Here is a 43326-nt window from a genome sequence, read left to right on the forward strand (position 1 = left end):
TCACCGAAACCTGGTCGTACCCGCTTTCCGAGAACAGCGTCCGCGCCGCGTCAATCAACGCGCGACAGGTGGCTTCCCTGCGCTCCGACCGCGATGCCCGGACCCGGGCGCTGTAAGTGTAAGTCCTTGCCATGTTTTGCATTTAATTTTTCAGTTTAGAATTTCAACTCGCCGCTTGAGCGAGTCGCCATAGGTATCTATCTACTCTTCACACGAGTAAAGTTTCACAAGGTGCCGACGAACATGACCAGAGGCCCTGCAGGCAGGCGATCCTTGACCCCGGAAACGGTCCAGCTGGTCGAGGAGCTCATCATCGCGATGGAACGCCTGACTTCGGCAGAGATCCGCGGGGACGATCTGACCCGGCGGCGAGCAGAGAACGATTACCAGTCACTGATGCAGCAGCTGCAGACGCGCGCTGCAAGGCGCCGCCGGTCCACCTGCTGAACCGGCCGCATCCATCGGCCCCTCAGGGCGCCGGTCCGACTGTCCACCCGGCCTTCCGGCTGTTGCGGCGCACGGTTTCGCCGTTGGGAAGGTCATTTTCGCGGAGCTTCCGCTCCGCTTCTTCCGGCGGCAGCGCATGCTTGACCGTCCAGCGCCGGTGCAGCCGCCGCTCCAGTTCGTCTGGCGGAACGTCGAGGAACACCGTCTCGTCGAAATGCCGGGCCAGCCGGTCCCAGGGCGGCATGTCGAGCAGCAGGTAGTTGCCCTCGATCACCAGGATTTCCACGTCGCGGCCGATGATGCGCGCGCCGCCCCGGGAAATCTCCAGATCGCGGTCGAAGACGGGAATCGCGATCTCCGGTTCGGCATTGGCGCGCAGCCGCGCCAGCAGGTGGTCGAACCCCGCCACGTCGAACGTCGCGGGCGATCCCTTGCGAGGCCGCAGCCCGCGCGCCTCCAGCACCGCGTCGTCGTAATGGAATCCGTCCATCGGCACCACCTCGGCCCGGCCCGGGCAGGCGGCATTCAGGCCGTCGGCAAGGAACTGCGCCAGCCGCGACTTGCCCGATCCGGGCGCGCCGGCCACGGCGATCAGGCGGCGCGGGCCGCGCGGCATCTCGGTCAGGCGGGCCAGGCAGGCCTCGCGCGGCATCGCTCCGGTCACGGACAGCTCCTCGTCAGATCACCTGGCCCCACTCATGCGCGGCAGCGCGGCCGGCTGCAACCGGCCGCAGAGTCTCAGTCCAGATAGGTCTGGTAGCTGGTCGGCACCCAAGCGTAGCCGCCCTCGCCGCGCGGCGCGACATTGCCGAGCGCCGGGAAGGGCATGTGATAGCCGATCGCCGGGATCCGGTCGGTGGCCAGCATGTCCATCACCCTCTTGCGCGACGCCGCCGCCTGCGCCTTGTCCATGTCGAAGCGCACCTCCCAGTCGGGATAGCCCAGCGACCAGACATAGTGGTTGGCGGTATCGGCAAACAGCATCATCTGCTCGCCCGCGCTCTCGATCATGTAGCCCATGTGCCCCGGCGTGTGGCCGTAGGCGGCCACCGAGGTGATGCCGGAGGCCACCGAGCCGCCCTCGTCGATGAACTTGAACCGCTCCGCCAGCGGCCGGACCTTGGAGTCGTAGCCCTCGTTCCCGGCCCCGGCCCAGTAGTTGTTCTCCCTGGCGCCAGAGACATGCTCGGCATTGCCGAAGGTCGCACCGTCGCCGGTCATCAGCCCGCCAATATGGTCGCCGTGCATGTGGGTGATCACCACCTTGCCGACCATTTCCGGGCTGTATCCAGCCGCCGCCAGCGCGGCGGTCAGCGGCTCGGGCGACAGGCCGGTATCGAACAGCACCAGCTCGGATCCGGTATCGACCAGCATCGGGGTGAAGAAGAACTGCGCCTTGTCGGCCGGGATGAAATTCGCCCTCGACACCTCGGCGAATTCCGCCTCGGAGACATTCGTGCCGAAGATCGCCTGGGCATTGTCGCGGGTCGTGGTCCCGCCGAGCAGCGTCGTCACCTCGTACTCCCCCAGCTTGAAGCGGAAGAATTTCGGCGGCATCGACGCGCCCTTCATCTCGTTGGCGGCCATGGTCATCCCCGGCATTGCGGCAGCCAGCGGCGCGGCGGCTGCAGTGGTCAGCGCCTGGCGGCGCGTAAGCTTGGTCATCTCGCGTTTCTCCCTGTTCACCGTCGGAGGCTAGCACGCCGCCCCGTCCGTCCGAGAGATCGTAACGCAGGAAATGTCGCGGATTTCATTCCCACCAACGGTCGATCACGGCGATGTCATCGTCGGACCAGCCGAAGTGATGCGCCAGCTCGTGCACCGTGACATGGGCGACCAGATCCTCGAGCCCGATATCGCCCCGCGCGATCCACTCGTCGAGAATAGCCAGCCGGAACAGCCAGATCGTGTCCGGCCCCGACGGCTGGTCCATCACCGATTTCTCGGTCATCGGGATGCCGTCATAGAGACCGGTCAGCTCGTAGGGATCCTCGATCTCCAGCTCGCGCAGCAGCTCCGCGGGGGCGAGGTCCTCGACCCGCAGCGCCACCTGCCGCGCAGCCGGGGCAAAGCGCGCGGGAAGCGACCCGAGCGTCGCCCGGGCGATCACCTCGATGTCCTCGAGGCCGGGGGGAAGGCCGAATTCGGCGGGCGACTCAGGTTCTGCGCTCATGTGCCCCTCATGGCAGCCCTGCCGGGCCGGATAAAGCGCGCGCTCCGTCACAGGCGCGGGGAGAGGGGTCCGGGGAGAGGGCCGGACCCTCTCCCCGGCCTGCCGGACGCGGATTTCTGGACACCGGCGCGGCGATGTGGTTAGCCACCGCCGACAGGAGATCCGCCATGACCACCACCCGTTTCGCGCCCTCCCCCACGGGCTACCTGCATATCGGCAACCTGCGCGCCGCTCTGATGAACTTCGCCATCGCCCGCAAGGCAGGCGGCAGCTTCATCCTGCGCATCGACGATACCGACCAGGAACGCTCCAAGCAGGAATACATCGACGGGATCTTCCAGGACCTGGAATGGCTGGGCTTCACCTGGGACCGCGTGGAATACCAGTCGAAGCGGCTCGACCGCTATGCCGAGGCCGCGGACAAGTTCCGCGCCATGGGCCGGTTCTACGAGTGCTTCGAGACCCCGACCGAACTCGACCTGAAGCGCAAGAAGCAGCTCAACATGGGCAAGCCCCCGGTCTATGACCGCGCCGCCCTGTCGCTGTCGGACGGGGAGAAGGCCGCGCTGCGCGCCGAGCGCCCCGGCCACTGGCGCTTCCTGCTCGACCAGGAGCGGATCGAATGGATCGACGGCATCCTCGGCGCGATCTCGATCGATGCGGCCTCGGTCTCCGACCCTGTTCTGATCCGCGGCGACGGGCAGATCCTCTACACCCTGGCCTCGGTCGTCGATGACGCGGAAATGGGCGTGACCCATATCGTCCGCGGCGCCGACCACGTGACCAACACCGCCACCCAGATCCAGATGATCGAGGCCTTCGGCGCCAAGGTCCCGGCCTTCGCCCACCACTCGCTGCTGACCGGCCCGCATGGCGAGGCGCTGTCGAAGCGCCTGGGCACGCTCAGCTTGCGCGACCTGCGCGCCCGCGGCATCGAGCCGATGGCGATCCTCAGCCACATGGCGCGTCTCGGCTCCTCCCAGCCGGTGGAGCTGCGCAGCTCGATGGACGAGATCATCGAGGGCTTCGACCTCTCCACCTTCGGCGCGGCACCGACCAAGTTCGACGAGGCGGATCTCGATCCGCTGACCGCGCGCCACCTGGGCGGGCTGCCGCTGGAGGCCGTAGCCTCCGAGGTCTCCGCCGCCGGCGTGCCGGACGCGCTGGCCGCGGATTTCTGGGCGCTGATCCACGAGAACATCAACACCCGCGCCGAGATCGCCGGCTGGTGGGAGATCCTGCGCGACGGCGCGGTGCCCGAGGTGGACGAGGCCGACCGCGAGTTCATTGCCGAGGCGATGGCGATGCTCCCGGCCCTACCCTTCGACGGCGGCACCTGGGGTGCCTGGACCTCCGCGGTGAAGGAGACGACCGGCCGCAAGGGCAAGGGCCTGTTCATGCCGCTGCGCAAGGCGCTGACCGGCAAGGCCCGCGGTCCCGAAATGGCACAGTTCCTGCCGCTGATGCAGTCCCTGCCCAAGCAGGGCTGAGCCGGCATGGCGGACCGGCCGGGGTCCCTGTCCCGGGGCCGGTCCGCTGCTGTCCCGCGCTCGCGGCCGGGGGTCACGGCAGCGGCGGCGGGTGAGTGCGGCGCTGTTGCGCAAATCAGCTGGCGAGCGCAATCCCCCTTTCCCCGGGCACACCTATCCTGCGGCCACCGTCATCGGGATGCCGAGTGCCGTGGAGCGGTTGAGGAACGGGCGGCAAGCGCTATTGGTCCGGGCGCAGCCGCGAACGCGCGGCTCCGGACCTCCGCCACCTGGCGGCCGAAGGCGAAGCATCGAGCCGCCATCGGTCCGGGGCCGATGGCGAACGGACATCAGCCCCGGGCCGGGCAGCTTCACGCAGGTCATCTAATCGCCGGGGAAAAGGGCCCCCGGAGCTTTTCCCGATCCGGCTCATGTCTCCCCCTGCTGCGGCGGCGATGCCCGCTCCAGGTCCGCCGGAGGGCCCGGCCAAGGTGCTTCGACGCACGCAGGATCCCGTTCCGCGCCCGGGCGCCGGCCGTGTCCGGCTTCCAGGACCGCGCATTCCGTCCGTCCGCAGCGGCGCCGCGAACCTGGAACGCGCCCTTGGCCGGATCGAGGCCGATGGCGATAGGCTGCTCCATGGATGGCTCCTCTCGGCGGAAGGCTCCGCAGCTCCCGCCTCGGCACATCGCGATGCCGCTGGAGGGGCCATCCACACCGTTAATGGCGCATCCGCCGGCAGCTCCGGAGGAATGTCCGGACGCCGCTGCACCGCGGGCGGCGATCGCGTCATGGCAGGCGCGCGCGTCTTGGGTGCCGCCAGCGGTGCCCGGAGTTTCCCATCGCGGCGCCATCGGTTCGAGCCCGATGGACGACGGCGCATCCGCAGGCGACTCGGCGTTGACGGTGGCGATCTCCTCGTCCTGCGGGATCTGCGCGAGAATGTCCGACAGCATCCCCCGCCGGGGTCGGCCGGACCGGTGGCGTTCGTCGGCTCGGCATCGCCGGCATTGCCGGAGGCGGCCTCTACGGGCCGGATCTCCAATGTTCCCCGTCGATCCCGGGGTGGATCTTGCGCCATGAGCGGGCCGCGCCACGGGTCCGGGCGGGCCCGCGGATGCGCCGTTTCGAGCCGCCATGCTTGCGCGCGTGCCGTGCTGAGCGCTTTCGCGGCCCCGCCGGGGCCATGGTCGCACCGCACCCTTCGCCTTCCAGCTTGATGCCATTCGGCGCCTCGAGCAGCGCTGGAACCGATGGCGCTGCCGTCGGCGGCTCCCCGGACCGATGGCGGTCGATGCCTCAGCGTCCGCCGGCAGGTGCAGCGCGCCCTTGGAGCCGCGACACGGGATGGTGTCGTCCATTGTTCGGCGGGCTTTCGCGGCGCTTACCGGCGCCCCGGTCCTGTCTCGCTCTGGCGGCCCGGCAGGGTGCTGAAGTCAGGCACGGACCAGCCGGGCCCCGACAGCTCCGGCAGGCTCGCCACGAAACCGCGCTCCGTCGCCATCGTTGCTCGGACCGATGGCGCAAGCGATGGCAACTCCTCGGACCAATGGCGGACAAAGGCACGCCCTAGCCGAGCCGCAGTCAGAAGAGAACCTTGAGGGTCAGGCAGGCCTGGATCGCTGCGTCGCTGTACGCTTGCTGGCGGCTGCCACGCCCGGACGGTACCGCATCCCACTTCATCGAGGGATCGAACCAGACGGCCAGCGATCCGCGCTGCCTGAGCGTCCCGCTCGCCGTCGCGCTCGGACCGGTGGCGCGCAACGGCTCGCTAGCTTTTCCAATTGGTCGTCTTGTACGTGGTCTTCAGAGATCCGCTCATGGCCGCCAGCTATCATGCTGGATTCACGAGTTGAATTCCCCGGGTTTGCGCAACAAGGCCGGTGAGCGCCGCCAGCATGCCCCGCGCCATCGGACGGCGAACGCCCTCTTCCGCCGCCATCCTGCCTGCACCGCCCCCGATGCGGCAGGCCGGACAGGTCCAGTTCACGGCCCGCCGCTCCTCCGGTTTCCGCGGTCCCCGAAACGCGGGACTGCCCCGATGCGTTCAGGCGAAACCTGCGCCGCCTTGGGTCCGCAGCGGGGGACAAAGCGCCGCCGCTCGGGCCCCCTCCCGCGCCACATCTCCCGCCCCCTCCCAAGGCAGCGCCGATCCGTCGCCAGTCCGGAGGCAGACCGTCCTTCCCCGCCAAGCAGAACGCCTTTCCGGCAGGATTGCCGATGACGCGGGCCAGGGCAGACTGCGCGTCTCCGGCACAACGGAGCCCCGCCAAACGACGGCAGACCGTCAGGCAGCCCGAAGCGGCCCGGGGCAAGGTCAGGAGGCTGGTGCGCCTTCGCTCCCCCGGACCTTCCGCAGGAAAGCGGCAGGGCGGCCCGCGCGCAGCACGGCACCGGGAGCGCGCCCCACGGCCCGCGACACCTCCGAGCGACCGTGTTTCCGCCCGGACCGCCGGGCGGAAACTCGCGCAGACTTTATGCTCCTGTGCGGCCGCGTCTGCTACGCTTGCCCGAGACGCAGCCCGGATCCGGAGAGGAGAGATCGACATGACAGCCGCATTGCTCACCCGCCGCAGCTTCGCGGCAGCCGCAGCCGCCTCCGTCGCGCTGCCGGCTGCCGGCCTGCTCGCCCCGGCCCGCGCCGCGGGCCTCGCCCCGACCGGATCGATGCGCGGCGGCGCCAACAACTACCGGCCCGGCGCGCCCTTGGTGGAGCGGATCGGCGGCGGCGGATTCTGGATGACAGGCACCGTCCGCCGCGCGGGCGACGGCGCGCCGCTGGCCGGGCAGCGCATCCAGATCTGGGCGCATACCACCGAAGGCAGCGAGCGCGACGCGCGCAGCCACGGCGCGACGCTGACCGCCGAAGATGGCACGTTCCGCCTGGAGATGCCGCAGATCGTCCCCGCCTTCGGCCAGCCGCACGGCCATCTCGCCTATGACAGCGGTGCCTTCCGCACCGTCTTCCTGCGCCCGGTGATGGGCTCCGCGCGGGACACCAGCCTGGAGGCCCATTTCGTCCTGCAGCCCGCCTAGGCCGCATGGCATTGCTCCGCACCGTCAGGGTCCGGACGGTTCTCGCCTGGACGGGGCTGGCCGCGGCCGCCTTGCTGCCGCCGGCGCTGGCGGCAGCAAGCCCGCTGCTCGCCTGGCGCAGCCCGGTCTATGTCATGGCCGGATTCGCCGGCGTGCTGGCGCTGGTCCTGCTGCTTTTCCAGCCGCTCCTGGCCGGACGCCTCCTGCCGGGCCTTGCGCCGCGCACCGCCCGCAGGCTCCACCGGCGCCTCGGCGGCCTGACGGCTGCCCTGGTGGCCACCCATGTGATCGGCCTCTGGATCACCAGCCCGCCGGACGTCATCGATGCGCTGCTCTTCGCCGCGCCGACGCCCTTCTCGGCCTGGGGGGTGATCGCCATGTGGGCCGTGCTGGCGACCGTGGCCGTGGCCGCGCTGCGCCGCAGGCTGGGCCTTTCGCCGCGGGACTGGCGCAGGCTCCATGCCGTCTTCGCCGTCCCGATCGTTGCCGGCACCGTCCTGCATGCGCTGCTGATCGAAGGGACGATGGAGCCCATCTCCAAGGCGGTTCTCTGCCTGCTGCTGCTGCTCGCATCCGCGAAGCTGGCGCTCGACAGCTGGAGGCCTGCGCTGCGCAGGCGCGCCGGAACCGGCGGCGGACCACGTTGACCGGCCTGCCGGTGCCGCCGCTTGTCCGCGCGGGCGCAGGGCGCTAGTCATCTGGGGGAAAGGAGAGCCGCCATGACCCGAATTCTCTTCGTCTGCCTGGGCAATATCTGCCGCTCTCCCGCGGCCGAAGGCGTCATGCGCGCCCTCGCCCCGGACTGGCACATCGACAGCGCCGGCACCGGCGACTGGCATGTCGGCGAGCCGCCCTACGGACCGATGCAGCAGGCCGCGCGCGCCCGCGGCTACGATCTGGGCAGCCTGCGCGCCCGCCAGTTCACGCGGGCCGATTTCGGCCTCTGGGACCGGATCGTCGTGATGGACGGATCGAACCTTGCCAATGTCGAGCGGCTGCGCCCGCCGGGCGATGGCACCGAGGTGGTGCTGATGACCGATTTCGCGCCGGAGACCGGCATGTCCGAAGTCCCCGATCCCTACTACACGCGCGACTTCGACGGCGCGCTCGACCTGATCGAGGCAGCAGCACGGGGAATTCTGGCGCGCACCGGCTAGGATCTGCATCTCTCGGGATAGCTGCGACGCGCGGATCGGCCGCCTGCTGCACGGGGCTGCGGCAATGACGGCGAGGTTCCGGCGACTGCCTCGACATTCAGTCCGTGCCGTTTTCCGTCCTCGGGGAGATGGTCCGAAATGTACATGGGACGGCATTGCGAGTCGTCTCCGGCGATCCGGACATCCGCCCGGGCTTGCCGCCAACGGGTGCCGATGCCCGGACGCTTTCCGAGACCGCGCCGGGATCGGCGGGCGGATCGTCCGGCCTCTTCCGGACCGACCGCGTTCGATCCCTCTTCCTGCAGCACTGAACCCGCCCATGCGGCGACTGACGGACGGATGACGGCCGAGGCCCACACGGTGGCCGGCCACAAAGCCGCGGCATGAGCCGCAGGCCGGCCCGGCGCCGCGGGCAAACGGCCCGGATAGCGCCGCTCTGCGCTGGCCGCATCCTGCCGGGCGCCATACGGCATTGTTTCAGATGGAAGACCGGTAGCACCCCCCCTGACCGATCGGGCTCCCCGGCATGGCCGAGCACATTGGGCAGCTCGAAGGACGGAACGCCGTGGCTCCAAGCCGGCGATGGTTGGCTTGGTCCGCCGCATCGCCGCCATCTTGGATCGCTTGTGGATCGACGGATTTCAGCCGGTAGCCGTTCCAGAGACCGGCTGACCGCCTCATGCTCCAGCTGCCGCCCGCCCGATGGCAGCCCCTGGAGACTCCGCAGAGCCGCAGCTCCGGCGAGGCCTTTTTCAGAACTGTCGCGGTTATCCGCCAGGCCATGTCCATGAAAGGGGGGGTGCCGGAATCCATCATGGCGTTGCTCTGGCGCTTGCCAAGGGTCCAAGCCTGTCCCCGGAGGGCGTCACCCCGGGCTGCATTCGCGGCGCACAGGCAAATGTCATTTGGGAAAACCGTTCCGGCTGGCGGGAACGCGCGCCGGAAGGCATTTGATCGGTACGGCCCCCGTTGCCGAAGAGGCGCCGAGCCACGGAACCAGCCGCGCGCAAGGCGGCGGAGCTGCGCGGCCCTCGCCGCGCGGTCCGCATGAGCGACTTTGCGGAAGGGCTTCGCCTGTCGAATGACAAATGGCGCCGACGGTCCGGCAGGCAGCGGCCTCTGGCGGCAAGTGGCGCTGCCCGCTGGTCCTGGCATTCCGGCGGCTGCCATCGCCGCGCCCGGCAATGCTGCGGCTTTTCAAGTTCCGGGCGTCCGGAACCGGGCCATGCAGAAGATCGTGGCCGAACAGGGCCGCATCCCCCACATGGCCAAGACCGGTGCCGCAGCGGCGAATGTCGATCTTCTGCTACGGGCCCGACTGCTCGCCGATCGGCAAATTCGGCCAAGGCTGGAGCAGTATCTCCGGACCCGCTCCCGGGGTCCCCCCTGCCCTCCTGCAGCGTCATGGAGCCCGAGATCAAAGATCACCAGTCCGCTATTGGCCGCGGATTTCCGCGGGCTGCCGCAGGACGGCATGCTCGCATCCTCCCCGGCGGCGTTTCCCGGGAGGAGTCGACGGCCATCGCATCGCCGGCCCGGCACTTTTCCGCCAATGGCTGGCGGCGGGACCCGATCCCTCCTTTCGGCGGGCAGGACGGCGCCGCAGTCCGGCGCTTGGTCCCCGGCGTCAGGCCGACAATTGCGCCCTGCTGGCATCCCAGCGGCCGAGTGCGCCATCTCCGCCGACATCCGCCTGGCATGGACCATGCTGATCAACGGCTCCAACCTTGCTCGATGCCGGGCGGTTTCGCCCGCCGGACGAAGCTGGCGAAACGCCGCCCATGACCAGACGCACACCCGAAACCGGCATCGCCGCTGCGCCCGCTCCCTGTTGCCCCGAGGGTTCCAGCGGCGCGCTCGACTTGGCAGGGGCCGACGCCAGGTGCAGTCCGGAAGTTCCGCCTGGAACCGCACCCCATCCTGCGGCGCGGCGGCGCTTGACGGGGACCTGCCGGGCTGCTCCCTTCGGAACCGGCGAGGCAGGTTCGGAAAGGCGGCGGCATGATCCGCGGGCGCAGGGGAAAAATCGTGCAGGACCACATCCGGCTCTGGGATCCGCTGGTTGCCCGGGCCGCGCCCGCCCGCAACGGCGGCATCAAGTTCCTCGACGCGTCTGGCGCCGTCCGGTGGCGGATCATCCCGCAGGGCCGGCCCGGGGAAGGTTTCTGGGACTCCATCGAGGGCAAGGGCACGCGCGAGATCCGCAAGGCTGCAGCGCGGCTTCTCCTGTCCCGCGACCTGACCCAAGCGGAGACGGAGGCGCTCTGGCGGCGGGAGGACGCGCTCGATCCCGGCCGTGCCGCCGCGCTGTTCGGGCTGCCGCAAGGCGGGGCGGGCCCCGACCCCGCGCTCTGCCGCCCGGATTTCCTGATCATCGGCACGATGAAAGGCGGCACGACCTCGCTCTACGACCATATCTGCCGCCATCCCCTGGTGGCCGAACGGCGCCCGAAGGAGATCCACTATTTCTCCATGCGCCGCGACCGCAGCCCGGACTGGTACCGCCAGCTCTTCGCCGGCAAGCGGCCCGGACAGCTGATGGGCGAGGCCAGCCCCTCCTATTTCGACATTCCGCTGCCCGACACGCCTGCCCGGATCGAGGCCGCCGCGCCGGGCGCGCAGCTGTTCCTCATCCTCGCCGATCCGGCACGGCGCGCCGTGTCGGAGTACTACCACGATCTGGCGATCTCGAAGGGCGCCGTCCATGGCTCTGATTTCATTCTGCCGGGCGAGGTGCTGACCCTGGACCGCGCGAGAGCCGATTTCGAGGCGAATGCCAACTACCTGCGCACCAGTTTCTACGAACGCCGGATGCCGATCTGGGCGGATGCGCTGGCCGCCGGGCGGCTGACAATCTTTACCCAGCGGGAGCTGAAGGAAGACCCGGCGGGCGTGACCGCGCGGGCCTGGGCGGCGCTCGGCCTGCCCGAAGCGCCGCTCGAGGCCGGAGCACTGCGCGCGCTCAACCGCAACCGCTACCCGGCGCCGTCAGAGGAGCTCCGCACGTTTCTGGACGAGCTCTATGCCGGCACTGTCGAAACGATGCGCCGGGATTATGGCGTGACGCTCTGAGACAGGGGCCGGCTCGGCCGAAGCGGCGCGCTCCTCTCCGGATCAGGCTCGCGCAGAGCCGTGACCGCGAATTTCGCTGCCGCTTCATTCTGCCGGCCCGCGAGCGGGCCCGAATGTCCGGCCCATGGCACCGCGCGCCGTATCGGCACCCTCTCCGCGCAAGCCCGGGGACCGGATGCGAAGCCGTTCGCCGCCGGATTGCCCGGCAGGGCAGCGCTCGCGGATCCGGGCCGACTTGATCGCCAGCCGCGGAACGGCGTGCGCCATCCCCGGCGCGCCGGCCGGCCCCCATGTCAATGCGGCCGGCCTTGCCAGAACGGAAGCCGCCTCATCGTCCGGCGGCACGTCCCGCTCCGGACCGTTGCCTGACCGAAGCCACCAGCCACGGAAGGGCAAGCCCGGGAAAACGCGGCGGATATCCGGGCGGCCTGCCGCAGCCTGTCGATGGCCGTCAGGTTCCCGGGACCGGAGAACGGAAGCCGCACCGATTGCCTAGGCACGGTTTTCTCCCTGCGCGGGGACCGAAACGGGAAACGCGCGCCGGAGGGGCGCGCGTTCGAGATCTTCGGATGGCCGAAGCTCAGTGCTTCTTCTTCTTCGGCGGCATCAGGTCGGTGATCGTGCCCTCGAACATCTCGGCGGCGAAGTTCACCGTCTCCGACAGCGTCGGGTGGGCATGGATCGTATGGCCCAGATCGACCGCATCCGCGCCCATCTCGATGGCCAGGGCGGCCTCCGCGATCAGGTCGCCGGCATTGGTGCCGACGATGCAGGCGCCGATGACGCGCTGGTCTTCCGGGTTGAACAGCAGCTTGGTCATGCCCTCGCTGCGCCCGTTCGACAGCGCCTTGCCCGAGGCCGCCCAGGGGAACACGCCCTTCTCGAACTTGATGCCCTTGGCCTTGGCTTCGGTCTCGGTGACGCCGCACCAGGCGACTTCCGGATCGGTATAGGCGACCGACGGGATCAGCCGCGCGTCGAACCAGCGGTTTTCACCGGCGCAGACCTCGGCCGCGACCTTGCCCTCATGCACCGCCTTGTGGGCGAGCATCGGCTGGCCCACCACGTCGCCGATGGCGAAGATATGCGGCACGCCGGTGCGCTGCTGCTTGTCGACCGGGATGAAGCCCCGCTCGTCGACCAGCACGCCGGCCTTCTCGGCATCGATGAGCTTGCCGTTCGGACGTCGGCCGACCGCGACCAGCATCATGTCGAACGTGTCCTCGAAGGTCTTGCCGTCGGCGCCCTCGAAGGTGACTTTCAGCCCCTTCTTCAGCGCCTCGACATTGGTGACCTTGGTCTTGAGGAAGACGTTCTCGTAGCGCCCGCCGATCCGGGCTGCCAGCGGCTTGACGATGTCCTTGTCGGCGCCGGGGATGATCTGGTCCATGAATTCCACGACCGTGATCTTCGCCCCAAGCGCATCATAGACGCAGGCCATCTCCAGCCCGATGATGCCGCCGCCCAGAACCAGCATCCGCTTCGGGATCTGGCGCAGTTCCAGCGCGCCGGTGCTGTCCACCACCCGCGGATCATCCGCCGGGATGAAGGGCAGGTTCACCGGCTCGGAGCCCGCCGCGATGATGCACTGGTCGAAGGACACGGTCTTGGTCCCGCCCTCGCCCGCAACCTCGATCATGTTCGGGCCGGTGAACTTGCCCATGCCCGTGACGACCTCGACCTTGCGCGCCTTCGACAGGCCGGAAAGCCCGCCGGTCAGCTGGCCGACCACGCCATCCTTGAAGGCGCGGACTTCGTCGAGATTGATCTTCGGCTTGGCGAAGCTGACGCCGTGGGCGCCCATCTCCTCGGCCTCGGTGATCACCTTGGCGACATGCAGCAGCGCCTTCGAGGGAATGCAGCCGACATTCAGGCAGACCCCGCCCAGCGTCGGGTTCTTCTCGATCAGGATGACCTTCTTGCCGAGATCGGCCGCCCGGAAGGCCGCCGTGTAGCCGCCGGGGCCGGAGCCCAGCACGACCACCTCTGCATGCAGATCGCCCTTTCCGGATGCGGTGCCGGTGGCGGCGACGGCGGCAGGCGCCGCCGGTGCAGCCGCGGCCTTGGGCGCCTCGATGGCGCCCGAGGACGCTCCCCCTTCGCCTTCCAGCACCATGATCAGCGAGCCCTGGGAAACCTTGTCGCCCTCGGCGACCTTGATCTCCTTGACCACGCCTGCCGCCGGGGACGGCACTTCCATCGTCGCCTTGTCGGATTCCAGCTCGATCAGCGCATCTTCCGCGGCAACCGTGTCGCCCACCGAGACCAGAACCGAAACCACCGGAACATCGGTGAAATCGCCGATATCCGGCACGGTCACGTCGATCGCGCCGCCGCCCGGCGATTTCGCTTCCGGGGCTGCCGCCGGGGACGCGGGCGCTGCCGCCGCGCCTTCGGCCTCGAGCACGAGGATCAGCGAGCCTTCGGAGACCTTGTCGCCCTCGCCCACCTTTATCTCGACGACCTTGCCGGCCGCCGGGGACGGAACCTCGAGCGTCGCCTTGTCGGATTCGAGTTCGATCAGCGGATCCTCGGCGGCGACGACGTCGCCGACCGAGACCAGGACCGACACCACGGGCACATCGGTGAAATCACCGATATCGGGTACTTTGACATCCATCGGTATCTCTCCTTACCACATCAGCTTGCGCATGTCGCCGAGCAGCGTCTTCAGCGTCACGCAGAAGCGGGCTGCCAGCGCGCCGTCGACGGCCCGGTGGTCATAGGAAAGCGACAGCGGCTGCATCAGGCGCGGCACGAATTCCGAGCCGTTCCACACCGGCGCCATCTTCGAGCGGGTCAGCCCGAGGATCGCGACTTCCGGCGCGTTGACGATCGGCGTGAAGGAGGTGCCCCCGATCCCGCCGAGCGACGAGATGGTGAAGGTCGCGCCCGACATGTCGCCGCCCTTCAGCTCGCCCTTGCGGGCCTTGCCGGAGAGCTCCATCAGGTCCTTGGAGATCTCCACGAGGCCCTTGCGGTCCGCGTCCTTGATCACCGGAACCACCAGCCCGTTCGGCGTGTCCGCCGCGAAGCCGATGTTGTAGTAGTTCTTCTTGATCAGCTTGTCGCCGTCCGGATGCACCGAGGAATTCAGCTCCCAGTGTTCCTTCAGCGCCGAGACCGACGCCTTGATCACGAAGGACAGCAGCGTGACGCGGTAGCCATTGTCCTTGGCCATCGTGTCCATTTCCTTGCGGTACTGGTCCAGCTCCGTGATGTCCGCCTCGTCATTGTGGGTGACGGCGGGGACGTTCAGCCAGGAGCGGTGCAGCGCCGGACCCGAGATCTTCTTGATCCGGGACATCTCGACGTTCTCGATCGGGCCGAACTTCGAGAAGTCCACGGCCGGGATCGGCGGGATGCCCATGCCGCCCGAGACCGCGCCGCCCGCTGCCGGGGCCGCCGCCGGGGTGGCCGCCTTCAGCGCCTTGGCGATGTCCTCGCGCAGGATGCGGCCCTTGCGGCCGGTGCCGTTCACCTTGGCCAGATCCACGCCGAGCTGCCGCGCGAAGGCGCGGACCGACGGCGAGGCATGCGCCTTGGAGAAGCCGCTGTCGGTGACGGAGGCCGGAGCCGCCGCCGGGGCGGGCGCTGCCGCAGGCGCGGGCGCAGCCTTGGGCGCCTCCGCCTTCGGCTCTTCCTTGGCGGCCGGGGCGTCCGAGCCTTCCAGGATGAGGATCAGCGAGCCTTCCGACACGGTGTCGCCCTCGGAGACCTTGATCTCCTTGACGGTGCCTGCCGCCGGGGACGGGACTTCCATCGTCGCCTTGTCGGATTCGAGTTCCATCAGGGCGTCTTCGGCCGCCACGGTGTCGCCCACCGAGACGAGGATGCTCACCACCGGAACGTCCTTGAAATCGCCGATATCCGGAACCTTAACTTCGATTGCCATAGTCTTGTCTCCTCGTCCGCTGCCTTACGACAGGCGCGGGTTCGGCTTTGCGCCGTCGATCTCGTACTTCTTCAGCGCCTTTTCGAGCTGAGCCTTGGTCACGTTGCCGGCCTTGTAGAGGTCCACCATGGCGGCGGCGGCAATGTGGTTGGCATCGACCTCGAAGAACCGGCGCAGGTTGACCCGGCTGTCCGAGCGGCCGAAGCCGTCGGTCCCGAGCACGGTGAAGCTGCGGCCCTCGGGGACGAAGCCGCGGATCTGCTCGGCATAGTTCTTCATGTAGTCGGTCGCCGAGATGATCGGGCCGGTCGATTTCGCCAGCTGTTCGGTGACGAAGGGCACCTTCTCCTCGGCAAAGGGGTTCAGGCGGTTGGCGCGCGCGCAGTCCTGGCCGTCGCGGGCCAGTTCGTTGTACGAGGTCGCCGACCAGATCTCCGCGGTGACGCCGAAATCTTCCTCCAGCATTTCCGCCGCCTTGATCGCCTGCACCAGGATCGTGCCCGAGCCCATCAGCGTGACGTGCTTCTTGCCCGGCTTGGCGACGTCCTTGAGCTTGTAGAGGCCCTTGATGATGTCGCCTTCCGAGCCCATCGGCATGTCGGGATGGCTGTAGTTCTCGTTCATCAGCGTGAGGTAGAAGAACACGTCCTCCTGATCCTCGTACATCCGCTTCAGCCCGTGCTGCACGATCACCGCGACCTCGTGCTGGAAGGTCGGATCATAGGTGACGCAGTTCGGGATTGTGCCCGCGAGGATGTGGCTGTGCCCGTCCTCGTGCTGCAGCCCCTCGCCGTTCAGCGTGGTGCGGCCCGCGGTGCCGCCCAGCATGAAGCCGCGGCAGCGGCTGTCGCCGGCGGCCCAGGCAAGGTCGCCGATCCGCTGGAAGCCGAACATCGAGTAGTAGATGTAGAACGGGATCATCGGCACGCCGTGCACCGAATAGGAGGTCGCCGCGGCCATCCAGTCGGCCATGGCGCCTGCTTCGTTGATCCCTTCCTGCAGCACCTGGCCGTCGACGCTCTCCTTGTAGAACATCATCTGGTCGGCATCCTGGGGCGTATAGTTCTGCCCCAGCGGGTTGTAGATGCCCACCGAGCGGAACAGGCCCTCCATGCCGAAGGTGCGGCTTTCGTCGGGGACGATCGGAACGACCTGCTTGCCGATCTTCTTGTCGCGCAGCAGCGTGGTCAGGATCCGCACGAAGGCCATCGTGGTGGAGATGTGCCGGTCGCCGGTGCCCTGCAGCTCCTTCGAGAAGGCCGAGAGTGCGGGGATTTCCAGCTTCGGCGCATCGTGGTGCCGTTTCGGGAACTCGCCGCCGAGCGCCTTGCGGCGGTCCGCCAGATAGGCCTTCTGGGCGTTGTTCAGCTTGACGAAGGGCGCCTTCGGCAGGTCCTCGTCGGTGACCGGGATGTTGAACCGGTCGCGCATCGCGCGCAGCTGGTCCTCGGCCATCTTCTTCTGCTGGTGGGTGGTGTTCTGGCCTTCGCCGGCCGTGCCCATCCCGTAGCCCTTGACCGTCTTCACCAGGAGACAGGTCGGCTGGCCCTGGGTCTTGGTCGCGCGGTCGAAGGCGGTGTAGACCTTCTGCACGTCATGTCCGCCGCGGCGCAGATCCCAGATCTGCTCGTCGGTCCAGTCCTCGACCAGCGCCGCCGTCTCCGGGTACTTGCCGAAGAAATGCTTGCGGATATAGGCGCCGTCCTTCGACTTGAAGGTCTGGTAGTCGCCGTCGATGGTCTCGTCCATCAGCTGGCGCAGCTTGCCGGAAGTGTCCTTCTCCAGCAGCTCGTCCCAGCCGCGGCCCCAGAGCAGCTTGATGACTTCCCAGCCGGCGCCGCGGAATGCGCCTTCGAGCTCCTGCACGATCTTCGAGTTGCCGCGGACCGGGCCGTCGAGGCGCTGCAGGTTGCAGTTCACCACGAAGATCAGGTTGTCGAGCTTCTCGCGGGCGGCAAGGGAGATCGCGCCGAGGGACTCGGGCTCGTCCATCTCGCCGTCGCCGAGGAAGCACCAGACCTTGCGGTCGGATTTCGGGATCAGGCCCCGGTTCTCCATGTATTTCATGAAGCGGGCCTGGTAGATCGCGCAGAGCGGGCCGAGGCCCATCGAGACCGTCGGGAACTGCCAGTAATCCGGCATCAGCCACGGGTGCGGATATGAGGAGAGGCCGCCGCCGTTCGATTCCGAGCGGAAGTTCTCCATCTGCTCCTCGGTCAGGCGGCCCTCCATGAAGGAGCGCGCGTAGATGCCGGGAACGATGTGGCCCTGGAAGAAGACGAGATCGCCCAGATTGGTGGCCGAACGGGCGCGCCAGAAATGGTTCAGGCCGACATCGTAGAGCGCCGCCGAAGAGGCGAAGGACGCGATATGGCCGCCGTATTCGGAGCTTTCCTTGTTCCGCCGTACCACGGTCGCCATGGCGTTCCAGCGGTTGATCGTGCGGATCCGCCATTCCATTTCGAGATCGCCCGGGTAATCGGGCTGGTCATCCACGGGGATGGTGTTCTGGTAGGGGGTCGTGGCCGAGAACGGGAGCATCGCGCCGGCGGCGCGGGCCTGCTGCACCGCCTTGTCCAGAAGGAAATGGGCACGATCCGCGCCGTCCCGTTCGATGACATCGGCAATTGCCTCCTGCCATTCCTGGGATTCAACCGGGTCGATATCAGGCTGATCTTTCATGGAATCTCTTCCCGTGCATGAAGCACACCAAGAGAACCCGCTGAATCGGCCCCTCCCAGTGCAGTTTTCTCCCGGGCCGGAGTTGCGGAAACGATGAGTTTTCCAGCCCAGGCATTCAGATCTTGGCGATTATTTTATTGCGCGCTTCAGGGTGGCTCCCTATCAATCTTATGCGCAAGATTATTTCGCTCTTGTTCTTCGTTTTGCTGGTATTTTCAAGGCACTAGCTACTGATACAGTCAGCGCTCTTTACCTACAGGACAGATTTCGGAGCGGACACCCCCCTGCTCGCATAACCGCCCTTACCGGGCTGCATGGCCACAATTATCTGTCCCGTAGTGCTTGTCACGCGACATTTTTCCTATGCCCGGATTCATCGAATTGGTCGGGTCACAGGCCTTATAATGCGCAGCAAGGTCCGGTTTGGCCAGATAGAGATGGCCCACATTGTGCTCGGCCGGATACTCCGCGCCGCGGGAATCGAGGATTTCCAGCATTTCCGCTTTCAGCGCCTTCGCATCCACGCCCTTCCTGACGATGTAGTCCTGGTGCAGGACATGGCACATGAAATGGCCGTAATAGAGGCTGGAGACCAGCTTGTCCGCGATATGGGCGGGCAGCACCTCCAGCCAGTCGCGGTCGTTGCGCCGGAGCGCGATGTCGAGCGCCAGGATGTCCTCGACCTCGCCGGCATGGACATGCTGGTAGCGCACGGCCGCGCCCGCAGCGGCGAAGCGGTTCAGCCCGGCGATCTTGGCCTCCCGCGGGGCGCAGGCGAAGAAATCGCCCTCCCGGCCGCCGAACAGCTCGGGCAGCAGCCGCTCGGCCTCGGCGATGCCGCCGTCATGCATCTTCAGGATCAGGTGGTGCTCGTAGCGGTCGCGCCACTGCCGCAGCCGCTCCGGCAGGTGCTCGGGCCAGAGCCGCGCCAGGAGCTGCATGAAACGGTCGGTGAAGCCCTTGGTGGGCCCGAACTTGTTCAGCCGCGCGTCGATGGCTCCCTTGATGGCGAAGAAGGCCGGCAGCCGGTCGGTGCCGAGCTTGTCGATCATCACCACCGTGTCCTTGCCGTATTTCGCCGAGATGTCGAACACCTCTCGATGCATGTACTCGGCGGAGACCGGCAGGGTCTCGAACCCGGCAAGGATGCGGCGGCGCAGCTCGGTCAGGTCCGAGGGATCGTTGGTGCCGATGTAGAAGACCTGCTCCGCCCCGTTGACCGGATAGGTGTCAAGCCGCACGGCAAACACCGCCAGCTTGCCCGCGCACCCGGCCGCCTCGTAGAGCCTGCGCTTGTCCGCATTGAACCGCGCCGGCGTGTCCGCCTCGACGTCCCGCACGCGTGCCGCATAGTCGGTGTCGGACGCCTTGCGGTTGGTCGGCGCCGTGGCGTCGTGGTTGTAGTCGCCCTTCTCGAGCCGGACGAGGATCTCCTCGGGCGTGCTGCCGAGGTCGATGCCCAGATGGTTCACCAGCTCCAGCTCGCCCGCCTCGGAGATCCGCGCGTAGAGCGCCAGCTCGGTATAGCTCGGCCCGCGCTCGACCAGCGAGCCGCCCGAGTTGTTGCAGACGCCGCCGGTGATCGAGGCGCCGATGCAGGAGGATCCGATCTCGGAATGCGGCTTGCGGCCGAGCGGCTTCAGCAGCTTCTCCAGGCTGAACAGGGTCGCGCCGGGGAAGCTGAGGATCTGCCGTCCCTGCTGCAGGGTGTGGATGGCGTCCATCCGGTTGGTGTTGACCAGCACCACGCCGCGGTCGTAGCGGCCCTTCGGCGTGGAGCCTTCTGTAAGGCCGGTATTGGCCGCCTGCATGATGACGATCTTGTCGGCCGCGACGCAGGCCTCCAGCACCTTCCACTGCTCCAGCAGCGTGCCCGGCCGGACAACCGCCAGCGCGTCGCCCTCGCCCGAGCGGAACCCCTTGCGGAACCGCTCGGTCGCCTTGTCTCCGGTCAGGACGTGGCGGCGCCCGACCACGCTCCTGAGGGTTTCCACCAGATCGTGATCGGTCATCGCCGTCATCCTTTCGAAGGTGTCAGTAGGCCACCGATGGCAGCCAGGTCGCGAGCGCGGGCCACAGGAAGACCAGCGCGAGGCCCAGAAGCTGCAGCAGCACGAAGGGAACGATGCCCTTGTAGATGTCCATCAGCTTGATTTCCGGGGGGCAGACACCCTTCAGGTAGAAGAGCGCGAAGCCCACGGGCGGGGTCAGGAACGAGGTCTGCAATGTCACCGCGACAAGGATGACGAACCAGACCAGCGCGGCATCGTCAAGCTCGCCGAAGCCCGGGATCGCCAGGTCGAGGCCGGCGATGACCGGCGCCATCAGCGGCAGCACGATCAGCGTGATCTCGATGTAGTCGAGCACGAACCCCAGCAGGAAGACGATGAACAGGATGAAGATGACGGTGCCGTTCGGACCGAAGCCCGCGCCGGTGATCATCTCCTCGATCAGGAAATCGCCGCCGAGCTCGCGCAGCACGAAGGAGAAGACCGTCGCGCCGAGGAAGATGGCGAAGATGTAGGCGGTTGTATTGAAGGTCGCCTTGCAGACGTTCCAGAGCTTGCGGAAGGTGAATTTCCGGTAGAGCACTGCCAGCAGCGTCGCGCCGAGCGCGCCGACGCCCGAGGCCTCGGTCGGCGTCGTGATGCCCGCGAAGATGGACCCCAGCACGGCGAGGATCAGGCCCAGCGTCGGCAGGACCGCGATCGCCACGTCCTTCACCGCCTGCCAGTCCGGCGCCTTGGCACCGGCCGGAACCGGGGCGACGTCACGCTTCACCAGCGCGATGACGAAGATGTAGACGAGGTAGAGAATGCCCAGGATCACGCCCGGGAAGACGGCGGCCATGAACAGGTCGCCGACCGACAGCGCCATCTGGTCGGCCATGATCACCAGCATGATCGACGGCGGGATCAGGATGCCCAGCGTCCCGGAGGCCGCGACGACGCCCGCGCCCAGCGGCTTCGAGTAGTTCTGCGCCATCATCGAGGGCAGCGACAGCACGCCCAGCAGCACGACCGAGGCGCCGATGATGCCGGTGGAGGCGGCGAGGATGATGCCGATCAGAGTCACGGTCAGCGCCAGGCCGCCGCGCACGGTGCCGAAGAGCCGCTGCATCGCGGTCATCAGCTTTTCCGCCACGCCGGACTCGTCCAGCATCAGCCCCATGAAGATGAACATCGGCAGCGCGACCATCACCGGGTTGGCCATGGTGGCGTAGATCCGGTTCACCGTCGCGCCGAGGGTCAGGTAGTCGAGCCCGGTCAGCGTGCCCTCGAAGCTGTCCCAGCCGATCATCGCGGGGAAGCCGAAGAGGTCGTTGTCGTACATGAAGGCGATGCCGCAGAACAGCACGCCGACGCCCGCCAGCGTCCAGGCCACCGGGAAGCCGGTGAAGAGCAGCGCGATGAAGGTCAGGAACATCGCGATGACCAGCTTCTCCTCGGTATATTCGACGAGGAAGGTCAGCGCATAGCCGGCGACGGCGAAGGCCAGCAGGGCCAGCAGGATGATCCGCAGGTCCTTGCCCTTCCGCTCGGAGGGACCGCCGAAGATCAGCGCGTGCACGTCATGGATCAGCCGCGCCGCCGCCGCGAGGCCCAGCAGGATGAAGCTGATCGGGATGACCGATTTCAGGATCCAGCGGTAGGGCAGGCCCGAGGGGCTGTCCGAGCTCTCGTTGACGCGGAAGCTCTCGTGGAAATAGTCGTAGCCCTGGTCGACCATCAGCCAGATGAACGGCGCCAGCAGCGCGAGGATGCCGATCACCTCGATCACCCGCTGCGCGCGGCGGCTCAGCTGCATGTGCAGCAGGTCGACGCGGACATGGCTGTCGGTGACCAGCGCGTAGGAGATGCCGACCATGGTGACCAGCCCGTAGAGATGCCATTGCAGCTCGTCGAGCTTGGGGAAGTTCATGTTGAAGGCATAGCGCATCACCACCTGGGACACGATCGCGAGCACCAGCAGGACATTGGCCAGCATCACCACATGGCCGACGGTCTTCACCCCGGCCTCGATCGCCTTGGCGACCGGCTGGTCGTCGATGTCCGGGTGCTCGAGCAGCCCCTCGTAGGTGCCGACGGGATCCGCCAGCCGGTCTTCCTGTTGATAGCCTTGCATCGCGCGTCGTCCTCGTCCCTCTGCCCCGGCCTGGCGCCGGGGATGCTCTGCGTCATGAAAGATGGCGGCCTCCTTTGCGGCGGGCCGGACCGGAAACACGGACCGGGGCGCCTCAGGCGCCCCGGAAAAGTCGTCTCACGCGCGGCGGATCACTTCCGCGGCAGGAAGGCGTTGACCTTCCACACCTCGTAGCCGTCGCGGAATTCCGACAGGTCGGCCCAGACCTTGGCGAAGAACGGGTCGTTCGCTGCCTCCTCGGCGGCAACCTCGTCCCAGGCAGCCTCGAAGGCGGCCAGCATTTCCGGCGACCACTGCTCGATCGTCACGCCGTTGTTCTCGACATTGTCGTTCATGACGGCGAACTGGGACGCCTCGCCCTCGGCGAAGCTGTCGGCCAGCGAGGCCTTGCAGGCATTCTGCAGGATCGCTTTGTGCTGCTCGGACATCTCGTTGTAGACGTCCTTGTTCACCAGCAGCTCGAAGAAGGTCGCCTGCTGGTGCCAGCCGGGGAAGTAGTTGTACTTCACCAGCTTGGAGAAGCCCAGGCGGGTGTCCACGGCCGGCATGGAGAATTCGGTCGCCTCGATGGCGCCCTTCTCCAGCGACGGGAAGATCTCGCCGCCCGGGATCAGCGACACGGCTGCGCCCATCTTTTCCAGCACCTTGCCGCCGAGGCCGTAGAAGCGGATCTTCAGCCCCTGCAGGTCCTCGGGGGAGTTGATCTCCTCGGCGAACCAGCCGGCGGTTTCCGGCGCGTTCAGCGCGCAGGGGATGACGGTGACATTGTAGCCGCCCTCGTCATACATTTCCTGGTACAGCTTCAGGCCGTTGCCGTAGAACATCCAGGCCATGAATTCGCCCGCATCCGGGCCGAAGGGAACCGCCGAGAAGATCGGCGAGGCCGGCATCTTGCCTGCCCAGTAGCCCGAGATCGTGTAGCCCGAGTTCACCTTGCCGGTGGAGACCGCGTCGAGGATCTCGAAGGGCGGAACCAGCTTGCCCGGCTCGTAGATGCGCATCTGCAGCGTGCCGCCGGACATCAGCTCCAGCTGTTCGGCGACGCGCGGCAGCGGCGTGCCGAGGCCCGGCAGGGCGGTCGAGAACGCGACCGGGGTCTTCAGCAGCAGCTTGTCGGCGGCTTCGGCCATCGGTGCGGCAAGCACGCCGACAGCGGCCGCGAGGCCGATAAGGGATTTCATCATATGCTCCTCCAAAAGCGTACCGGCGCCCGTCCGGGCGCCGCGAATGACGGGCGCCTTCCCGCACCCCCCTCTGAGTGGTTCATAAAGTTGACCATCACATGCGAGAACCCGGATTCCGGGCGATGCGGCAACCTTACACACCCCTGACGCCTCCATAACGAAGACATCCCGAAAATGTCAAACGTTTAAGGCCATGTAAACGCTAGGTAAGTTTCACTAGCCACAACCATATCACATACCGGATCACGGAAAATCGCATGACTGGCCGCGTTTTGCGATGGAAATGCCCGCGCCGCCTGTGGGATAGTCGCTTGACCTCAACGCTGGATCTTCACCGCAGGCCCGCAACATGACGTCGGAACAGCTCTTCGAACCCGTGGACCATGACTCGGTCGCCGACTCGGTCGTCGCGCAAATCGAGGACATGCTGGTTGCGGGGATTCTCAAGGAAGGCACCCGCCTGCCGTCCGAGCGGAACCTCTCGGAACTGATGGACGTGTCGCGGCCGAAGCTGCGCGAGGCATTGAAGCGGCTGGAGGAGGCCGGACTGATCGTGACGCGCCATGGCGAGGGAACCATCGTGGCACCGCTGACCGGACAGGCGATGTCGCCCGCCCTGATCGACCTCTATGCCCGCCATCCGGGGGCCTTCTTCGACTATCTCGAATACCGCCGCACGCAGGAGGCCTTCGCCGCCCGGCTGGCCGCCGAGCGCGCCACGCCGACCGACCGCGACCTCATCCGCGCCTGCATGGACAGGCTGCGGCAGACCTGGATCGATGCCGACGACCAGGGATCCCGCGAGGCCGACATCGCCTTCCATTCCGCGGTGGTCGATGCCAGCCACAACCGCACCCTGATCCACATGATGGGCTCGATCTTCCAGCTGACCCGGCAGGGCGTGTTCTACAACCGCCATTTCCTGCATTCGATCGACGGCTCGGGCGACGTTCTGGTCGAGCAGCACCTGGCCATCGGCGAGGCGATCCTCGCGGGCGATCCGGCCGCTGCCGAGGCCGCCGCGGTGGCACATATCGACTTCGTCGAGCAATCCTTCCGCAAGGGGCTCGAGCGGCATGAACGCGAAACGGTGGCGCGCAAGCGCAGCCTGCTGATGAAGGGAAAGGACTGAGATGGGCTGGTTCTTCGGCTACGGGTCCCTGGTCAACCACCTGACCCACGGCAACCGCCCGCTGCGCGCCGCGCGGCTCGACGGCTGGCGGCGGGAATGGTGCCTGACCACGATCCGCCCGGTCGCCTTCCTCTCCGCCCGCCCCTGCCCCGGCAGCGCCATCGACGGGCTGGTCGCGCAGGTGCCGGGCGGCGACTGGTCGGCGCTCGACGCCCGCGAATATGCCTATGAACGCAGCCATGTCACCGCGCAGATGACCGACGAGCGCATCGCGGAGCCGGTGCAGGTCTATTCCGTATCCGCTGACCACCGCGCCGCCGAGGGCAGCGGCACGATCCTGGCGAGCTATCTCGACGTGGTGGTCGAGGGCTACCAGCACCATTTCGGCGAGGCGGGCGTCGCCAACTTCTTCGCCACCACCGACGGCTGGGACCGACCGGTCACCGACGACCGGGCGGCGCCGGCCTATCCCCGCGCCCGTCCCGTCGCCCCGGCGATCCGCGCCATGACCGACGCGCACCTCGCGTCGCTCGGGGCCGCGCTCGTCCCGCCGGAGAGCTAGATCACCGCGTCCAGCGCCGCGAGGAACTGCGCGCTGTCTTCGGGCAGGCCGATGGAGACGCGCAGCCAGCTTTCATAGCCCGGCTGCTTCCACGGCTTGACGATCACCCCGCGATCGAGGAGCCGCGACGAGACCTCCGCCGAGGGCCGCCCGACATCGACGAACAGGAAATTCCCGAGCGACGGCATCACCCGCAGGCCCCTGCCCGCCAGTTCCGCCGCCAGCCGGTCCCGCTCCGCCACCGTCGCGGCGACGCCCGCTTCCATGTGCGCCGGGTCCTCCAGCGCCGCCAGCGCCGCGACCTGCGCCAGATGGCTGGTGTTGAACGGCGTCCGCACCAGGTCGAGCCCGCGGCGCAGCTCCGCGTCGTTGGTCGCGCCGAAGCCGATGCGCAGCGCCGCCAGCCCCCATGCCTTGGAGAAGGTCCGCAGAACCATGAGCGGCAGCTCATGCGTGCCAAGCCCCTCTGCCGCCGAGCGGAAATCGCCATGGGCGGCATATTCGACATAGGCCTCGTCCATCACCAGCAGCGTTCCGGGCCGCTGCGCCGCCAGCACCCGCTCCAGCGCCGCCGGGTCGAGCCACGCCCCCGCAGGGTTCATCGGATTGGCGATCAGCACCACCCGCACCCGCTCCGCCATGGCCGCCACCAGCGCATCGACATCGACACGGCCCTCGGGCGTCACGCCGATCCGCACGACCTCCGCGCCCATCATCAGGGCGTAGTCCTCGTGCAGCGGGAAGGACGGGTAGAGCGTGACCACCTTGTCGCCCGGCCGCAGCACGGCCCGCGCGAGCACGTTCAGCAGATCCTCGGAACCGTCGCCCAGCACCACCCAGTCCGCAGGCACGCCCAGCATCTCGCCGATCCGAGCCGCCAGCCGCCGCCCCTGCGGGTCGGGATAGAGATGCGTCGCACGCGCCGCCGCCTCCAGCGCCGCCGCCACCTTGGGCGACGCGCCGTGCAGGTTCTCGTTCGAGCCCAGCTTGGCGATCCGCGTCACTCCGGGACGCGCGGCAATCTCCTCGATCGTCAGGCCGGCATTGTAGGGGGCAAGCGCACCGAGCTCTGGGCGCAGGAGAGAGTCGTCGGGCATCTCGGTCCTCGTTATGTATATACATGATTGAGCAGACTGCGCCGCCGAAGGCAAGCCCGCAGCCTCCGGACCGCTGCGCCAGAGCCATCCAAACGTTCAGATGCACAGTCGGCGGGCAGGTCCGATCCGGCGATGCAGAACCAAGCCCTCCCCCTCCGCACGGCAGACAAGGACTGCGGCTTTCCGGACAGCCGGCATCAATCGAGGCTCTTGCCCCAAGTCCTTCGGTGCCGGGCCTGACCCAGAGGCTGGACTCGCAAAGCGTCAACACTTTGCAGAAAAATCATGTCATTGTATATTTTTCAACTCCACAGATTTTACCGGACTGCTAAGCTGGGAAAATTAGTGGAGCCAATGATGAAGTTACCAGTACTTGCAGCCGCGCTTATGGCGGCAGCCCCCATTGCCAGCGCCGGCACCTACGCCGTCTCATACGAGTTCATAGACGGATTGGGCGGCATTGAAACTGTCACCGCCACGTTTACGGCCGATGTCGATACCGATGGAAACACCCTAATCAATGTCGTCAACCAGAGCCTCACGTTCAGCAGCGGCGAGGACTTGTTCCAAGGCGCGCCAGATTTTTGGATTCCGACGTCGGATCGGGTTGAGTACATTCCAAGCATTTTCTCGTCTTCGTCAAAGATACTAACGCTCGACCTGTCCGAAATGAACTATATTTTCTGCTTCGGCAGCGGGACCATCTGCAGCAGTCATTTCGCCCTTCAAAGGAACATATTGGACTCCCAATCCCAAATGTTTGCCGATTTGGTTGCACTGCCATTCTATCTCTACCAGCCGATACTTCGTAGCGGAAACGACATGGACCGCCTCGGCATCACCCAAATTCTGGCCACGACGCCAATTCCGCTGCCGGCCGGCCTGCCGCTGGCCATGACCGGCCTTGTCGGCCTCGCCGCCCTGCGCCGCCGTCCTGCATGACCGCACCGGGCGGGCCCGCCCCTGCCCGGACCGGGCGGCAGAGACCCGGCCAGACCGCGCCCTCGCCTCGGCGCGCCATCGGTCCATGCCGCGAGCAAACACACCGGCCTCGATGCCCCGCAGGCCGACCAAGACGAAAGTTAGTGGAGATAATCATGAAGTTACCAGTACTTGCCGCCGCACTCATGGCGGTGTCCCCCCTTGCCGAAGCCGCCACCTACCAAGTGTCCTACGAGTTCGATGTCGATTTGGGGTATCCGAATGCCATCCCCTTGACCGTCACCACCATTGTGACCGCCGATCTCGACACCGATGGCAACAGCCTCATCAATGTCGTCAACCGCAGCCTCACGTTCAGCAACGGCTTCTACTTGGCGCCTGGCGAGCCGTTGACATACTCGCCGGAAATGGATGTGGTTAGCATCGATCAATTCTACACCACGCCGACAGTCCCGACGCTGACGCTCGACCAGTCCTACATGGACTATGTTTTCTGCATCTCCCAGAACTGCCTTTTCCAATTCCATGTTTCCGTGAACAATTACGCGACCGGCGCGGGGGGCATTCCAGTCGCACACGTCAACCTTGGTCCCCCATCGCTTTTTTTCTGGGCCGAAATGATCGAGATGAACCGCCTCAGCGTTACCGAAATGCCGGCCACGACTCCGGTGCCGCTGCCGGCGGGCCTGCCGCTGGCAGTGGCCGGCCTTGCGGGCCTTGCCGCCCTGCGCCGACGCTCTGCGTGACCGAACCGGGCGGGCCTTTCCGGGCCTGCCCCCTCCCAGGACCGCACGGCCACCGCGCGGCGAGGCTGCAGCATGATCTCAGATCGCCGCCTGCCCCAGCTGGCACGCAAACAGGCTCGGGCTCCATGCCGGGCGGTCCGACGGGCGCCGCGGGACCGCAAGCCGCCGACGAAAGTCCGCACCCATCGCTGCACGCATGACTGCCGCCTGCTTCCTTGGAGAAACCCGCAGAATTGCCGGAAGCGCATCTAGCCGCCAGATGCGCTTCCTCGCAGCAGCGCCCCGCGGAAGCCGCCACGGGAACCGCCGGTCCGGACGGCCGCGTAGGTCCAGCCCCGGCTTTTGACCGGGCCAGCCCGCCGGGGCAATAGGCGCCGACGATCTCCGGCGCTAGGAAAAGGAAGACCGCAACCCCACACCGGAGCGCAAGATGACCCTCGCTTTCGACCCTGCCGCCCTGAGCCTGCCCACCGCGCATTTCATCGGCGGAGAGTTCGTCACCGGCGAGGCGGCGCTCGATCTCGCCGCGCCCTCGGATGGCCGCGCCCTGCCGCCGATCCCGAAGGCGGATGCCGATCTGGTCGACCGCGCGGTCTTAGCCGCCCGCGACGCGCTGAAATCCTCGGGCTGGGCCGGCTGGCAGCCGCGCGCGCGGATCCGCGCCATGCATGCCTGGGCCGACCTGATCGAAGCGGAGGCCGAAACCATCGCGCGGATCGAGGCCGTCGCCTCCTCGCGCCCGGTGGCGCAGGCACTTGCAGGCGACGTGGCCTCGACCGCCGAGCAGATCCGCTTCTTCGCGGAATTCGCCGACAAGGAGGCCGGCACGCTGGTGCCGACGGCCGACACCCAGATGGGCTTCATCTCCGCCCAGCCCTATGGCGTCGTCGGCGCGATCACGCCCTGGAACTTCCCGCTGTCGATGGCTGCGTGGAAGCTCGGCCCCGCGCTGGCCGCGGGCAATGCCGTCGTGCTGAAACCCTCTGAAATGACGCCGTATTCCACGCTCTACGTCGCGGCGCTGTCGGTGAAGGCGGGCATCCCGGCGGGCCTGGTCAACATCGTGCTCGGCGACGGGCCGGTGACCGGTGCCGCGCTGGTCGCGCATCCCGGCATCGACAAGGTCAGCTTCACCGGCTCGACGCGCGCGGGCAGCCAGATAATGGAGAACATCGCGCGCAGAGGCATCAAGCCGATGACGCTGGAGCTGGGCGGGAAATCCCCGCAGGTGGTCTTCGCCGATGCCGACATGGAGGTCGTTCTCGACTGCCTGGAAAAGGGCATCCTTCCGAATGCCGGCCAGTTCTGCGTCGCCGGGTCGCGCATACTGGTCCAGCGCGAGATCGCAGACGAGCTGGCCGCGAAGCTGGCAGAGCGCTTCGCGCGCCCCGCCCCCGCCGCCACCTGGGAGGACCCGGCCGGCTTCTCGCCGATCATCTCGGAAAAGCAGCTGTCGCGGATCGACGGCATCGTCGGCGCGGCAGTGTCGAAGGGCGCCGAGATCCTCTGCGGCGGCGCCCGCTTCGACCGCGCGGGCAGCTTCTACCGCCCGACCCTGATCGGCGGCGTCGATGCCGCCTCGCCGGCGATCACCGAGGAAATCTTCGGCCCGGTGGCGACGCTCCAGGCCTTCGATACCGAGGAAGAGGCGATGGCGCTGGCCTCGCACCCGACCTACGGGCTCTGCGCCGGGCTCTATACCCGCGATCTCAGCCGCGCGATGCGGCTGACGCGGCAGCTGGAGGCCGGCACGGTCTGGGTCAACCGCTACGGCCGGACCCGCGACCACATCCTGCCCACCGGCGGCTGGAAGGCCAGCGGGCTGGGCAAGGACCTCGGCCGCGAGGCCTATCTGTCCAGCCTGAAGACCAAGACGGTACTCATAGACCTCTGAGGGCGCCCGGCGCCGCGAAAAGAATTTCGAACTTTAACGACCGCCCGGACTTCAAGTTTGGGTTAGGCTTTTCGGCCCATTCCTGACCTGTGCCTTAACAGCTGCGCTGGTGTGTGAATGGAAGACGGTCTGCAACAATACAGCCGCGTCGTGCAGGATCTGCCCGGCCCGGCCTGCCTTGTCGCTCCGGACGGCCGCATCCTCAGCGCAAACGCCGCCATGGCCGCGGCGCTGGGATACCCGCCGCAGGACCTCGCCGGACGCCAGCCCGGAGAGTTCTGCAGCCCCGGCTTCGGCGAGATGATCGCCGCGGCCCAGGCGCGCCTGGTCGAGGAAGGCTCCGCCGAAAGCAGCAGCGCCGCCTTCCGGCTGGGCGACGGGAGCGAGCGCTATTTCGACTGCGTGTTCACGCCGCTGGGCCATGGCGGCGACGGCGGGCTCGCGATGCTGGAACTGCAGCCGCCCTGCGGCAACGGCCGCCCCCCTGCGGAGGGCGCCCGCGAACCGGCGCCGCTGCCGCGCGAGGACCATTACCGGGTGCTCAACGATGCGGCCGCGACCGCCAGCTTCGGCCAATGGTACCTGCAGCTCGACAGCCGCAAGTTCTGGGCCACCGACAGCTTCTACAGCCTCCTCGGCTACGCGCCCTTCGAAACCCAGATCGACTCGCTCTGGCTGCGCAGCCAGGTGCATCCGGACGATATCGGGATGTCGCTCGCCGCGGTGGAGGACCTGATCCGCGACCGCAGCAGCCAGGTCCGGTTCGAATACCGCCTGCGCTGCCGCGACGGCCGCTACAAGTGGTTCGAGGCCTCCTCGCGCAAGGTCGAGGGCGACGGCCTGCCGCCGATGCTGTGCGGCAGCCTGATCGACATCGACCGCCGGAAGGCTTCGGCGGAACGGCTGCGCAACGCGCTGGTCTCGGCGCAGTCTGCCCGGGCAGAGGTCGAGCGCAACGGCGAGATGCTGCGCATCGCCACCGAGGCCGGCGGCGCCGTCGCCTGGCATTTCGACCCGGCGACCGGGCTGGTGACCTACACGATGCCGCCGCGGCTCGCGCTCGGCTACTCCGATGAGGATCTGACCCAGCCGATCAGCAACATGCAGGGCGACGTCCATCCCGATGACGCGGCCTCCGTGCGCGAGGCGCTCGGCGCGCTGGTGGAGGGCCGGTCGGAACGCTCGCATGTCGACTACCGCAAGCGCCACCGCGACGGCACCTGGATGTGGTTCTCCTCCGAGGCGCGGCCCATGCTCGGGTCGGGCGGCGGCGAGGGACGGCCGGACCTGATCTGCGGCATCACCATGGACATCACCGCCCGCAAGCGCGCCGAAGAGGCGCTGCGCGGCGCGGTCGATGACGCCCGGGCGGCCCGCGACGAAACCGAGAAGTCGCGCAAGCGGCTGCAATACCGCATGGCGCTCCAGCGCGTCGCATCGGAAAGCAGCAATGTCGTTCCCTGGTACATCATTCCCTCCACCGGCGAGGAAGAGGTCGGCCCGCATCTGGGGACGCTCCTGGGCTACAGCAGCTCCTTCCGCATCCGCGGCACGGAAATGGAAGGGCTGATGCATCCCGACGACCGGAGCGCGGCGACGGCCGCCTTCGAGGAACTGCTGTCCGGCCGCCGGCGCGAGATGTCCCACGATCTCCGCCTGCGCCGCCGCGACGGCAGCTGGTGCTGGATTTCCTCGGTGGGAAAGCATGTCGACAACGCCGCGGGCAGCATGCCGGGCATGGTCTGCGGCAGCTTGGTCGACATTTCGGTGCGCAAGGCCTACGAGGCACGGCTGGCCGATGCGCTCCAGGATGCGGAATCCGCGCGCCAAGCCGCCAAGGCCAATGCCGAGATGCTGGGCATCGCCGCCAAATGCGGCGAGATCGGCGCCTGGCGGATCGGCATCGAGCCCGGCGATGCCTGGATGGAGGACGAGGGCTTCCGCCAGCTCGGCTACGAGCCGGGCGCCTTCGTCCCGGATTTCGAGGGCTGGGGGAAGCTCGTCCACCCCGAGGACATCGACGATGCGCGCCACCGGCTCAAGGGGCTGCTGCATGGCGAGCGCGGCATCTACGAAAGCGAGATGCGCATCCTGCATGCCGACGGCAGCTATCACTGGTACCGTTTCGTCGGCCGCAAGATCGACCGCAGCGTAGAGGGCCTGCCACCGTTCTTTGCCGGGGCGCATACCCGGATCGACGCGCTGAAGGAAAACGAGCGCCAGCTCGCAAGGGCGCTCGAGGCGGCGCAGGACGCCACAGCCACCGCGCTGCTGCGCGAGGAGGTGATGGCCCTGACCTCCGAATCCGGGCAGGTCGGCCATTTCATGATCTATCCCGAGCTCGGAGAAGGCGTCGCGCCGGACCTGACCTACCGGCTGCTCGGCTACGAACCGGGCGGCTTCCCCTGCACCGATGCCGGCTGGCGCGCACTGCACCATCCCGACGACATCGGCGCCGCGATCGACGAGATGGAGGCGCTCTTCGCCGGCAAGATCGATGTCTACGACATCGTCAACCGGCTGCGCCACTGGGACGGGAGCTACCACTGGTACCGCGTCGTGGCGCGCAAGATCGACCGCGCGGCGCAGGGTCTGCCCTTCGTTCTGGCCGGGGCGATCTTCAATATCGACGCCCAGCGGGCCAGCGAGACCCGGCTGGCCAATGCCGCCGAGGAGGCGCGGCAGGCCGTCGACCGGCTGAACGTCCTGGCGAACCGCGCGCCCGGCGCGCTCTTCGAATACCAGTCCTATCCGGACGGCAGGATGGACTTCCACTATTTCAGCGCGGCCCTGCCCGACATCATGGGGGTCGATCCCGAGGCGCTGGCTGCCAACGGCAAGGCGATCTACACCAACATCCGCCCCGAAGACGTGCCCGAGGCCAAGCGGCTGGTCGAGCGGGCCCGCGCGAGCAAGCAGGTCTTCGAATACCAGCACCGCATCGACCATCCCACGCGCGGGTTGCGCTGGATCCTGGTCAAGGCGCTGCCCTACGACAACGAGGACGGCTCGACCACCTGGTTCGGCAACACGCTCGACGTCACCGAGGAGCTGGAGGTCGAGCGCCGCGCGCGCGAGGCCGGCGACGAGGCCAAGGCGGCACACGACCGGCTGAACACCATCGCCGAGAACTCGCCCGGCGCGCTGTTCGAGCTGCTGCTGCATCCCGACCGCAGTGCGGAATGGCGCTACTTCAACGCCAAGCTGCCCGAGCTCGTCGGCGTCAGCAGCGGGGATATGGCCGCCGACGCCTATGCGATTTTCGCCAACATCTCCCCGGAGGAAGCCGAGCAGATCACCAACCGGTTCTTCGGCGAGCTGGACGAATTCACCGACCAGGTCGAGATCCGCTTCAGCCTGCAGCATCCCGAACGCGGGCTGCGCTGGCTGCTGTGCAGCGCCAGCCCGGCCCGGCACGAGGACGGGTCCGTCGTCTGGTACGGCAACATCATGGACATCACCGAGCGGCTGGAGATCGAGTATCTCGCCGCCGAAGCGGCCGCCGAGGTCCACAAGGCGCATAACCGGCTGAGCATGATCGCCGACATCGCGCCAGTCGGGCTCTACGAATTCCGCCGCAAACCCGACGGCAGCCAGGACCTGCCCTATGCCAGCCGCCGCTTCGAGGAGCTTCTGGGCATCACAGAAATCGAGGGCAGCGGCACGGAGGGCGTCTTCCGCCGGATCGATCCGCAGGACCTGCCCACCGTCATCACCACGATCGACGACAGCGCCCGGACCATGTCCCAATGGAAGGTCCGGTTCCGCCTGCATCATCCGACGCGCGGGCTGCTTTGGCTCTCGGCCTCCTCCATCCCCCGGCAGGAGGAGGACGGCTCCATCATCTGGACCGGGGCGATGCATGACGTCACGGCCGACGTGCTGCGGGAGGCCGAGCTGCGCCGCGCCCACGAGCTGGCCGAGACGATGCGCGCCGAGAACGAGCGGCAGGCGCTGCATGACGGGCTGACCGGCCTGCCGAACCGGCGCTACTACGACAACATGATGGCCAAGCGGCTGGACTACGCGCAGAATTCGAAGGTGCGCGACTGCGTGCTGATCCGCGTCGATCTTGACCACTTCAAGTATGTCAACGACACGCTGGGGCACGAGGCGGGCGATCTTGTGCTGATGCGGGTGGCAGAAGTGCTGCGCAACTGCCTGCGCGGCGAGGACTTCGCCTCGCGCATCGGCGGCGACGAGTTCTCGATCATCCTCGCCCCCGGCATGACCGAGGAGAATGCCCGCGAGATCGTGGAGCGCATCCAGGTCAAGCTGGCCGAGCCGCTGGTCTATGACGGCCGCCTCTGCCGCTTCGGCGCCAGCTTCGGCATCGCCCATACCGACAACCTGACCGCGCTCGGCCCGGAACTGCAGCTCTTCGCCGATGCCGCGCTCTACAAGGCCAAGGACGGCGGCCGCAACCGGATGGAATTCTTCACCACCGATCTGCACCAGGGCATCCTCAACGACCGCCGCCTGGCCAGCGAGATCCATGCCGGCATGGAGCGGGACGAGTTCGTCCCCTATTTCCAGCCCCAGGTCACGGCCCGCGACGGCAGCCTCGTCGGGGTGGAGACGCTGCTGCGCTGGAACCACCCAGAACGCGGCGTGCTGGTGCCAGGCGATTTCATGCATGTCGCGGAGCAGCTGCGGCTGGTGCCGGAAATCGACCGCATCATGATGCTGAAATCCCGCGACGCGCTGAAGCGCTGGCGCGCCAAGGGGCTGGTCATCCCGAAGATCAGCTTCAATGTCAGCTCGGGACGGATGCACGACCCGGATGTCGTCGACATGGCGCGGTCGCTCCTGGACGGCGAGACCAAGGTGGCGTTCGAACTGCTGGAATCGATCCTGGTCGAGGAGGAAAGCGACGCCTTCAAGTTCCATGTCGACATGATCCGCGAAGCCGGGATCGAGATCGAGATCGACGATTTCGGCTCGGGCCATGCCTCGATCATCGGGCTGATGGAAATCGCCCCGCAGGCGCTGAAGATCGACCGCCGCATCGTCATGCCGGTGGCGCGCGACGACCGGGCGAAGAACCTGCTGCGCGCCATCGTGGAGATTGCCGAAACGCTCGGGATCAAGACCATCGCCGAGGGCGTCGAAACCGAGGAGCAGATCGCCATCCTGCGCCAGGCCGGCTGCGACATGCTCCAGGGCTACGTCTATTCGCGCCCGCTCAGCGAGGACGCGCTGACCTCCTATCTGAGCGGCGGCATCCAGAAATCCGCGTGAGCGCCGGGGCGCCCGCGCGGTCGGGCTGGGTCAGCGCCAGCCGAGGGCCGGAGCGACATGGGTCAGGATGCTTTCGATCACATGGGCGTTGTAGTCGACGCCCAGCATGTTAGGCACCGTCAGCAGCAGCGTGTCCGCCTCTGCGATCGCTTCGTCCCTTGCCAGCTGGTCGATCAGCCGGTCGGGCTCGTCCGCATAGCCGCGGCCGAAGACGGAGCGGGTCTGGTCGATGAAGCCGAATTGGTCGCGCTCCTTGCGCCCGCCGCCGAAATAGCGCCGGTCCAGATCGTTGGTGATCGCGAAGATCGACCGGCTGACCGAGGTCCGCGGCTCGCGCTTGTGGCCGGCTTCCTTCCAGGCGGCCTTGTAGGCCCGGATCTGCTTCGCTTGCTGGACATGGAAGGGTTCGCCGGTCTCGTCATCCTTCAGCGTCGAACTCTGCAGGTTCATGCCGAGCTTCGCCGCCCAGACCGCCGTCGCATCCGACCCCGCGCCCCACCAGATGCGGTCGCGCAGCCCGGGGCTCTGCGGCTCGAGCCGCAGCAGGCCCGGCGGGTTGGGGAACATCGGCTGCGGGTTCGGCTCTGCGAAGCCCTCGCCCTTCAGCATGTGCAGGAAGACCTCTGTGTGGCGCCGCGCCATGTCGGCAGGGCTCTCGCCCTCGCCCGGGCCGTAGCCGAAGTATTTCCAGCCGTCGATCACCTGCTCGGGCGAGCCGCGCGAGATGCCGAGCTGCAGCCGCCCGCCGGCGATCAGGTCCGCCGATCCCGCGTCTTCCACCATGTAGAGCGGGTTCTCGTAGCGCATGTCGATGACGCCGGTGCCGATCTCGATCTTCGAGGTCCGCGCGCCGACCGCCGCGAGCAGCGGGAAGGGCGAGGCAAGCTGCCGCGCATAGTGATGGACGCGGAAATAGGCGCCGTCGAGGCCGAGCCCCTCGGCAGCCACGGCGAGGTCGATGGATTGCAGCAGCACGTCGGACGCGGACCGCACCTGCGAGCCGGGATCCGGGCTCCAATGCCCGAAGGACAGAAAACCGATCTTCTTCATGGGACTTCCTTTCGCGCGCCTTACATGGCGCAGGCTGTTCCCTAGATAGGCCGCCTCCCAGCCCGCTGTCAGGGGCGGAGTCTGTGCCGGAGCGCGCAAGCGGTCTGCATCCGCGCCCAGGCGCGGGTCAGACCCACTTGTAGTTGAAGCTAACCGAGATGCGCTCGTCCTCGGACATGTTCATCGGGACTTCGTGGCGCAGCCAGCTTTCCCACAGCAGGACATCGCCCACCGCGGGCTTCGCGTAGACGAAGGTCCGCAGATCCTCGCGGCAGCCCTTCTTCCGCGCGGGCGCGGCCATCATCCGGGCGGAGCGCGGGTCTTCGAGCTTCAGTGCCGATGCGCCGTCCGGCATCGCGACATAGGTCGTGCCGGAGATTACCGAATGCGGGTGCAGGTGCGACGCATGCATGCCGCCCTCGGGCAGAATGTTGATCCAGAGGTCCTCCAGCTCCAGCCTGCCCTCGCCCAGGTCGAATTCCAGGTCTTCGGCAAAAGCCGCGACATGGGCGTCGAGCGCCTTCTTCACCTCGGCGAAGATCGGGAAGCGCCAGGGCAGATCGGTCAGCGAGGCATAGGAGGTGTAGCCGGGATAGCCGTTCTCCTCGCACCATTGTTGGCCGGCCTCGTCATCCTCGGCGATGACGTAGCAGGAATTTTCCAGCTCGCGCGGGTCGATGTCATGCCCCAGCTCGGTGAGGCGGGCGCGGTAGAGACGGGTGACGAAGAGAGAATCGATCTGGGCCATGGCCGTTCTCTAGCCCAGCGGCGCCGCGCGGGCGAGAGGCTTGTCAGCCATCGGTCGGCACCCGGCGAAGCAGCGGCCGGAGGCACCGGCCCGTTTTGCAAAGCAAGTGGAGGAAGAAACCCGCAGCCCGAAGCGTGCCTCCGCCCCGGATGGCCTCCATGTGCCAATCAGCATCGGACCAGCGTGGCGCCAAGACCGGCGGCGGATCGGCGACCAGCACCCGGATGCTCCCGGGGACGAATGCCCAAGAGGCCAAGACCGCAGCAGGAAGCGCCGAGCCGATCTTGGAGACCTGGGAGACCGGCTCACGGAACATGTGGAGATTTTCCGGCCTTCCCAGCTTGTCCGGTTCGCGCACGAGCACCCGCCTTTGCCGCGCCAGGATGGCCTGGTTCAGGCGCGCAATGCTGCGCGGGAATATCAAGATAGCGGCCAGTCCGAAGGCAACCAGGCCCATGCCAACCACAGCCGATGCCGCGACCTGGAGCAGTCCTGCCCATTTCAGCAAGTCGGTCAGCCAGCCTATGGCCGGAAGGGCGGAGCCTGCCGCAACGCCGGTAAGGACCTCCCGCCGGAAAGCCTCGGGGCCGATCTCTTCCGTGAAAGGGGCCTGCGGGGTCCGGCCGATCTCGGAAAAGGGACACGGACGGCAATCACTTGGGGAAACTCGCCGGGCCATCCTTTCCGGCCCCATGATTTCGGTCAGGCCGCAATGAAAAGGCCCCCGCCGATCGCTCGGCAGGGGCCCTGAACTGTCTCGCTTGCGCGATCCGGTCTTACCAGTCCTCGCGGACCACGACGCGGGTCTTGATCGGCAGCTTCATGGCGGCCAGACGCAGCGCCTCGCGGGCGGTTGCCTCCGGAACGCCTTCCAGCTCGAACATCACCCGGCCCGGCTTGACCTTGCAGGCCCAGTAATCGACCGAACCCTTGCCTTTACCCATCCGGACTTCGGTGGGCTTGGAGGTCACGGGCAGGTCCGGGAAGATCCGGATCCAGACGCGGCCCTGACGCTTCATGTGACGCGTCATGGCACGGCGGGCTGCCTCGATCTGGCGGGCGGTGACGCGCTCGGGCTCAACCGCTTTCAGACCGTAGTGACCGAAGGCCAGATCGGACCCACCCTTGGCTTCGCCATGGATGCGGCCCTTGAACTGCTTGCGGAATTTCGTACGCTTTGGCTGAAGCATTTTCTTATTCCTTACCGGTCGTTGTCGCGGTTGCGACGACGATCACCACCGGCGCCGCGGGGGGACGGACCGTCCTGCAGCTCCTGGGCCTTGCGATCCCGCGCGGACGGATCATGCTCCATGATCTCGCCTTTGAAGATCCAGACCTTGATGCCGATGATGCCGTAGGGCGTCATGGCTTCGGCGGTTGCGTAGTCGATGTCGGCCCGCAGCGTGTGCAGCGGAACGCGGCCCTCGCGGTACCACTCGGTGCGCGCGATCTCGGCGCCGCCCAGACGGCCGGCGACGTTCACGCGGATGCCGAGCGAGCCCATGCGCATGGCGTTCTGCACCGAGCGCTTCATGGCACGGCGGAAGGACACCCGGCGCTCCAGCTGCTGGGCGATGGATTCGGCAACCAGCTGCGCGTCGAGTTCCGGCTTGCGGACTTCGACGATGTTCAGATGCAGCTCGGAGGCAGTCATCGCGGCCAGCTTCTTGCGCAGGACTTCGATGTCCGCGCCTTTCTTGCCGATGATGACGCCCGGGCGCGCAGTGTGCACGGTCACCCGGCACTTCTTGTGCGGGCGCTCGATGATCACGCGGCTGACGCCGGCCTGCTTGCATTCCTTCTTGATGAACTCGCGGATCTTGATGTCCTCGAGAAGAAGGTCGCCGTAGTCCTTGGTGTCTGCGTACCAGCGGCTGTCCCAGGTGCGGTTGACCTGGAGGCGCATGCCGATCGGATTGACTTTATGTCCCATTAGGCTTGCTCCTCGACCTGGCGGACCTTGATGGTCAGCTCGCTGAACGGCTTCATGATGCGGCCGTAACGGCCACGCGCCCGCGGACGGCCACGCTTCATGACCAGGTTCTTGCCGACGAAGGCTTCTGCCACGACGAGCTCATCCACATCGAGGTTGTGGTTGTTCTCTGCGTTGGCGATGGCCGATTGCAGGCACTTCTTGACGTCTGCCGCGATCCGCTTCTCGGAGAAGGTGAGGTCGGCCAGGGCCTTCTCGACCTTCTTGCCGCGGATCAGCTGCGCGACGAGGTTCAGTTTCTGCGGGCTGGTGCGAAGCATGCGGACTTTCGCCATTGCCTCGTTCTCAGCCACGCGGCGGGGATTCTTTTCCTTGCCCATGGCTTATTTCCGCTTCGCTTTCTTGTCCGCCGCGTGACCGTAATAGGTCCGGGTCGGAGAATATTCACCGAACTTCTGGCCGATCATGTCCTCGGTGACGTTCACCGGGATATGCTTGTGGCCATTGTACACGCCGAAGGTGAGACCAACGAACTGCGGCAGGATCGTCGAACGGCGCGACCAGATCTTGATGACTTCGTTGCGCCCGGATTCCCGGGACTTTTCGGCCTTCTTGAGGACGTAAGCGTCCACGAAAGGCCCTTTCCAAACGGAGCGTGCCATGGATTAGCGGCCCTTCTTCTTGGCGTGACGCGAGCGGATGATGAGCTTCTGCGACGCCTTGTTGGTGTTGCGGGTGCGCATGCCCTTGGTGTCCTTGCCCCACGGGGTAACCGGGGTGCGGCCACCGGAGGTGCGGCCTTCACCACCACCGTGCGGGTGGTCGATCGGGTTCATGACGACACCGCGGACGGACGGACGGATGCCCTTGTGGCGCATGCGACCGGCCTTGCCGAAGTTCTGGTTCGAGTTGTCCGGGTTGGACACGGCACCAACGGTGGCCATGCATTCCTGGCGGACCAGACGCAGTTCGCCCGAGGACAGGCGGATCTGGGCGTAGCCGCCGTCACGGCCGACGAACTGGGCGTAGGTGCCTGCAGCGCGTGCGATCTGGCCGCCTTTGCCGGGCTTCATCTCGATGTTGTGGACGATCGTGCCGATCGGCAGGCCGGAGAACGGCATTGCGTTGCCCGGCTTGATGTCTGCCTTGGCAGAGGCCACGACCTTGTCGCCGACGCCGAGACGCTGGGGCGCGAGGATGTAGGCCTGCTCGCCGTCTTCGTACTTGATCAGCGCGATGAAGGCGGTCCGGTTCGGGTCGTATTCGATCCGCTCGACGGTTGCCGCCACATCGAATTTGCGACGCTTGAAATCGACGACGCGGTAGAGACGCTTCGCGCCGCCGCCACGACGGCGAGAGGTGATCCGTCCGGTGTTGTTCCGGCCGCCCGACTTGGTCAGACCCTCAGTGAGGGATTTGACCGGACGCCCTTTCCAAAGCTCCGAACGGTCGATCAGAACCAGCCCGCGCTGGCCAGGCGTCGTCGGTTTGTACGACTTGAGTGCCATAGTTTCTGTCTTCCGTTGTTAGAGGGCCCCGTAGGTCCCAGTAGTGAAGGCCCCCGTAGGTGCCCGAATTCAAAAACTGAGGCCCCGGAGCGAATCCGAGGCCGTTCAGGTCCGCCGCATTTAACAGAGAGGTGACACCGCGTCCATAGCAGAGTCCCGGCTGGCCGAAGCTTTCAGCCAAGACCGCGCCGATGCCGCAAATCCGTGCTCTCTATGGCTTTCCTCTGGACATAGCGCAAGTGCCCGATCGCCCCCTCAAAGGCCCGGTGGGCCTCCCGGTCCTCCAGGAAATCGCCGATGCGCAGCACGTTGACCGGATGCTTGGCCACGAGCGCCTTGATGCGCGCGACGGCTTCGCCGGTGGGACAGGTGTCGATCAGCCGGCAGGCCGCCTGCGTCGGGGTCAGCAGGTAGAAATCGCACAGGCGCTTCGGACTGTGCCGCGTGGCGTCGAAGGGCGACGCGCCCAGGGCATGGAATTTCGGCATGATCACGTTCACGTCCGCCTCAACATGCCGGATCGCCGTGCCGGAAACCTGGCGGAAGCCCAGCGGCGCAAGCTTGGCCAGCGCATGCCGCCGCATTCCCGGAGAAAGGATGTCGGCGTCGGCCCTGTCGTATTTCAGCTCGTCGAACACCGAGATCAGCCGCAGCTTCCAGTCCACGACCTGGAGGAACGGGTCCCCGTCGAGAGCGGCCATCCGGCCGTAGAGCCGGAGCGCCGCTTCGCCGGGTTCGGTCCGGTCCTCCGGCACCTTCACGCCCTCAATGATCCAGCGCCTGATCCGTGCCAGCACGTCCGCCTCCCTTCCGGCCCCGCCCACGGACATAGCGCGGAAATGGCGTCCGGACATGAAAAAGCCCCCGCGGCTGCGGGGGCTTTCCTCATGGCTTGGCCCGAAGGACGTCCGGGTCAGAGACCGGTGGATACGTCGATCGTGTTGCCCTCTTCGAGGGTCACATAGGCCTTCTTGACGTCCTTGCGCTTGCCCAGCATGCCGCGGAAGCGCTTGACCTTGCCCTTGGTGATGGTCGTGTTCACGGCCTTCACCTTGACGCCGAAGAGGTTCTCGACAGCTTCCTTGACCTGCGGCTTAGTCGCGTCGATGTGGACTTCGAACACGACTGCGTTGGCCTCGGAGGCCATGGTGGCCTTCTCGGTGATGATCGGACGACGGACGATGTCGTAATGTTCCGGCTTCACGCTCATTTCAGGCGAGCCTCCAGAGCTTCGAGTCCTGCCTTCGTGACGACCAGGGTGTCACGCTTCAGGATATCGTACACGTTGGCGCCCTGGCTCGGCAGAACATCGACACCTTCGATGTTGGCCGCGGCCTTGGCGAAGTTCTCGTTGACTGCCGCACCGTCGATGATCAGCGCACGCTTCCAGCCGAGGTTCTTGACGGCAGCTGCAAGCAGCTTGGTCTTTGCTTCGGCGAGGTTGGCGTCCTCGATCACGATCAGTTCGCCTGCCTTCTGCTTCGCGCTCAGCGCGTGCTTCAGGCCGAGCTTGCGGAATTTCTTCGGCAAGTCGTGGGCGTGGCTGCGCGGGGTCGGACCCTTGTAGATGCCGCCGCCGCGGAAGATCGGTGCGTTGCGGTCGCCGTGACGGGCGCCGCCAGAGCCTTTCTGGCGCACGATCTTCTTGGTCGAGTAGCTGGTCTCGGACCGGGTCTTCACCTTGTGGGTGCCCTGCTGCATGCGCGCACGCTGCCAGCGGACCACGCGGTGCAGGATGTCCGCACGCGGCTCCAGGCCGAAGATGTCGTCGTTCAGATCGACTTCGCCGGCTTCACCAGCGTCGAGCTTGATAACGGGAGCTTTCATTATTCATTCCCTCCTTCGGCCGGAGCCTCGGCGGGGGCCTCAGCGGCCACAGCTTCCGCAGCTTTCAGAGCGGCCGGGAACGGCACGCCTTCCGGCAGCTTCTTCTTGACGGCGTCCTTGACGGTGACCCAGCCACCCTTGGAGCCCGGGACGGCGCCCTTGACCATGATCAGGCCACGGTCGGCGTCGGTGCGGACGACTTCCAGGTTCTGGGTGGTGACACGGGCAGCACCCATGTGACCGGCCATCTTCTTGCCCTTGAACACCTTGCCCGGGTCCTGGCACTGGCCGGTGGAACCGTGCGAACGGTGCGAGATCGACACGCCGTGCGATGCGCGCAGGCCGCCGAAGTTGTGCCGCTTCATGGCACCGGCGAAGCCCTTACCGATCGAGGTGCCCGAGACGTCGACCTTCTGGCCGGCAACATAGTGCTCGGCAGAGATCTCGGCCCCGATCTCGATCAGGTTCTCGGGATCGACGCGGAATTCGACCAGCTTGCGCTTCGGAGCAACCGAAGCAGCCGCGAAATGGCCGCGCATGGCCTTGGAGACGCGCTTGGCCTTTGCAGTGCCGGCGCCGAGCTGGACTGCAGAGTAGCCGTCCTTGTCGGCGGTGCGCTGAGCAACCACCTGCAGGGCGTCGAGCTGAAGCACGGTCACCGGGATCTGGCGGCCGTCTTCCATGAACAGGCGGGTCATGCCCACCTTCTTGGCGATAATTCCGGAGCGCATAGTCCTATACCCTCCTTACACCTTGATCTCGACGTCGACGCCGGCAGCCAGGTCGAGCTTCATCAGCGCGTCCACGGTCTGGGGAGTCGGATCGACGATATCGAGCAGGCGCTTGTGCGTGCGGATCTCGAACTGGTCGCGCGACTTCTTGTCGACGTGCGGACCGCGGAGAACCGTGAATTTCTCGATCTTGTTCGGCAGCGGGATGGGCCCGCGCACCTGTGCGCCCGTGCGCTTGGCGGTATTGACGATTTCCTGGGTGCTGGCGTCCAGAACCCGGTAGTCAAACGCCTTCAGCCGGATGCGAATGTTTTGGCTTTGCATCGTTATCTGCTTTCGCGGCTTAGGAAACGAGAGGTGGAGCGCACGTCATTATGCGCCCCACATGCATTCCCGAAGGTCTTGGGGGTCGCGCCTTCTGGCGCGAAACGGACAGATTCGCAAGGGGGTTTCTCCCCTTTCGAAGCCGTCCGGTCTTAAAAAGCAAGGATGCGGAGCCGAAGCCCCGCATCCCGTATGGATCGCCGATTACTCGATGATCTTGGAGACGACGCCTGCGCCGACGGTGCGGCCGCCTTCGCGGATGGCGAAGCGCAGCTTCTCTTCCATCGCGATCGGAGCGATCAGCTCGACCGTGAACTTCAGGTTGTCGCCCGG

36 protein-coding genes and 3 pseudogenes (1 of these 39 cut by a window edge) are annotated in these 43326 nt (G+C 66.9%); 12 read left to right on the plus strand and 27 right to left on the minus strand.

Annotated features, from left to right (window positions below; all coding sequences use genetic code 11):
* On the minus strand, positions 1-58 hold the start of the coding sequence (locus HCC78_RS01640) for a TetR/AcrR family transcriptional regulator (protein ID WP_172326993.1). It extends 512 nt beyond the left edge of the window; the window shows 58 of its 570 coding nt (coding positions 1-58); its start codon is at positions 56-58; its stop codon lies beyond the left edge, outside the window.
* Between the two features lie 215 nt (positions 59-273).
* On the opposite strand from HCC78_RS01640, the gene HCC78_RS01645 reads away from it, so the two are divergent.
* Positions 274-447, plus strand: a complete 174-nt coding sequence (locus HCC78_RS01645) for a hypothetical protein (RefSeq protein ID WP_172326994.1) — start codon at positions 274-276, stop codon at positions 445-447.
* Positions 448-469: 22 nt separating this feature from the next.
* Here the strand turns inward: HCC78_RS01645 and HCC78_RS01650 are convergent, their stop codons facing one another.
* The 3 genes from HCC78_RS01650 to HCC78_RS01660 all read right to left on the minus strand — a co-directional run bounded on the left by HCC78_RS01650 (position 470) and on the right by HCC78_RS01660 (position 2620).
* On the minus strand, positions 470-1111 hold the full coding sequence (locus HCC78_RS01650; protein WP_371743759.1) for a nucleoside/nucleotide kinase family protein: 642 nt from the start codon (positions 1109-1111) through the stop codon (positions 470-472).
* 74 nt (positions 1112-1185) lie between these two features.
* The gene (locus HCC78_RS01655) at positions 1186-2112 is read right to left on the minus strand and encodes an MBL fold metallo-hydrolase (RefSeq protein ID WP_172326995.1); all 927 of its coding nucleotides are present in this window, start codon (positions 2110-2112) and stop codon (positions 1186-1188) included.
* A gap of 85 nt (positions 2113-2197) precedes the next feature.
* Positions 2198-2620, minus strand: a complete 423-nt coding sequence (locus HCC78_RS01660; protein ID WP_172326996.1) for a metallopeptidase family protein — start codon at positions 2618-2620, stop codon at positions 2198-2200.
* 167 nt (positions 2621-2787) lie between these two features.
* Here HCC78_RS01660 and gltX point away from each other — a divergent pair, with 167 nt between their 5' ends.
* Positions 2788-4110 (plus strand): glutamate--tRNA ligase, encoded by a 1323-nt coding sequence (gene gltX / locus HCC78_RS01665; protein WP_172326997.1) that lies wholly within the window; start codon positions 2788-2790, stop codon positions 4108-4110.
* A 153-nt stretch (positions 4111-4263) separates the two neighbouring features.
* Here the strand turns inward: gltX and HCC78_RS34680 are convergent.
* Positions 4264-4670 (minus strand): annotated as a pseudogene (locus HCC78_RS34680) (hypothetical protein); the annotation flags it as partial.
* A 180-nt stretch (positions 4671-4850) separates the two neighbouring features.
* Positions 4851-5709 (minus strand): annotated as a pseudogene (locus tag HCC78_RS34685) (hypothetical protein); the annotation flags it as partial.
* 927 nt (positions 5710-6636) lie between these two features.
* Here HCC78_RS34685 and HCC78_RS01685 point away from each other — a divergent pair.
* From HCC78_RS01685 to HCC78_RS34425, 4 genes are all read left to right on the plus strand, one after another.
* Entirely contained in the window at positions 6637-7125 is a 489-nt protein-coding gene (locus HCC78_RS01685) for a twin-arginine translocation pathway signal (RefSeq protein ID WP_172326998.1), read from the plus strand.
* A 5-nt stretch (positions 7126-7130) separates the two neighbouring features.
* Positions 7131-7772: a ferric reductase-like transmembrane domain-containing protein gene (locus tag HCC78_RS01690; protein ID WP_172326999.1), complete on the plus strand. Its 642-nt coding sequence runs from the start codon at positions 7131-7133 to the stop codon at positions 7770-7772.
* Between the two features lie 72 nt (positions 7773-7844).
* The gene (locus HCC78_RS01695; RefSeq protein WP_172327000.1) at positions 7845-8282 is read left to right on the plus strand and encodes a low molecular weight protein-tyrosine-phosphatase; all 438 of its coding nucleotides are present in this window, start codon (positions 7845-7847) and stop codon (positions 8280-8282) included.
* A 2028-nt stretch (positions 8283-10310) separates the two neighbouring features.
* Complete coding sequence (locus HCC78_RS34425; protein WP_172327001.1) at positions 10311-11354, plus strand: sulfotransferase domain-containing protein; 1044 nt, start codon at positions 10311-10313, stop codon at positions 11352-11354.
* 580 nt (positions 11355-11934) lie between these two features.
* Here HCC78_RS34425 and lpdA read toward each other — a convergent pair.
* The 6 genes from lpdA to HCC78_RS01730 form a co-directional block, all read right to left on the minus strand.
* Positions 11935-13974 (minus strand): dihydrolipoyl dehydrogenase, encoded by a 2040-nt coding sequence (lpdA, locus tag HCC78_RS01705; protein ID WP_172327002.1) that lies wholly within the window; start codon positions 13972-13974, stop codon positions 11935-11937.
* 12 nt (positions 13975-13986) lie between these two features.
* On the minus strand, positions 13987-15249 hold the full coding sequence (gene aceF / locus HCC78_RS01710; protein ID WP_172327003.1) for a dihydrolipoyllysine-residue acetyltransferase: 1263 nt from the start codon (positions 15247-15249) through the stop codon (positions 13987-13989).
* Positions 15250-15273: 24 nt separating this feature from the next.
* On the minus strand, positions 15274-17931 hold the full coding sequence (gene aceE / locus HCC78_RS01715; protein WP_172327004.1) for a pyruvate dehydrogenase (acetyl-transferring), homodimeric type: 2658 nt from the start codon (positions 17929-17931) through the stop codon (positions 15274-15276).
* A gap of 302 nt (positions 17932-18233) precedes the next feature.
* Complete coding sequence (gene dld / locus HCC78_RS01720) at positions 18234-19943, minus strand: D-lactate dehydrogenase (protein WP_172327005.1); 1710 nt, start codon at positions 19941-19943, stop codon at positions 18234-18236.
* 22 nt (positions 19944-19965) lie between these two features.
* A complete protein-coding gene (locus HCC78_RS01725; RefSeq protein ID WP_172327006.1) occupies positions 19966-22056 on the minus strand; it encodes a TRAP transporter large permease subunit in 2091 nt (696 codons plus the stop codon).
* Between the two features lie 149 nt (positions 22057-22205).
* Positions 22206-23258, minus strand: coding sequence for a TRAP transporter substrate-binding protein (locus tag HCC78_RS01730; protein ID WP_172327007.1), 1053 nt, complete (start codon positions 23256-23258; stop codon positions 22206-22208).
* Between the two features lie 349 nt (positions 23259-23607).
* Between HCC78_RS01730 and HCC78_RS01735 the strand changes: the two genes are divergently transcribed.
* Positions 23608-24390 carry a FadR/GntR family transcriptional regulator gene (locus tag HCC78_RS01735; protein WP_172327008.1) on the plus strand — a complete coding sequence of 261 codons (783 nt, stop codon included), beginning with the start codon at positions 23608-23610 and terminating at the stop codon, positions 24388-24390.
* Position 24391: 1 nt separating this feature from the next.
* Positions 24392-24952: a gamma-glutamylcyclotransferase family protein gene (locus tag HCC78_RS01740; protein ID WP_172327009.1), complete on the plus strand. Its 561-nt coding sequence runs from the start codon at positions 24392-24394 to the stop codon at positions 24950-24952.
* Here the strand turns inward: HCC78_RS01740 and hisC are convergent.
* Entirely contained in the window at positions 24949-26049 is a 1101-nt protein-coding gene (hisC, locus tag HCC78_RS01745; protein WP_172327010.1) for a histidinol-phosphate transaminase, read from the minus strand. The genes HCC78_RS01740 and hisC overlap by 4 nt on opposite strands.
* Positions 26050-26406: 357 nt before the next feature.
* Here hisC and HCC78_RS01750 point away from each other — a divergent pair, with 357 nt between their 5' ends.
* The 4 genes from HCC78_RS01750 to HCC78_RS01765 all read left to right on the plus strand — a co-directional run bounded on the left by HCC78_RS01750 (position 26407) and on the right by HCC78_RS01765 (position 34872).
* On the plus strand, positions 26407-26991 hold the full coding sequence (locus tag HCC78_RS01750; RefSeq protein WP_172327011.1) for a VPLPA-CTERM sorting domain-containing protein: 585 nt from the start codon (positions 26407-26409) through the stop codon (positions 26989-26991).
* 155 nt (positions 26992-27146) lie between these two features.
* Positions 27147-27737, plus strand: coding sequence for a hypothetical protein (locus HCC78_RS01755; RefSeq protein WP_172327012.1), 591 nt, complete (start codon positions 27147-27149; stop codon positions 27735-27737).
* Positions 27738-28167: 430 nt separating this feature from the next.
* Complete coding sequence (locus tag HCC78_RS01760; RefSeq protein WP_172327013.1) at positions 28168-29631, plus strand: aldehyde dehydrogenase; 1464 nt, start codon at positions 28168-28170, stop codon at positions 29629-29631.
* A gap of 117 nt (positions 29632-29748) precedes the next feature.
* Positions 29749-34872 carry a PAS domain-containing protein gene (locus HCC78_RS01765; RefSeq protein WP_172327014.1) on the plus strand — a complete coding sequence of 1708 codons (5124 nt, stop codon included), beginning with the start codon at positions 29749-29751 and terminating at the stop codon, positions 34870-34872.
* A 30-nt stretch (positions 34873-34902) separates the two neighbouring features.
* Here the strand turns inward: HCC78_RS01765 and HCC78_RS01770 are convergent, their stop codons facing one another.
* From HCC78_RS01770 to tuf, 14 genes and pseudogenes are all read right to left on the minus strand, one after another.
* Positions 34903-35922, minus strand: a complete 1020-nt coding sequence (locus HCC78_RS01770; RefSeq protein ID WP_172327015.1) for an LLM class flavin-dependent oxidoreductase — start codon at positions 35920-35922, stop codon at positions 34903-34905.
* A 127-nt stretch (positions 35923-36049) separates the two neighbouring features.
* The gene (locus HCC78_RS01775; RefSeq protein ID WP_172327016.1) at positions 36050-36670 is read right to left on the minus strand and encodes a TIGR02466 family protein; all 621 of its coding nucleotides are present in this window, start codon (positions 36668-36670) and stop codon (positions 36050-36052) included.
* Between the two features lie 43 nt (positions 36671-36713).
* Positions 36714-37349: a hypothetical protein gene (locus HCC78_RS01780; protein WP_172327017.1), complete on the minus strand. Its 636-nt coding sequence runs from the start codon at positions 37347-37349 to the stop codon at positions 36714-36716.
* Positions 37350-37446: 97 nt separating this feature from the next.
* Positions 37447-37860 carry a 50S ribosomal protein L16 gene (gene rplP / locus HCC78_RS01785; protein WP_108261194.1) on the minus strand — a complete coding sequence of 138 codons (414 nt, stop codon included), beginning with the start codon at positions 37858-37860 and terminating at the stop codon, positions 37447-37449.
* Between the two features lie 11 nt (positions 37861-37871).
* Complete coding sequence (gene rpsC, locus HCC78_RS01790; protein ID WP_172327018.1) at positions 37872-38603, minus strand: 30S ribosomal protein S3; 732 nt, start codon at positions 38601-38603, stop codon at positions 37872-37874.
* Positions 38603-38983 (minus strand): 50S ribosomal protein L22, encoded by a 381-nt coding sequence (gene rplV / locus HCC78_RS01795; RefSeq protein WP_172327019.1) that lies wholly within the window; start codon positions 38981-38983, stop codon positions 38603-38605. Before rplV ends, rpsC begins: the two co-directional genes overlap by 1 nt.
* 3 nt (positions 38984-38986) lie before the next feature.
* Positions 38987-39265, minus strand: a complete 279-nt coding sequence (gene rpsS, locus HCC78_RS01800; protein ID WP_172327020.1) for a 30S ribosomal protein S19 — start codon at positions 39263-39265, stop codon at positions 38987-38989.
* A 3-nt stretch (positions 39266-39268) separates the two neighbouring features.
* Positions 39269-40111 carry a 50S ribosomal protein L2 gene (gene rplB, locus HCC78_RS01805; RefSeq protein ID WP_172327021.1) on the minus strand — a complete coding sequence of 281 codons (843 nt, stop codon included), beginning with the start codon at positions 40109-40111 and terminating at the stop codon, positions 39269-39271.
* Positions 40112-40284: 173 nt separating this feature from the next.
* Complete coding sequence (locus tag HCC78_RS01810) at positions 40285-40908, minus strand: hypothetical protein (RefSeq protein WP_172327022.1); 624 nt, start codon at positions 40906-40908, stop codon at positions 40285-40287.
* Positions 40909-41024: 116 nt separating this feature from the next.
* On the minus strand, positions 41025-41321 hold the full coding sequence (locus tag HCC78_RS01815; RefSeq protein ID WP_172327023.1) for a 50S ribosomal protein L23: 297 nt from the start codon (positions 41319-41321) through the stop codon (positions 41025-41027).
* Complete coding sequence (gene rplD, locus HCC78_RS01820) at positions 41318-41938, minus strand: 50S ribosomal protein L4 (RefSeq protein ID WP_172327024.1); 621 nt, start codon at positions 41936-41938, stop codon at positions 41318-41320. The genes HCC78_RS01815 and rplD overlap by 4 nt, the downstream gene beginning before the upstream one ends.
* Positions 41938-42669: a 50S ribosomal protein L3 gene (gene rplC / locus HCC78_RS01825; RefSeq protein WP_172327025.1), complete on the minus strand. Its 732-nt coding sequence runs from the start codon at positions 42667-42669 to the stop codon at positions 41938-41940. The genes rplD and rplC overlap by 1 nt, the downstream gene beginning before the upstream one ends.
* 15 nt (positions 42670-42684) lie before the next feature.
* Entirely contained in the window at positions 42685-42993 is a 309-nt protein-coding gene (rpsJ, locus tag HCC78_RS01830; RefSeq protein ID WP_108261210.1) for a 30S ribosomal protein S10, read from the minus strand.
* A 204-nt stretch (positions 42994-43197) separates the two neighbouring features.
* A pseudogene (tuf, locus tag HCC78_RS01835) lies at positions 43198-43326 on the minus strand (elongation factor Tu); the annotation flags it as partial.

This window comes from Mangrovicoccus sp. HB161399, assembly GCF_013184745.1.
GTDB lineage: Bacteria > Pseudomonadota > Alphaproteobacteria > Rhodobacterales > Rhodobacteraceae > Mangrovicoccus.

What these genes read in the sequence shown, in the direction of transcription:
- HCC78_RS01655 (WP_172326995.1), bottom strand. Translation starts at nt 2,112, where the DNA reads ATGACCAAGCTTACGCGCCGCCAGGCGCTGACCACTGCAGCCGCCGCG.
- HCC78_RS01660 (WP_172326996.1), bottom strand. Translation starts at nt 2,620, where the DNA reads ATGAGCGCAGAACCTGAGTCGCCCGCCGAATTCGGCCTTCCCCCCGGC.
- gltX (WP_172326997.1), top strand. Translation starts at nt 2,788, where the DNA reads ATGACCACCACCCGTTTCGCGCCCTCCCCCACGGGCTACCTGCATATC.
- HCC78_RS01685 (WP_172326998.1), top strand. Translation starts at nt 6,637, where the DNA reads ATGACAGCCGCATTGCTCACCCGCCGCAGCTTCGCGGCAGCCGCAGCC.
- HCC78_RS01690 (WP_172326999.1), top strand. Translation starts at nt 7,131, where the DNA reads ATGGCATTGCTCCGCACCGTCAGGGTCCGGACGGTTCTCGCCTGGACG.
- HCC78_RS01695 (WP_172327000.1), top strand. Translation starts at nt 7,845, where the DNA reads ATGACCCGAATTCTCTTCGTCTGCCTGGGCAATATCTGCCGCTCTCCC.
- lpdA (WP_172327002.1), bottom strand. Translation starts at nt 13,974, where the DNA reads ATGGATGTCAAAGTACCCGATATCGGTGATTTCACCGATGTGCCCGTG.
- aceF (WP_172327003.1), bottom strand. Translation starts at nt 15,249, where the DNA reads ATGGCAATCGAAGTTAAGGTTCCGGATATCGGCGATTTCAAGGACGTT.
- aceE (WP_172327004.1), bottom strand. Translation starts at nt 17,931, where the DNA reads ATGAAAGATCAGCCTGATATCGACCCGGTTGAATCCCAGGAATGGCAG.
- dld (WP_172327005.1), bottom strand. Translation starts at nt 19,943, where the DNA reads ATGACCGATCACGATCTGGTGGAAACCCTCAGGAGCGTGGTCGGGCGC.
- HCC78_RS01725 (WP_172327006.1), bottom strand. Translation starts at nt 22,056, where the DNA reads ATGCAAGGCTATCAACAGGAAGACCGGCTGGCGGATCCCGTCGGCACC.
- HCC78_RS01730 (WP_172327007.1), bottom strand. Translation starts at nt 23,258, where the DNA reads ATGATGAAATCCCTTATCGGCCTCGCGGCCGCTGTCGGCGTGCTTGCC.
- HCC78_RS01735 (WP_172327008.1), top strand. Translation starts at nt 23,608, where the DNA reads ATGACGTCGGAACAGCTCTTCGAACCCGTGGACCATGACTCGGTCGCC.
- HCC78_RS01740 (WP_172327009.1), top strand. Translation starts at nt 24,392, where the DNA reads ATGGGCTGGTTCTTCGGCTACGGGTCCCTGGTCAACCACCTGACCCAC.
- hisC (WP_172327010.1), bottom strand. Translation starts at nt 26,049, where the DNA reads ATGCCCGACGACTCTCTCCTGCGCCCAGAGCTCGGTGCGCTTGCCCCC.
- HCC78_RS01750 (WP_172327011.1), top strand. Translation starts at nt 26,407, where the DNA reads ATGAAGTTACCAGTACTTGCAGCCGCGCTTATGGCGGCAGCCCCCATT.
- HCC78_RS01755 (WP_172327012.1), top strand. Translation starts at nt 27,147, where the DNA reads ATGAAGTTACCAGTACTTGCCGCCGCACTCATGGCGGTGTCCCCCCTT.
- HCC78_RS01760 (WP_172327013.1), top strand. Translation starts at nt 28,168, where the DNA reads ATGACCCTCGCTTTCGACCCTGCCGCCCTGAGCCTGCCCACCGCGCAT.
- HCC78_RS01765 (WP_172327014.1), top strand. Translation starts at nt 29,749, where the DNA reads ATGGAAGACGGTCTGCAACAATACAGCCGCGTCGTGCAGGATCTGCCC.
- HCC78_RS01770 (WP_172327015.1), bottom strand. Translation starts at nt 35,922, where the DNA reads ATGAAGAAGATCGGTTTTCTGTCCTTCGGGCATTGGAGCCCGGATCCC.
- HCC78_RS01775 (WP_172327016.1), bottom strand. Translation starts at nt 36,670, where the DNA reads ATGGCCCAGATCGATTCTCTCTTCGTCACCCGTCTCTACCGCGCCCGC.
- HCC78_RS01780 (WP_172327017.1), bottom strand. Translation starts at nt 37,349, where the DNA reads ATGGCCCGGCGAGTTTCCCCAAGTGATTGCCGTCCGTGTCCCTTTTCC.
- rplP (WP_108261194.1), bottom strand. Translation starts at nt 37,860, where the DNA reads ATGCTTCAGCCAAAGCGTACGAAATTCCGCAAGCAGTTCAAGGGCCGC.
- rpsC (WP_172327018.1), bottom strand. Translation starts at nt 38,603, where the DNA reads ATGGGACATAAAGTCAATCCGATCGGCATGCGCCTCCAGGTCAACCGC.
- rplV (WP_172327019.1), bottom strand. Translation starts at nt 38,983, where the DNA reads ATGGGCAAGGAAAAGAATCCCCGCCGCGTGGCTGAGAACGAGGCAATG.
- rpsS (WP_172327020.1), bottom strand. Translation starts at nt 39,265, where the DNA reads ATGGCACGCTCCGTTTGGAAAGGGCCTTTCGTGGACGCTTACGTCCTC.
- rplB (WP_172327021.1), bottom strand. Translation starts at nt 40,111, where the DNA reads ATGGCACTCAAGTCGTACAAACCGACGACGCCTGGCCAGCGCGGGCTG.
- HCC78_RS01815 (WP_172327023.1), bottom strand. Translation starts at nt 41,321, where the DNA reads ATGAGCGTGAAGCCGGAACATTACGACATCGTCCGTCGTCCGATCATC.
- rplD (WP_172327024.1), bottom strand. Translation starts at nt 41,938, where the DNA reads ATGAAAGCTCCCGTTATCAAGCTCGACGCTGGTGAAGCCGGCGAAGTC.
- rplC (WP_172327025.1), bottom strand. Translation starts at nt 42,669, where the DNA reads ATGCGCTCCGGAATTATCGCCAAGAAGGTGGGCATGACCCGCCTGTTC.
- rpsJ (WP_108261210.1), bottom strand. Translation starts at nt 42,993, where the DNA reads ATGCAAAGCCAAAACATTCGCATCCGGCTGAAGGCGTTTGACTACCGG.